The 57,671-nt window shown below is 53.5% G+C and carries 49 protein-coding genes and 1 pseudogene (1 of these 50 only partly in view); 25 read left to right on the forward strand and 25 right to left on the reverse strand.

Annotated features, from left to right (window positions below; all coding sequences use genetic code 11):
* From BLT77_RS11075 to cysK, 6 genes are all read right to left on the reverse strand, one after another.
* Positions 1 to 102, reverse strand: partial view of an iron-containing alcohol dehydrogenase gene (locus tag BLT77_RS11075; protein WP_090365333.1) — the beginning only. The gene continues 1,137 nt to the left of window position 1, outside the view; only the first 102 of its 1,239 coding nucleotides appear in the window; its start codon is at positions 100 to 102; its stop codon lies off the left edge, out of view.
* 378 nt (positions 103 to 480) lie between these two features.
* Positions 481 to 987 (reverse strand): PTS glucose transporter subunit IIA, encoded by a 507-nt coding sequence (gene crr / locus BLT77_RS11080; protein ID WP_090365384.1) that lies wholly within the window; start codon positions 985 to 987, stop codon positions 481 to 483.
* Between the two features lie 58 nt (positions 988 to 1,045).
* A complete protein-coding gene (gene ptsP / locus BLT77_RS11085) occupies positions 1,046 to 2,734 on the reverse strand; it encodes a phosphoenolpyruvate--protein phosphotransferase (protein WP_176819289.1) in 1,689 nt (562 codons plus the stop codon).
* Between the two features lie 86 nt (positions 2,735 to 2,820).
* Positions 2,821 to 3,078 carry an HPr family phosphocarrier protein gene (locus BLT77_RS11090; protein WP_090365335.1) on the reverse strand — a complete coding sequence of 86 codons (258 nt, stop codon included), beginning with the start codon at positions 3,076 to 3,078 and terminating at the stop codon, positions 2,821 to 2,823.
* A gap of 157 nt (positions 3,079 to 3,235) precedes the next feature.
* On the reverse strand, positions 3,236 to 4,780 hold the full coding sequence (locus BLT77_RS11095; RefSeq protein ID WP_090365336.1) for a methyl-accepting chemotaxis protein: 1,545 nt from the start codon (positions 4,778 to 4,780) through the stop codon (positions 3,236 to 3,238).
* A gap of 174 nt (positions 4,781 to 4,954) precedes the next feature.
* Positions 4,955 to 5,926 carry a cysteine synthase A gene (cysK, locus tag BLT77_RS11100; protein ID WP_090365337.1) on the reverse strand — a complete coding sequence of 324 codons (972 nt, stop codon included), beginning with the start codon at positions 5,924 to 5,926 and terminating at the stop codon, positions 4,955 to 4,957.
* 219 nt (positions 5,927 to 6,145) lie between these two features.
* Between cysK and BLT77_RS11105 the strand changes: the two genes are divergently transcribed.
* The 11 genes from BLT77_RS11105 (at position 6,146) to BLT77_RS11155 (ending at position 17,132) form a co-directional block, all read left to right on the forward strand.
* Positions 6,146 to 7,210 (forward strand): RDD family protein, encoded by a 1,065-nt coding sequence (locus BLT77_RS11105; protein ID WP_245709926.1) that lies wholly within the window; start codon positions 6,146 to 6,148, stop codon positions 7,208 to 7,210.
* Entirely contained in the window at positions 7,207 to 8,454 is a 1,248-nt protein-coding gene (locus BLT77_RS11110; RefSeq protein ID WP_090365338.1) for a response regulator, read from the forward strand. Before BLT77_RS11105 ends, BLT77_RS11110 begins: the two co-directional genes overlap by 4 nt.
* Positions 8,455 to 8,519: 65 nt before the next feature.
* Positions 8,520 to 9,086, forward strand: coding sequence for a Crp/Fnr family transcriptional regulator (locus tag BLT77_RS11115; RefSeq protein ID WP_143026617.1), 567 nt, complete (start codon positions 8,520 to 8,522; stop codon positions 9,084 to 9,086).
* Positions 9,087 to 9,150: 64 nt separating this feature from the next.
* On the forward strand, positions 9,151 to 9,615 hold the full coding sequence (locus tag BLT77_RS11120) for a GNAT family N-acetyltransferase (RefSeq protein WP_342707541.1): 465 nt from the start codon (positions 9,151 to 9,153) through the stop codon (positions 9,613 to 9,615).
* Complete coding sequence (locus BLT77_RS11125) at positions 9,616 to 10,488, forward strand: DMT family transporter (protein WP_090365340.1); 873 nt, start codon at positions 9,616 to 9,618, stop codon at positions 10,486 to 10,488.
* A 274-nt stretch (positions 10,489 to 10,762) separates the two neighbouring features.
* Positions 10,763 to 11,782 carry a DUF2846 domain-containing protein gene (locus BLT77_RS11130; protein ID WP_245709927.1) on the forward strand — a complete coding sequence of 340 codons (1,020 nt, stop codon included), beginning with the start codon at positions 10,763 to 10,765 and terminating at the stop codon, positions 11,780 to 11,782.
* Positions 11,783 to 11,987: 205 nt separating this feature from the next.
* Positions 11,988 to 12,428 carry an NUDIX hydrolase gene (locus tag BLT77_RS11135; RefSeq protein ID WP_090365341.1) on the forward strand — a complete coding sequence of 147 codons (441 nt, stop codon included), beginning with the start codon at positions 11,988 to 11,990 and terminating at the stop codon, positions 12,426 to 12,428.
* A 93-nt stretch (positions 12,429 to 12,521) separates the two neighbouring features.
* Positions 12,522 to 13,052, forward strand: coding sequence for a protein tyrosine phosphatase family protein (locus BLT77_RS11140; RefSeq protein WP_090365342.1), 531 nt, complete (start codon positions 12,522 to 12,524; stop codon positions 13,050 to 13,052).
* Between the two features lie 348 nt (positions 13,053 to 13,400).
* On the forward strand, positions 13,401 to 14,978 hold the full coding sequence (locus BLT77_RS11145; protein ID WP_090365343.1) for a BCCT family transporter: 1,578 nt from the start codon (positions 13,401 to 13,403) through the stop codon (positions 14,976 to 14,978).
* A 288-nt stretch (positions 14,979 to 15,266) separates the two neighbouring features.
* Positions 15,267 to 16,730 (forward strand): hypothetical protein, encoded by a 1,464-nt coding sequence (locus BLT77_RS11150; protein WP_245709928.1) that lies wholly within the window; start codon positions 15,267 to 15,269, stop codon positions 16,728 to 16,730.
* Positions 16,731 to 16,829: 99 nt separating this feature from the next.
* Positions 16,830 to 17,132, forward strand: a complete 303-nt coding sequence (locus BLT77_RS11155; RefSeq protein WP_143026618.1) for a hypothetical protein — start codon at positions 16,830 to 16,832, stop codon at positions 17,130 to 17,132.
* 229 nt (positions 17,133 to 17,361) lie between these two features.
* Here the strand turns inward: BLT77_RS11155 and BLT77_RS11160 are convergent, their stop codons facing one another.
* Positions 17,362 to 19,308: a methyl-accepting chemotaxis protein gene (locus tag BLT77_RS11160; RefSeq protein WP_342707542.1), complete on the reverse strand. Its 1,947-nt coding sequence runs from the start codon at positions 19,306 to 19,308 to the stop codon at positions 17,362 to 17,364.
* 1,117 nt (positions 19,309 to 20,425) lie between these two features.
* On the opposite strand from BLT77_RS11160, the gene BLT77_RS11165 reads away from it, so the two are divergent.
* The 5 genes from BLT77_RS11165 (at position 20,426) to BLT77_RS11185 (ending at position 25,970) form a co-directional block, all read left to right on the forward strand.
* Positions 20,426 to 21,742 (forward strand): FRG domain-containing protein, encoded by a 1,317-nt coding sequence (locus tag BLT77_RS11165; protein WP_090365346.1) that lies wholly within the window; start codon positions 20,426 to 20,428, stop codon positions 21,740 to 21,742.
* Between the two features lie 54 nt (positions 21,743 to 21,796).
* Positions 21,797 to 22,618 carry a TIR domain-containing protein gene (locus tag BLT77_RS11170; protein ID WP_090365347.1) on the forward strand — a complete coding sequence of 274 codons (822 nt, stop codon included), beginning with the start codon at positions 21,797 to 21,799 and terminating at the stop codon, positions 22,616 to 22,618.
* Between the two features lie 66 nt (positions 22,619 to 22,684).
* A complete protein-coding gene (locus BLT77_RS11175; protein ID WP_090365348.1) occupies positions 22,685 to 23,146 on the forward strand; it encodes a hypothetical protein in 462 nt (153 codons plus the stop codon).
* A 720-nt stretch (positions 23,147 to 23,866) separates the two neighbouring features.
* Positions 23,867 to 25,426 (forward strand): Ig-like domain-containing protein, encoded by a 1,560-nt coding sequence (locus BLT77_RS11180; RefSeq protein ID WP_090365349.1) that lies wholly within the window; start codon positions 23,867 to 23,869, stop codon positions 25,424 to 25,426.
* A gap of 307 nt (positions 25,427 to 25,733) precedes the next feature.
* Positions 25,734 to 25,970, forward strand: coding sequence for an SHOCT domain-containing protein (locus tag BLT77_RS11185; protein ID WP_090365350.1), 237 nt, complete (start codon positions 25,734 to 25,736; stop codon positions 25,968 to 25,970).
* A 370-nt stretch (positions 25,971 to 26,340) separates the two neighbouring features.
* Here the strand turns inward: BLT77_RS11185 and BLT77_RS11190 are convergent, their stop codons facing one another.
* The 4 genes from BLT77_RS11190 to BLT77_RS11205 form a co-directional block, all read right to left on the reverse strand.
* Positions 26,341 to 26,955 (reverse strand): disulfide bond formation protein B, encoded by a 615-nt coding sequence (locus tag BLT77_RS11190; protein ID WP_090365351.1) that lies wholly within the window; start codon positions 26,953 to 26,955, stop codon positions 26,341 to 26,343.
* 9 nt (positions 26,956 to 26,964) lie between these two features.
* On the reverse strand, positions 26,965 to 27,567 hold the full coding sequence (locus BLT77_RS11195; protein ID WP_090365352.1) for a DsbA family protein: 603 nt from the start codon (positions 27,565 to 27,567) through the stop codon (positions 26,965 to 26,967).
* A 90-nt stretch (positions 27,568 to 27,657) separates the two neighbouring features.
* The gene (locus BLT77_RS11200; RefSeq protein WP_090365353.1) at positions 27,658 to 28,437 is read right to left on the reverse strand and encodes a hypothetical protein; all 780 of its coding nucleotides are present in this window, start codon (positions 28,435 to 28,437) and stop codon (positions 27,658 to 27,660) included.
* 45 nt (positions 28,438 to 28,482) lie between these two features.
* Positions 28,483 to 30,273: an aryl-sulfate sulfotransferase gene (locus BLT77_RS11205; protein ID WP_245709929.1), complete on the reverse strand. Its 1,791-nt coding sequence runs from the start codon at positions 30,271 to 30,273 to the stop codon at positions 28,483 to 28,485.
* A gap of 349 nt (positions 30,274 to 30,622) precedes the next feature.
* Here BLT77_RS11205 and BLT77_RS11210 point away from each other — a divergent pair, with 349 nt between their 5' ends.
* Positions 30,623 to 31,282 carry a TetR/AcrR family transcriptional regulator gene (locus BLT77_RS11210; protein WP_090365355.1) on the forward strand — a complete coding sequence of 220 codons (660 nt, stop codon included), beginning with the start codon at positions 30,623 to 30,625 and terminating at the stop codon, positions 31,280 to 31,282.
* 28 nt (positions 31,283 to 31,310) lie between these two features.
* On the opposite strand, the gene BLT77_RS11215 is transcribed toward BLT77_RS11210, so the two are convergent.
* The 4 genes from BLT77_RS11215 to BLT77_RS11230 all read right to left on the reverse strand — a co-directional run bounded on the left by BLT77_RS11215 (position 31,311) and on the right by BLT77_RS11230 (position 35,137).
* Positions 31,311 to 32,210 (reverse strand): LysR family transcriptional regulator, encoded by a 900-nt coding sequence (locus tag BLT77_RS11215; protein ID WP_176819290.1) that lies wholly within the window; start codon positions 32,208 to 32,210, stop codon positions 31,311 to 31,313.
* Positions 32,211 to 32,298: 88 nt separating this feature from the next.
* The gene (locus BLT77_RS11220) at positions 32,299 to 33,399 is read right to left on the reverse strand and encodes a hypothetical protein (protein WP_090365357.1); all 1,101 of its coding nucleotides are present in this window, start codon (positions 33,397 to 33,399) and stop codon (positions 32,299 to 32,301) included.
* A 74-nt stretch (positions 33,400 to 33,473) separates the two neighbouring features.
* Positions 33,474 to 34,682, reverse strand: coding sequence for an NADH:flavin oxidoreductase (locus BLT77_RS11225; protein WP_176819291.1), 1,209 nt, complete (start codon positions 34,680 to 34,682; stop codon positions 33,474 to 33,476).
* Positions 34,683 to 34,720: 38 nt separating this feature from the next.
* Positions 34,721 to 35,137 carry a cytochrome c3 family protein gene (locus BLT77_RS11230; RefSeq protein ID WP_090365359.1) on the reverse strand — a complete coding sequence of 139 codons (417 nt, stop codon included), beginning with the start codon at positions 35,135 to 35,137 and terminating at the stop codon, positions 34,721 to 34,723.
* A gap of 1,527 nt (positions 35,138 to 36,664) precedes the next feature.
* Between BLT77_RS11230 and BLT77_RS11235 the strand changes: the two genes are divergently transcribed.
* Together BLT77_RS11235 and gloA are read left to right on the forward strand one after the other, a co-directional pair.
* On the forward strand, positions 36,665 to 37,150 hold the full coding sequence (locus BLT77_RS11235) for a VOC family protein (protein ID WP_028111076.1): 486 nt from the start codon (positions 36,665 to 36,667) through the stop codon (positions 37,148 to 37,150).
* A gap of 92 nt (positions 37,151 to 37,242) precedes the next feature.
* Positions 37,243 to 37,638 carry a lactoylglutathione lyase gene (gloA, locus tag BLT77_RS11240; protein ID WP_090365360.1) on the forward strand — a complete coding sequence of 132 codons (396 nt, stop codon included), beginning with the start codon at positions 37,243 to 37,245 and terminating at the stop codon, positions 37,636 to 37,638.
* 101 nt (positions 37,639 to 37,739) lie between these two features.
* On the opposite strand, the gene BLT77_RS11245 is transcribed toward gloA, so the two are convergent.
* The 5 genes from BLT77_RS11245 to nfsB form a co-directional block, all read right to left on the reverse strand.
* Positions 37,740 to 38,927, reverse strand: a complete 1,188-nt coding sequence (locus tag BLT77_RS11245; protein ID WP_090365361.1) for a multidrug effflux MFS transporter — start codon at positions 38,925 to 38,927, stop codon at positions 37,740 to 37,742.
* Positions 38,924 to 39,568: a recombinase family protein gene (locus BLT77_RS11250; RefSeq protein ID WP_090365362.1), complete on the reverse strand. Its 645-nt coding sequence runs from the start codon at positions 39,566 to 39,568 to the stop codon at positions 38,924 to 38,926. Before BLT77_RS11250 ends, BLT77_RS11245 begins: the two co-directional genes overlap by 4 nt.
* Before the next feature lie 276 nt (positions 39,569 to 39,844).
* Positions 39,845 to 41,050, reverse strand: coding sequence for a hypothetical protein (locus BLT77_RS11255; protein ID WP_090365363.1), 1,206 nt, complete (start codon positions 41,048 to 41,050; stop codon positions 39,845 to 39,847).
* Between the two features lie 175 nt (positions 41,051 to 41,225).
* Entirely contained in the window at positions 41,226 to 41,711 is a 486-nt protein-coding gene (locus tag BLT77_RS11260; RefSeq protein ID WP_090365364.1) for a MarR family winged helix-turn-helix transcriptional regulator, read from the reverse strand.
* A gap of 228 nt (positions 41,712 to 41,939) precedes the next feature.
* Positions 41,940 to 42,596: an oxygen-insensitive NAD(P)H nitroreductase gene (gene nfsB, locus BLT77_RS11265; protein WP_090365365.1), complete on the reverse strand. Its 657-nt coding sequence runs from the start codon at positions 42,594 to 42,596 to the stop codon at positions 41,940 to 41,942.
* 102 nt (positions 42,597 to 42,698) lie between these two features.
* On the opposite strand from nfsB, the gene BLT77_RS11270 reads away from it, so the two are divergent.
* Positions 42,699 to 43,076 (forward strand): winged helix-turn-helix transcriptional regulator, encoded by a 378-nt coding sequence (locus BLT77_RS11270; RefSeq protein WP_090365366.1) that lies wholly within the window; start codon positions 42,699 to 42,701, stop codon positions 43,074 to 43,076.
* Positions 43,077 to 43,102: 26 nt separating this feature from the next.
* Here the strand turns inward: BLT77_RS11270 and BLT77_RS11275 are convergent, their stop codons facing one another.
* Positions 43,103 to 43,609, reverse strand: a complete 507-nt coding sequence (locus tag BLT77_RS11275; RefSeq protein WP_090365367.1) for a hypothetical protein — start codon at positions 43,607 to 43,609, stop codon at positions 43,103 to 43,105.
* A 224-nt stretch (positions 43,610 to 43,833) separates the two neighbouring features.
* On the reverse strand, positions 43,834 to 46,065 hold the full coding sequence (locus BLT77_RS11280; RefSeq protein ID WP_176819292.1) for a carbohydrate binding family 9 domain-containing protein: 2,232 nt from the start codon (positions 46,063 to 46,065) through the stop codon (positions 43,834 to 43,836).
* A gap of 336 nt (positions 46,066 to 46,401) precedes the next feature.
* On the opposite strand from BLT77_RS11280, the gene BLT77_RS11285 reads away from it, so the two are divergent.
* Complete coding sequence (locus tag BLT77_RS11285) at positions 46,402 to 46,950, forward strand: isochorismatase family protein (RefSeq protein WP_090365369.1); 549 nt, start codon at positions 46,402 to 46,404, stop codon at positions 46,948 to 46,950.
* A 32-nt stretch (positions 46,951 to 46,982) separates the two neighbouring features.
* Here BLT77_RS11285 and cysZ read toward each other — a convergent pair whose 3' ends face one another.
* Positions 46,983 to 47,738, reverse strand: a complete 756-nt coding sequence (gene cysZ / locus BLT77_RS11290; RefSeq protein WP_090365370.1) for a sulfate transporter CysZ — start codon at positions 47,736 to 47,738, stop codon at positions 46,983 to 46,985.
* A gap of 159 nt (positions 47,739 to 47,897) precedes the next feature.
* Here cysZ and smc point away from each other — a divergent pair, with 159 nt between their 5' ends.
* From smc to BLT77_RS11310, 4 genes and pseudogenes are all read left to right on the forward strand, one after another.
* Positions 47,898 to 51,347, forward strand: a complete 3,450-nt coding sequence (smc, locus tag BLT77_RS11295) for a chromosome segregation protein SMC (protein WP_090365371.1) — start codon at positions 47,898 to 47,900, stop codon at positions 51,345 to 51,347.
* Positions 51,348 to 51,370: 23 nt separating this feature from the next.
* Positions 51,371 to 52,324, forward strand: a complete 954-nt coding sequence (gene zipA, locus BLT77_RS11300; RefSeq protein WP_090365372.1) for a cell division protein ZipA — start codon at positions 51,371 to 51,373, stop codon at positions 52,322 to 52,324.
* Positions 52,325 to 52,407: 83 nt separating this feature from the next.
* A pseudogene (gene ligA / locus BLT77_RS11305) lies at positions 52,408 to 53,469 on the forward strand (NAD-dependent DNA ligase LigA); the annotation flags it as partial.
* 40 nt (positions 53,470 to 53,509) lie between these two features.
* Complete coding sequence (locus BLT77_RS11310) at positions 53,510 to 55,459, forward strand: BRCT domain-containing protein (RefSeq protein WP_090365374.1); 1,950 nt, start codon at positions 53,510 to 53,512, stop codon at positions 55,457 to 55,459.
* A 190-nt stretch (positions 55,460 to 55,649) separates the two neighbouring features.
* Here BLT77_RS11310 and BLT77_RS11315 read toward each other — a convergent pair whose 3' ends face one another.
* A complete protein-coding gene (locus BLT77_RS11315; RefSeq protein WP_090365375.1) occupies positions 55,650 to 57,026 on the reverse strand; it encodes a DEAD/DEAH box helicase in 1,377 nt (458 codons plus the stop codon).
* Positions 57,027 to 57,029: 3 nt separating this feature from the next.
* Positions 57,030 to 57,557, reverse strand: a complete 528-nt coding sequence (locus tag BLT77_RS11320; RefSeq protein WP_143026619.1) for a hypothetical protein — start codon at positions 57,555 to 57,557, stop codon at positions 57,030 to 57,032.
* Positions 57,558 to 57,671 lie beyond the last annotated feature (114 nt).

A 57,671-nucleotide genomic window follows, 5' to 3' on the forward strand; every position in this document is an offset into this window, starting at 1 on the left:
GGGCAGGCTGCGAAAAATCGGCCTGGCGATGGCTGCCCAGAGGCGGTAGAGGCGTTGTCGCAGGGCAAACAACAGGCTGGACGAAGCGTGAGTCTGAGTCATAGTCGGGTTTCCTTACGGGGCGGCCGCTCCTTGGCTGACGACGGTTGCCGGCAGCGTGGCTCGGAATCATCCAGCCCAGCGGCCCGCCACCGACCAGTCAGTCGGCTTTAGGTTTAGGCTAGGGCAAACGCCAATAGGGTGTCAACTGCGCTAGGGATTTCGGCCGATTACAGGGACGATGGCCGCCAGGCCGGCAGATTTCACCAGACTAAGGGGGGCGGGCCACCGCAGAATGCGGCGGCGACGGTGCCGGGTAGCATTCGATGCCCGGCGGGGACTCGGCGAGGGCGTGAGTGAAGGTGTCGAGCGGGTTAAGGTCGCGTGTCAGAGCCATCAATAAAAAAAGGCCGCGTTAGCGGCCTTTTCTAAATAAGTAGCTTACAAGAAGACTTGCAGTGCCAGGGTTTCCCCTCCGACCGCTACGCCTTCGGCCTTGTGCAACTGCTTGACGTCTTCCATATTGGCGATCACCAGCGGGGTTAACACGCTTTTGGCGTGCTGGCGCAGGTACTCGAGATCGAACTTGAGCACCGGATCCCCGGCTTTCACCCGTTGCCCCTCTTGAGCAATCCGCTCAAAGCCGTTGCCCCGCAATTCGACCGTATCGATACCAAAGTGGACGAACAGTTCCAATCCCAGTGGCGACTCGATGGAAAAGGCATGATTAGACTCGAATATTTTGCCTATGGTGCCATCAATGGGGGCGTAGATGGTGTCGCCGTCGGGGTCGATGGCAATGCCATCGCCGATGATCTTGCGTGAGAACACCACGTCAGGGACTTTTTCGATATCCACCACTTCGCCGGACACCGGTGCAATCACCTCGATGCCGCCGGTGGGGGACGTGCTTTTCATCATTCTTTGCATGCGGCTGAAAAATCCCATGGCCACCTCTTTTCCTTTATCCCTGTTATCGTTGATATTATCGGATTTTTATTTTAAATCACAGCGAGTTAAGTATAGAGCCTAATTCCCGGGTAGTTTGGGTCTTCAGGGCCCGATTGAGCAGTTGCTGACATTGGTTGATGTTGAGCCGTGCCAGTACCGATTTGATCAGTGGCCGCTGGGTCGGCGCCAGTGACAGGCCATCGATGCCCATGGCCAGCAACAACGGCAGTGCCTTGGGGTCGGACGCCATCTCGCCGCACAGGGTGATGTTCAGGCCGTGGGCCTTGGCACGGCTGCAGCAGTAGGCCAGGGCCCGAATCATCGCCGGCGACACCGGCCGGTACCACTTCGACAGTGTCGGGTCGTTGCGGTCGGCGGCATACAGGTACTGGGTCAGATCGTTGGTGCCGATGCTGATGAAATCCAACAGCGGCGCCATGGCATCGATGTTCATCACCGCCGCCGGCGTCTCAACCATCACCCCCAACTTCGGTTGCCGAGTGTGCTCGCCTGGTGGCAGATCCGCCGCCGCCTGCTGGTACAGTTCGCTAAGCTGGTGCAACTCCTCCACCTGGTTGACCATGGGCACCAGCATCTTGATGTCGAACTCCTGGCTCAGACGGGCGATGGCCTTGAGTTGGGGTAGCAGCAGCTGCGGCTGCTCCAGTCCCAGGCGGATGCCACGGTGACCCAGGGCCGGGTTGGCTTCATCCGGCATCTCTTCCAGCATCTTGTCGGCGCCAAAATCAAACAGGCGGATGGTCATCGGGTGCGGTGCAATCGCTTCGGCAATGGTGCGGTAGGTTTGGTACTGCTCTTGGGCATTGGGCAGGGTCAGCCGGTCCATAAACAGCAGTTCGGTCCGCAGCAGGCCAATTTCGCGGCAGCCGTAGCGAGCCACCTGAGGCAGCTCGGCCAGGGTGGAAACGTTGGCGCCGATGCTGAACTCGTTGCCGTCGGCATCGGTGGCGGGCGACAGGGCATCGGCTTCGATGGCCTGCTGGCGCTCCTGCCACTGTTCGAAGCGAACCTCGAACGCTTCGGACTGGACTCGCGAAGGGTTGATGGTGACCGTTCCCTGTTCACCGTCGAGCAGAATCTCCTGATGGTGCGGCAGGGGGCCCAGCTCCTCCGGTGTGACTACCATCAGCGGAATTTGCATGCCCCGGGCCAGAATGGCCAGGTGGTCCTGATAGGTCGCCTGGCTGACCACCAGGCCGGCAATCTCCGGGTAGCGCAGGAACTCTGCCGGAGACAGGTAGTCCACCACCAGTACCTGTTTATCATCGAGGCGGGTGGGTAGGGGACAGCGGTGCCCCAGGGCGTGCTGAATCAGTCGTTGCTTTAGCTGGGCCAGTTCGACGCCGCGCTTGCACAGGTTGGCGTCTTCGATGGCGCTGATCTCGTCCACCATCGGCGACAGTACCCGCTCGATGGCGCTGGCGGCATTGCAGTGATGCAGCTCGACATGGTGGCACATATCCTGAACCAGCTCGTCGTCCTTCAGCATCAGACGATCCGCTTCCACCAATTGACGTTCGGTGTCGGACAGGGTTTGGCCCAGCAGGGCGTCCAGCGCCGCCACTTCGGCGTGCAGGGCCTGGTGGATGTGGGCGATTTCGCCGGTGACTTCGGTTTCGTCGACCCGAGAGTGATCCACCGGCGTGATGCGGCGGTGACAACGGTAGCTGATGCCCCGGATCAATCCGGTGGAGAGTACCTGAGCAACGATGGTCTGTGACACTCCGTGTCCTCCTGCGGCGATGCCGCGCTGCAATTTCGGGTGGTGTGAACCGCGCGGCCGGGGCGAGGATCGGTGTTAAGCCGGTGTCATTCCAGGGTGGCGATGAAGCGGCACAGGTTGTCGACGGCTTGTTCCGCCTGTTCACCACTGGCGGTCACTTCGATCTCGGTGCCGGTGACCAGGCTCAGTGTCTGCAGTCGGTACAGGCTCTTGGCACTGGCTTGCTTGCCGTTGCAAAACACGATGATGTCGCAGGGGAACTGTTTGGCCCGCTGAACCAGCAGCGCCGCAGGACGGGTGTGGATGCCTTGTTTGGCGGCAATGGTGACGGACTGACGATACATGCTTGGCCTTGGTGCTGGGACGACGGGCTCAGGATACTGTTACGCAGGGTGCCGGTCAATACGATCGCCGCGACAACGGCGGGCCGGGGCACAGAGAATCAGGAAGGGAACGGCTTGGGCGTGAACAGGGCTGCCCGCCGGGCAGCCCTGTCAGGGGTCAGACTCTGAACTGGCTCAGCTGCCCCGATAACTCATCGGTGACGCTTTGCACCGCCTGGCTGGCGTTGGCATTGCTTTGGTTTGCTTTGACACTGGCTTCCGCCAGATCGGCAATGTTGTTGATGTTTTGGTTAATTTCGCTGGTTACCTGAGTTTGCTGGCGGGTGGCGGCGGCGATTTGGGTGCTCATGTCACCGATGGTGGCGATGCGGGCAAACACCTGATCCAGGGTCTCACCGGCGTCATCGGACTGCTTGGCCAGCAGTTGAAACTGCTCCAGTGCCGAACTGGCGGAGTCGGTCACGTGGGCCACTCCGGACTGAATGTTGTCGATGATGGTGGCTATCTCATCGGTGGAGCTCTGGGTTCGTGATGCCAGGGCGCGGACTTCGTCGGCCACCACAGCGAAGCCACGGCCGTGCTCACCGGCGCGGGCGGCTTCGATGGCGGCATTAAGCGCCAGCAGGTTGGTCTGGTCAGCGATGCTGCGAATCACATCGAGAATGCCGCCGATTTGGGCCGAGTCCTGGGCCAGGGTATCGGCGGTGGAGCCGGTCTGGGTGATGCCTTCAGCCACTTCATTAAGGTAGGCGCGGTTGTTCTGCATCGCGTCGCGGCACAGCCCTACCTGCTCCTGCGTCGCGGTGGCGGCGTCGGATGCCTGTCCGGTATTGTTGGCGACCTCTTCGGTGGCGGCCAGCATTTCGGTGACTGCCGAGGCCACCGATTGTGCTTCCTGATTCATCAGGCTGGCGGTCTGGTTGGACTCTGCCACGGTGGTGTCCAGCTGAGTGGCGCTGGCGCCGAGGTCCTGCACGTCTTTATTGACCACTCGAATCAGGTCGGCGATCTTGGCGGTGAACTCGTTGAAGCTCTTGGAGAAGCGGGTTACTTCGTCGTTGCCTTCGGTGTCCAGTCTGTGGGTCAGGTCACCGTCGCCGTGGGCGATGGCTTTCATGGTGGTGATGGCGTGTTGCAGTGGCTGGGTAATGGACAGGTTCAGCAACAGGAAGATTCCCATTACCGGGCCGGCCAGCAGGGCCAAGAAGATGCCGTAGTCCCACAGCACGTCGGTCATCTGTTGTGCCACCAGGTGCGAGTCGCTCATGATCACCAGGGTGTTGGTGGCGGTCGGGATGCCGTACAACCAGTAGGTCATGCCGTCGATCTTCAGGGTGTTGGCACCGCCCTGTGCGGCGAGCCGGCCCAGTGGCGCCCGGGCGGCCGGATCCGCCATCAGTCGATCGAGGTTGTCGTCTCGTTGACGCTGGGTCAGCAGCGCTCCCTGGGAGTCCAGCACCAGCAGATTGGTGTTGTCGCCCAGCTTGAGGCTCTGCAGCAACTGTTCGGCACTGGTGTTGCTCTGGCCGAGGGAGGCGATGGCCTGGCCCAGATGACGGTTTTCGGTTTCGGCCGCGCTGAGCAGTTGTGAATACTGGCCGCTCAGGCTGAAGTAGGTGTAGAGCAAGGTGGCACCGCCGGCCATGGCTAACAAGATAAGCAAGCGCAACGAGATCGACAGCCTGCGCAATAATTTCAACATGACATTTCCCTGATCTGTCTGTTTTTTTTAAAAGGTTTTTGATCTCCCTATATTAGGTGACTGGCGCCATCAGAAAATGACAATATGGTGAATTCATGCGGTGCCTCACACTCGGCGGGGGCCTCCATAACAAAAAAGGCGACCCTGAGGCCGCCTTAATTGAATAGTAATCAGTTACTGCTGGGTTTCCGCTTCGGTAAATACGCCCTGGAACAATGCCGAGGAGAGGTAACGCTCGGCGGAGGAGGGCAGAACCACCACGATGGTTTTCTCTTTCAGTTCGGGTTGCTCCGCCAGCAGCTTGTTGACTGCGGCCACCGCGGCACCGGAGCTGATCCCCGCCAGAATCCCTTCCTCCTCCATCAGGCGGCGCGCCATCTCAATGGACTCGTCGTTGCTGACGCTGATCACCTTGTCGACCATCTCCAGATCCAGGTTACCGGGAATAAAGCCGGCGCCGATCCCCTGAATCTTGTGCGGGCCGGGCTTCAGGTCTTCACCGGCCTTGGCCTGGGAGATCACTGGCGAGTCTTCAGGCTCTACCGCCACCGACAGCACATCTTTGCCCTTGGCCAGCTTCAGATAGCGGCTGGTGCCGGTGATGGTACCACCGGTGCCGACGCCGGCCACAAAGACATCCACCTCGCCGTCGGTGTCTTCCCAGATCTCGGGACCGGTGGTCTGTTCGTGAATGGCCGGGTTGGCCGGGTTGTCGAACTGCTGCAGCAGTACGTATTTGTCCGGATCGCTGGCCTGAATCTCTTCGGCCTTGGCCACGGCGCCTTTCATCCCTTTGGCGCCTTCGGTCAGTACCACCTTGGCACCCAGTGCCTTAAGCAACTTGCGGCGCTCCAGGCTCATGGTTTCCGGCATGGTCAGGGTCAGCCCGTAGCCTCGGGAGGCGGCGACAAAGGCCAGGGCGATGCCGGTGTTGCCTGAGGTCGGCTCGATGATCTCTTTGCCCTTGGTCAGGGTGCCGCGCTTTTCGGCGTCCCAGATCATGCTGGCACCGATGCGGCACTTTACGCTGAAGCTGGGGTTGCGGGCTTCAATCTTGGCCAGCACATTACCTTCGGTGACGCGGTTGAGTTTCACCAAAGGGGTATTGCCAATGGTCAGGGAGTTATCTTGATAAATTTTCGCCATTTGTCGCTGCTCCGTTGCTGATTCTGTCGATAGGTATCAAAGCAATAATAGCAGCCAGCATATCTTTTTCGGGCCACACTGGAAGTGTCGGTTCGTTATCCTATATTCCTGAATGGAATAACCGCTGTACTTTTTATTTATATGTACGGGAAATGGATGCAAACCAGCTGTTTGTGTTAACGTTCGGTTACATTCATCTTCTTCGGCACAAGGACTGCTGTGGCTCGCTTACCTGATCCCCGTACCATCATTACTCCCACCGCTTTTGAGGTCGCTCCAAAACTACTGAATCGTCCGCTGGCCAGCCCCTGGCGCCGGGGCCTGGCACTGATGCTGGATCTGCTGATGGTGGTGATGCTGGCGGAGTTACCCCTGGAACTGTTGTGGGCCATTTTGCTGGCGGTGGGCTGGGTTCGTTGGCGCGGCATCAAAGTGAAGGCCAAGATGCAGACCGGCATCTATCTGGCGTTGGGGCTGTGGTTGCTGTTTACCATGGTGTTTAATGCCAGTACCGATTATCCGCAGCAGAGTCCGCCCCCCAGAATCGAAATTCAGACTGATAACGAGGCTCTGGCGCAGATCTGTGATGCCGAAGACCAGGCGCTGTGCACGCTGAAACTGGCCTCGGATCTGATGGCCAAGGTAGTGACCGGCGAGCTGAGCACCGAACAGGAGATGACCGCCTATCTGATCATGGCCTACGGCCTGCCGGATGAGGCTGCCGCTGAGGTGGCGGCAGACCTGCTTGATGGCTATCAAGGTTCGCTGAATGAAGTCGGGGTGACGGTCAGTGCGCCAGATCCAGGCGCCGAATCGGCGGACGAACAGGGCGAGAGCAAGGCTCCGGCTTCCAGGCCACAGATCGCACCGCTGGATGAGGCCACTGCGCTCAGCGACGAGGAGGAGGGCTGGCGTGAGGGGCTGAAAGCCATCGAGGATCTGGTTGACGGTTTTGTGACCGAGCTGGGCTGGGCCTCGGTCTACTTCACCGTGCTGACGGCCTGGTTCCATGGCCAGACCCTGGGTAAGAAGGTGTTTGGAATTCGAGTGATTCAACTGGATAACACCCCCATCTCCCTGTGGGAGGCGTTTGGCCGTTACGGCGGCTATGGCGCTGGTATCGCCACCGGAATGATGGGGTTTGTGCAGATGTTCTGGGATCCCAATCGACAGGCAATCCAGGATAAAATCTCCTCCACCGTGGTGGTGGATTTACGGGCCAAGGCCCGACGGCGTGCCCGAGCGGTGCGTAAGCAGATGGCGACCAATCATAAGGAACAATGATGATAAAAGTTCTGGTTGTAGAAGACAGTGTCACCGTTTGTAAGGTGTTGTTTCACCTGTTTCAACAGGAAGCGGGGATAGAGGTAGAGTTCGCCAAGGACTTTAAAACTGCCAAGGCGCTGATGGGAAAAAACGACTATTTTGCGGCCTTATGCGATCGCTGCCTGCCGGACGCGCCCAATGGCGAGGTGATTGAGTGGGCACTGGCGAAGGGGATTCCCGCGATTGTCCTGACCGCCCGCATGGATGAAGATGAGCGCACCCGGCTGCAGGGACTGGGAGTGGTGGATTATGTGCTGAAGGAGAACCGGTTCTCCTATCAGTACGCGGTGGGGTTGGTGAAGCGGCTGCAGCGCAACGGCGACTACCGGGTATTGGTGGTGGACGACTCTCAGGTGGCTCGAAAGCAGGTCAAGGATCTGCTGGAGCGGCACCAGTTTCAGGTGGCCGAGGCCGACAGCGCCGAGGCGGCGATGATTCAGCTGGCGACCGGTGAGTTTAAACTGATGATCACCGACTACGAGATGCCGGTCATCAATGGTGTCGAGCTTATTTGTAAGGTGCGGGAGCAGGTCGACCGCGACGAGTTGATCATCGTCGGGTTGTCGGGCCGGGAGGAGGTGTCGGCCCGCTTCATTAAATACGGTGCCAACGATTTTCTGCGTAAGCCGTTTTTTGCCGAGGAGTTTTACTGCCGCATCAATAACCTGATTCAGGCCCAGGAGCTGAATCAGAAGCTGTGGCAGCGGGCGCATCTGGATTACCTGACCGGCGTCGCCAATCGCCGCTACCTGATGACCCAGCTGCAGGATCACTGGAGTCAGTCGGTGGCCAGCGGTCAGCCCTTGTGTCTGGCGATGCTGGATGTGGACATGTTTAAGCAGGTCAACGATCAACATGGTCACCAGGCGGGCGACCGGGTACTGCAATTTCTGGCCCGGGAGCTGAGTCAGAGTCTGGAGCGGTTTGTGGTGGGCCGGGTCGGCGGCGAGGAGTTTGCGGTGGTCATGCCCGGGCTCAATGGCGAGCAGGCGTGGCGGCTGATTGAGGCGGTTCGGCGCAAGGTGACCGGTCAGCCACTGCAGCTGGAGGCGTTGTCGCTGGGGGTCAGCTTTTCGGCGGGGATCTGCCAAGGTCGTGGCGACGACACCATCGACACCATGCTGCGCCGCGCCGACGAGGTGATGTACCAGGCCAAGGAAGCCGGCCGTAACCTGGTGCTGTTGGAGGAGGAGTCCGTCTGACGCCGCGGCGCCTTGAAGCCGGGTCAGGCTTCGGGGTATAACCTGGTGTTTTTTGGGGGAGGCCGATGGAGCATGGTTTTATCGCCGCGTTGACGCAGCTGGGGGTGGCCGCTGCACAAGCCGAGGCGTTGTTTTCGCAATCGAGTCCACGCCGCTGCGCGCCAGGCGAGGTGCTGGTGGCCCAGCACAGTCACCAGAACGAGCTGTTCTTTGTCGAACGGGGGCTGTGTCATGCCGCCTATCTGACGCCACAGGGCAAGCAGTTCAGTAAAGAGTTTTACTGGGAGTTGGACTGGGTCATCGGTTTTGAAGCCTGGCTGGCAGGTACGCCGTCGCCGTTTCAGTTGCAGGCCCTGACCGAGGTGCAGCTTCGTATTCTGCCGATGTCGGTGCTTACGCAGTGGCGCGCCGAGCGCCATCCGGCCCATGTCACTTTGCTGGAACAGCAACTGATCTACAAAGAGCGTAAAGAGCGGTTGATGTTGCTGCACTCACCATCGCAGCGTTACGCCCTGTTCTGTCAGGATTACCCCCATCTGCTTCGGCGGTTAAATGATTACCAGATTGCCGCCTACCTGGGCATTACCCATGTGAGCCTTAGCCGAATCAAAGCCCGGTTACGTCAGAATTAACAAAGGATAACGACTGAGATTCAGCCGGATAGTACAGTGCCTGAAAATCCCGATAAAGAGAACAATGCCCCCTATGTTGACCTGGCAGTTATGTAAATTTGAAGCGCTTTCCGCCCGCCAATGGCACGACATCGTCCGACTCAGAATGGAGGTGTTTGTCGTTGAGCAAAATTGCGTCTACCAGGATGTGGACGGCCACGACGTGGCCCACGGCGTTCAGCATCTGATGGGCATCGAAAACGGCGAACTGGTGGCCTATGCCAGGTTGCTGCCGCCGGGGCTGACCTATGACAACGTCAGCATTGGCCGCATCGTGACCAGCAGCAGCACTCGGGGTCGCGGCCTGGGGCATCAACTGGTGGGGCAGGCCCTGAGCCGGTGCGATGACCTCTGGCCTGGTGTCAGCATCGAGATCGGTGCCCAGGAACATCTGCAGGGCTTCTACGCCAGCCATGGCTTTGTGGCGTTCTCCGAGGCCTATCTGGAGGACGGCATTCCTCACGTCGACATGTGCCTGGACAAATCCTGAGTGGCCCGTGCCTCTGTGGTACCGCTGGCGCTGGGCTTGCTGGTACTCGGTAACCTGTTGGCGTCGGTGTCGGATGTGGCGGTAAAGTTGCTTGAAGGTGGCATCTCCCCCTATCAATACATCTTTATCCGCCAGGTGTTGGCCACCCTGTTGGTGACTCCCTGGCTGTTAAGGCTGCCCAAAGGCCGTCGACATCTCCATTCACCCGGGATCACCCTGATTCGGGCGCAACTGGTGCTGGTGGGCAGTGGCTGCATGATGGTGGCGGTGACCTATCTGCCCCTGGCCACCGCCAATGCGTTGTTTTATGCCGCGCCGCTGCTGATGTTGCCGTTGTCGCTGTGGCTACTCAAGGAGCGGCCTCCCTGGACCCGGGTGCTGGCCACCGGCATTGGCTTTGTCGGCGTATTGGTGGTGCTGCGTCCACAACAGTTTCACTGGGCGGCACTGTTTGCCCTGGGAACCGCGACCACCTTGGCCTTGTTCCATGTGCTGGTGCGCCGATTGCCACAGCGCCAGCCGGTGGCCAATACCGTGTTCTGGACCAATCTGTTGTGTCTGCCACTGGCGGCGCCGCTGGCCCTGCTGAACTGGCAGCCCGTCAGTGTGGCGGAGCTGGGCTGGGTCGCGCTCAGCGCGGTGTGCATCAGCGGCTACAACGGTCTGGCGGTGCTGGCTTACCGAAGGGCCCCTTCGGCGCAGATTGCGCTGGCGGAGTACAGCGGTTTGCTGTTTGTCACCCTGTTCGGTGTCTGGTGGTTCGCCGAGGTGCCGGATGGATTGACGCTGCTGGGAATTGGCCTGATTTTGCTGCCGATGTTGCCACTGCGCCGCTTGCCCCTATGGCAGCGGCTGGCGCCCATGCGTAAGTAACCAGGGGTTCTGGCCGCCGCCAGTGCGATAACAAGCCCCTTACTCCCCTTGTAACCACTTCGTGACACAGCGCGGAAAAAACCGCGCTGCTTGCCTTGCCAATAGAATCAGTTGGGCGCTAAACTCGCCATCAACTTCATTGCAACCTAATGAAATATAACACTAAAATATTCGTTTTTGGCCATATGCCGCAACAGGCATAAGAGCTGGAATGAGAATTGCGCCCTGTACTCTCGCAAGTGATTGTGACGTTATTTTTAATAAGGGATTCATTTTGAAACTAGGTAAATTGTTGTCTAAGTCGGCGGGCCTGTGCCTGGCCTCCATGGTGTTGATGTTGTCCGGTTGTGCCACCAGCTACAAGGTGGATCCGGAACTGGTCAGTCAATTTAAGCCGGAGGCCACCCCCACCGAAGAGCAGACTTTTGTCTATGTGATTCGCGGGTCTAACTTCACCGGCGCGGCCCGGGGCCTTTGGGTCGCGGCCAATGAGAATGTGGTGGCGGATCTGTCCAACGGTTCTCACGCGTTGCTGAAGCTGGATTCCGGCATCAATTCGGTGCATCTGGTGCAGGGGCTGGCGGGAATCGGCTTTGCCAAAGTCGATAACCGTCCCGGTGAAACCGTTTACTTGGCCATCGACTACGTTAAGGGCGAGACCAAAGAGGTGGAGCATGATCTGGGTGCCACCATGGTGATGAAGACCTCTAAAGCCAAAGGGATTGGCGCCCCTCGTAAGAACGATGCCTATGACAACCTGCTGGTGAATCCGTCGCTGCTGGGCTTCCCGATCATGAAAGAAGCGGATCAGCCCATCAACGCCGATGACGACAGCGCGGTGATCAACTTCTATCGTATGGAGACACTGATCGGCAAGGTACCGTTCGACATCTGGTCAGAGCAGGGGTACGTCGGCAGCACCACCTCCGGCACCTACTTCCAGGTGCGGGTTAAGCCGGGTAAACACACTTTCGTGGCCCTGTCTGAGCGTTACTCGGTACTGGAAGCCAACGTAGAAGCCGGCAAAGAGTACGTGGTGGAGTTTGACGTGGACATGGGCTGGAACCAGGCCCACGTGCAGCTGTTGCCCATGGATGCGGCTAAATCGGCGAAAACCATCAGCAAGTGGCAGGCCAAAGCCAAGCTGATGGCGGTGGATCCGCAGGTGCTCGAGCAAGACACCTTTAAGCAGCGGCTGGAGATGGGTGAAGCCTATCTGAAGCAGCAATACCAGAAAATTGAGAAAGGCGAGCTGGCCAGTCGCGAGCTGGTTGGCAGCAACGGAGTGCTGTAGCCGCGGTGGCTAACTGAGACGACAAAGGCGCCCATCGGGCGCCTTTTGTGGTTTTAGCTCCGGGACTGATTAAGCCCTTTAGGGCAGGGTTCCGGTGCCAACGCCGTGCGCTACCAACCGGATCGTTGGCCGTGGTTGCCATTGTCCGGCCCGAAAGCCAGGGCTACACTCTGAAGCCATTGAATTTGCGATTGGGAGACCATCGATGCCTGAGTTGTCCCTGCCTCGGGTGGCCGTTCTGGCCATTGCCCATCATCACCAGCGCCTGATTCTGGTGAAGCGGGCCAATGAGCCTCATGCACTGCAATGGGGCTTTCCCGGCGGCTCGGTTGAGCCAGGTGAGGCGTTGATGGACGCGGCGGTGCGCGAGCTGCAGGAGGAAACCGGTGCCCGCGCCGAGGCGCAGGCGCTGCTGACGGTGGTGGAGGTCAACGAGTTCGATGCCAGCGGTCGCCACCATCACTTTATTCTGGTCCCGGTTTTGTGCCGCTACCTTGGTGGTGAACTGCAGGCCGCTGACGATGCCCTGGCCTGTGACTGGCTCAGTTTCGATGAGATCCACAGCCAGCGCCGCGCCCTGATTGACGGCGTGGCCGAGACTGCCGCTGAGGCCCGCCGTTACCTGCTTGAAGCAGCCCGAATGTAGTGGCGCTCAGGGAGACACAGCGCTGCTTCCGGCTTGAAACCCTTGGCGACTGGCGTCAGGATAGAGGGCGTCATGACTAAGGAATCCTCCTCTATGAAAGCCCCATTTTTTATGGCCGTGTTGCTGAGTGCCGGCGTCCAGGCGGCCATCTCTCCGCAGCCTCTGGCAGAGATCAAGGACGTACAGTTTAACAGCGAGCGGGTCATTACCGCCGGTTTGCCGACCGAAGCCCAGTTTTCCCAGCTGAAAATCGCCGGCGTTGATCTGGTGATAAACCTGATTCCAGATGGCAATCGCAGCGGCCACCTGGATGAGGCGTCGCTGGCTGCCAGCGCCGGCCTTGACTACGTCAACATCGAAGTGGACTGGAAGCTGCCGACCCAGGCCAACCTGCAGCACTTTTTTACGGTGATGGACGCCAATACCGATAAAGACGTATTGGTGCACTGCGCCGCCAACTGGCGGGCGTCGGCGTTTTACTATCTGTACTTGCTCCACAGCGGCACCCCCGACAGCACCGAGTTACAGCAGCAGGTGATGACTCCCTGGGGCGATCTCAACGACAGCCTGAGTAAATACCCCCAATGGCAGCGGCTGATCACAGAGGCCAAGACCGGCCTTTGAGCCCCTGAAACCAGCAGTGCGGTCATGAACAGACCGCGCTGGAATGTTGCATTTAATTTATCCTCCTCGTTTCCGGGTCCCTCTGAACAAATTGGTTTGTTAGACCTCTAAGAATCCCCCTCGGCGCCCATGTTTGTTTGCTTTGCTTTAACTCAATCGAAATGCACGGCTAACCACCTGTATTTTATGGTGTTTTTTAGGGTCTGTGGCCCAGTTTTGTGTGGGCTGTGATCCCGTTAACGGGCTGGTTCGTTTGAGTTCAAGCCATTGAAGCTGTTAACATGCGCCCAACCCCGGGTGTTAGCACGGGGAACGACAGCTTGATGTGTAAGCTTTTTGAGAGGAAAGATGTCTAAGACAGTAGATAAATACAGTATTGAAAATACCGACTATACCGTCGGTCAGGACAACATTCAGAAATGGGGATTTGATGTTCATAACCCGGTCTTCGGGATCAGCGCCGGTCTGGTGTTGCTGTTTCTGGCGGCCATTCTAATCAGTGATGCGGCTACCGCTAAAGCGGCGCTGGACGGCATTAAGTGGAAAATCATAAACAACTTCGATGCCCTGTTTATGTGGTCGGCGAATTTGTTCCTGATTTTCTGTTTATGGCTAGTGGTGAGCCCATACGGCCGCATCCGCCTCGGCGGTGCCGACGCCCGTCCTGAGCACTCCAACCTGTCCTGGATGGCGATGCTGTTCGCCGCCGGCATGGGCATCGGCCTGATGTTCTGGGGTGTTGCCGAACCCGTTGCCTACTTTACCGGCTGGTACGAGACGCCACTGGGCGTCGAAGCCAACTCTCCGGAAGCGGTCAAGGTCGCCATGGGCGCCACCATTTTCCACTGGGGATTGCACCCCTGGGCCATGTACGCCGTGGTGGCACTCTCCCTGGCGTTCTTTACCTACAACAAGGGGCTGCCTCTGTCGATCCGCTCCATCTTTTACCCCATTCTGGGGGACAAGACCTGGGGCTGGTTTGGCCATGCCATCGACATCATGGCGGTTCTGGCGACCCTGTTTGGTCTGGCGACCTCTCTGGGCCTGGGCGCCCAACAGGCCACCAGCGGCATCAACCATGTGTTCGGCACCGAAGGCGGCATCGGCATGCAGGTAGGTGTCATCGCCTTTGTTACCGGCCTGGCGGTCGTCTCCGTGGTCCGAGGCATTGAGGGCGGCGTCAAGGTACTGAGTAACGTCAATATGCTGGTGGCCCTGGCACTGCTGGTATTCGTCACCCTGGTGGGCGCCGCCGTAGCCTTCGGAAACCTGGGACAAACCCTGCTGGGCTACGCCGAAAACCTGATCCCTCTGAGCAACCCCCATGGTCGAGAAGATGAAGCCTGGATGCACGGCTGGACCGTGTTTTACTGGGCCTGGTGGATCTCCTGGTCACCTTTTGTGGGTATGTTCATTGCCCGGGTTTCCAAGGGTCGTACCGTTCGTGAGTTCCTGATTGCGGTAATGTTTATCCCCACGTCAGTGTGCATCATCTGGATGTCGGTATTTGGTGGCATCGCCATCGACCAGATCATCAACAAGGTAGGCGAACTGGGTACCAATGGCCTGTCGGACATTACCCTGGCCCTGTTCTACACCTACGATGCCCTGCCTTGGAGCACCTTCCTGTCGGTGATCTCTATCGTGCTGATCATGGTGTTCTTTATCACCTCTTCCGATTCCGGCTCTCTGGTGATCGACAGCATCACCGCCGGCGGAAAGGTGGATGCGCCGGTACCTCAGCGCATCTTCTGGGCCAGCATCGAGGGCGCCATTGCCGCCGTGCTGCTGTGGGTCGGTGGAACCGAAGCGATTCAGGCGCTGCAGGCGGGCACCATCTCCACCGCCCTGCCTTTCACCTTCATCCTGCTGATGATGTGCGTCAGTCTGGTGAAAGGCATGAAGACCGAGCCCCTGGGCCGTTAAAGGGCCGCTTATGGGCTGCGGCTCGGTGCCGTAGCCTGTGCCCCTGATGGATGCCCGTCGGTCCTGCTGACGGGCATTTTTTATTCCTGGCCGTGGAGATTGTCCTGTGACTGTCGCAAACCGGCAGGGGACGGGCGCGCCAGTGTCATCCATTTTAACTCCTTGAAGCGGTTGATTTAGAGGCGGCATAGAACGGTCGCTCTCTTAAGAAGCGATAAAAGTTAACGAACACAAAGTGCTACAATAAACTGATAGCTGTTGGTTGTTGTTCAGAAACCTTGAGGTACCGTGTCAAAAATTGTGGTTAAGCAGGAGGAGTCGCAATCTTTTAAAGTCCTCCACCAGATGAAGAATGGCGACCATCGTCGCATCGATCTCTATTTCATGTTGCCCAAAGACATGGGCGTCAACCCGCAAAATCTGGATGCCGGGACTTACTGCCACAGTGCAGTTGTCGGACGGCGCTCCTACTATTCAACTGGACTGCACCTGCCGTTGGTGCAGGGGCGTTTTGTCAGCCTGAATAAACGTACGGTCGAAGAGTTTCGGCTCTACCTGAACCTGTTTGCGTATCAGTTCTCCATCGCCATCGAGACCGACAGCAAAGAGCTGGCGCAGATCAAAGACGTTGACCAGTTTTACCAGTCGCTGAATGAGTTGTGTGACATCGTCGCCCAGTTGCTTAAGAAGTTTCGCCGCAACGAGCCGAGTGAGCCGAAATGGAAGCACTATTTCGAAATTGCCGACAACTACCTGTCCTGGTTCTGCGAACAGCGGCTGCTCAAGTTGTTGTCCCATGCGCCGCGAAGCAGCGAATACAACGCCGTTGTTGAGCAGGCGATAGGCCTTTGCCGCGCCGAGAGTGCTTATCGGGATGGCAGGAAATACAACTCGGAACAAACCAAGAGCGATCCGAACCGGGTTTCCAACAAAATGCTGCTGTTGCGGCGGCTGATTCAGCAAGGGGTCGTGCTCAAAGAGGAGCTGAAAACCCTGGGTGTGGGGCTAAAGAAACTCACGTCGGGCATCGCGACCGGGGTGATTATGGTGATTGTCTCCAGCTTGATCATCAAGGCGCAGGGCGCGCTGAGTGGTCTGACCCTGGCCTTGGTGCTGACCCTGGCGGTGATCTACGCCTTTCGTGAGATCTTCAAAGACGACCTACGCAACGCGCTGTGGCGCAAGATTCAAAAAGGGCGCCCCCGATGGAGTCGAACCCTGAGGGATACCACCAGCCAGAGTGCGATAGGGCGTCAGTTGATCTGGGCCGATTTCATCAACAAAAAGGATCTGCCGGAAGAGGTAAGAAGCATACTGAGCCGGCGCCACAGCCAAAATAAGGTCGACGCCGAGATCCTGCATTACGGCATCAGCTCCAGGATTGCCCAGAAAGAGTTCCTGTCCGGTTACTCGACCATTCAGGAGCAGATCAACTTCAGCCTGGCCCCGTTTGCCCGCTACCTTGAGCGGGGCAAAGCCAAGATCTATCGAGAGTCCGACGGCAAGGTCAGCAGCGAGTCGGTGGAGCGCCGTTACCAGATCAATCTGGTGTTGATGTTGAAGGAGAATCGTAAGGCGCCCAGTTTTGCCCGCTATAAGATCACCATGAATCGCTCCCAGGTTATCGATATTTCGGAGAGCAAGCTGCCCGACGACATCGCCTCGATTAACGCCGAGCCTGAGGCTCTGCCCGATTCCAGGCTCCAGTCTGAGCAAACGGTCGAGGAAAAGGCGCCGATTTCGTCGCCCTGATGTGCGCCGCAATGAGGGGCATTTTAGCGTCGCTGTGGGGTGAGCATAGCTGGATATCCGTTTTTCGTCGTACCGACCCGAAAGATCAAGCGCACCATCATGCCCGTCAATAAGGGCAGTCATTATCAGCCATGGGCCACCGGTGCAACGGGCAGTAGCTTTACCGCCGGTTACAGTTCAGAGCCGGAGATATTTGAAGCTGCCGGTATTGAAGCCGACGAGTGGTCCCATCGAATTTATGTGGAAGGCGGCAGTTACGCAGTGGCCGCGTCACCGAAAAGTGTGCTGGATAAAGCAGAGCCGACAATCGACGAGATCAGAGCCACCAATTGTTATTTCAGTTATCACTGGAAAGTTTCCGGAGAGCCACTAATAACCACGGTCGACACAGGCTGTGAGTGATGGTGCAAAAGAGCGGCGGGGCGCCATTCCAACCAGAGGGCGCCCATAACCGATCTGCTACGTGACTCTGATCCGGGAGGCGTGGCGGTGCGGGTATTTGGATACAAACGCGTCACCTCTCTGAGCATCGTCATCACACCCGTTGAGCTTAGGGCTAATGAGTTGTTTGTAACGACACACCGCCGTCCCGGCAAAAACGGTAGGCTTCATCAAGCAAGATGCTGCAGACCTATTGCAACTTAAATTTGCCCACCACGGACTTCAACTGACTGTTGGCGGCTGCCAGATTGGTTGCCTCGTTAGCGGTCACCTGGCTATTCGAGGACAACTCAACCACGATTCCGCTAATGGTGTTAACGTTGCGACTGATTTCGCTGGAAACCGAGCTTTGCTCTTCTGCCGCCGTGGCGATGTGGGTATTTAAGTCGTTGATATGACCCACGGAGTCCACGAAAGTATCTAACTTCTGAGCCACCAATGAGGTACGTTCTACGGTTTTTTCACAGGTCGACTTGGCGGTCTCCATGGCGGAAACGGTAGAACTGGTACCACGGTAAAGCTTGGTCAATGTCGCTTCGATCTCAGCGGTACTGGTTTGAGTCCGGGCCGCCAGAGCCCTCACCTCATCAGCAACCACGGCAAACCCTCGGCCATACTTACCGGCGCGGGCGGCCTCGATAGCGGCATTGAGCGCCAATAAGTTCGTCTGATCAGAGATTTCGCCGATCACTTTCAATACATTGGTAATCTCCAAGGTATCCTTCTCAATCCCGGTGATATTTTCGGCAGTAGTTTCAACATCATCAACCAACTGCGACACCGATGTGGTTGCCTCTATTACTAAATTTCTAGATTCTATGACTTGTGAATTGGTGCTATGAGTAGACTGGGACGCTTCCGCCGCATTGCGAGCCACATCATGAGCAGTGGCACTCATCTCCTCGACGGCAGCTACAATTTGTTCCGTTTCTTTGTTGTGGTCAATCAAGATCGCATTGTTGGCATCAGATTGCTTCTTCACTTGAACGACGCTGTTCGAGATGTGGTTTGATGACTGGGACACTTCAAGCATTAGAGACTGCAAATTTCCAATGAACCGGTTGATCTCTTGAGAGATCTGCCCAAGGTCGTCATCGCCGGTGACCGGCAAACGACGGGTCAAATCTCCGTTACCTTGGGACAAATCCATAACCACTTCTTTAAGCGCATGTATCGGGCGATACAGTACTTTTAGAACAGCAAGAACAACCACAATGCCAACAGCCAACATGATCAGCGAGGACACAATGGCGTTGGTGAGTGCCCGGTCAACCGGAGCATAAGCTACCGATTTATCAACGCCGATAAACAGGTACCATTTCTTACCATTGACCAGGGGAATCTCTTTGGTAAAGGCCAATTTTTCAACACCATCAAGCTCATAGTGAACCGAGCTTTCTTCATCGGCATGCATGCCATGAAGCACATTTTCCATACCAATGTCACTGAAACGGGTTCCAGGCATGAGCTTGCTTGAGTTGGTTGCAATCGCCTTGCCGCTTTCATCAATGATGGCGGTTACTGCACCCGGAAAATTCACATTTTTAACGGTGTCATCCAATATACCCAGCTCAATATCCCCAAGTACAACACCATTGGAAACGCGTTTCATTACCGATATCAACGGCTTGCCGCTGAACGCATCGGTATAAACGTCGGTAACATCGAGTACGCCACTGGCTATCCCTTGTTGGTACCAGGGGCGATCTCGTGGATCATAGTGTTGTGGGTCAGCCACGCCATTATTCCAAATCCCTCCAACAATGTTGGAGTAGGCACGGCCACTCTCGGTGGCATACAGAACTTGGTTGATTTCACTCACCTTGCTCGTAAGCTTCGCGATTTCTACATATTTTTGGCTGTTCGAGCCCGGTACATATTCATCCGCAAGTGTTGCTATCGTGTTGCTTTTCCCCTCGAACCAGGCCGCAATTTTGTTGGCCTCATAGCGAAAAATGGCTTTGGACTGGGCTTCAATGCTGTTGATCGTGTTCTCTTTAATAGTGAGATAAGATTGCCAATTGGCTATTAGCAAGCAAGCACTAACCAGCAGGACAACCGAAGCTATCATTGAACTCTTGAACCCTAAGGACTTCACCGATTTTCCCCTTAAACTGACTGCAAAACCTGTACTCACAGGACTTCTCCGTCCTGCGGTAAGGAGTAGGGGGTGATCCTAACGGTTAGAGCCAGCGTCCTCTAATACGAATCCATATGACTTTTTGAAAAGAAAAGAAGATTCATGACGCTTGTGGGGTTTATCGGCACCATTAAGTGAATAAACTCCACCTCAATGGTCTCTACTCAGCGTGAGCCTTAACAAGAGGGGGCCTTAATAAGACACCCATGTTATCCGTATCGATAAGGCATTGATCGATAACGGCCATAAGATGGGTGTCTTTGTAACTGGCATTCATTCCGGTGTGCCGGCTTCTGCTGAAGCAGACCACCAACACCGGTGAACCTAACCTCTAGCCAGGTAACCAATACAACACCAGAATACCCAGGCAACCGATAGCCAGAAGACCGGGGTAACGCAAACCTGGCGGCATCAGCAGACGATCTGTGAGGGTAGGGGGATGGCAGTGGATACAACGGCCATGGTGAGAGGGGAGCTCCCTCTGACATTTTGAGCATTGCCTCATAATCACTCCTTGAAACTCAAGCGCACTCCTGTGCGCAGGTCTACCAGCGTAGCACCGGCTCAGCCAGCGTAAGGCGACATAGATCAAAGGAGTTTTTAATCTTCCACTGTCTGGAAGACCGCTCTGGCGCCAATAGCGGTCATCGGCTAACGACGAAATCCTGCGTAACTGTGATTTGCCCCCCTACAAAACACCCGCAGGAACGTGTAACGTAATAAACTAAATAATTCAGTTAGATGCAGCTTATCGAATGTGTGATTGGTGAGCACTGTTGTTCGTCGATGGCGAAGCTTGGCTGAAATTTGACACAGAAAAATATAAAGTCATAAATATCAATATGATACAGGTTTGCATCTACTAACGAAGGCAATGTAGCAAACACACTGTATGGAGACGCAGTATTGCATCGTACCGCCTTTGTTCGAGCCAGACCCGCCTTTCGTGAATGTTGAACTAATGACTAAGATATAATTTCATTTTTAATATGAGGATGTTAGCGACAGTTAGCTCCCTATGTGCGTTCACGATAGGCGATGAGATCCCGCTGTAGGAAAGGCGGCACATTGCCGCATAACAATCTGTTAAATTTATTAAGGAAGTCTGGACCTCATGTACAACCTACTAGTAACAGCGAGAGATGGCGCTTGGGATGATGGTTTCTACGAGTTCGACAAGAGCCGATTTCTCGAATATACAAACGAGGATATAGCTTCTGCTCTGAAAGAATTAAGTAGCTCCCACATTGAAAACCTGAAAAGCTACCCAAGCTTGTTCGCGTATGAAGGTGAGGACTCTGATGTACGTATCGGTTATATCAAATCTATCAAGGAACGTGGTAGAAACCTCTTAATCGAATTTGAATTCCAACACGATATTGAACCAATCCCATTTGATCAAATAAAGCCGATTGCTCCACTGCTTGATATCCGCAGTTGGGAAATGAACAGAACCCACTGGGCAATAAAAGACGAAGACTTATTTCAAAGGCTACGAAATAAGGGGATTTTGGAGGCCGGGCGGGAATCAATAAAAACAAAGCAGAGAAGGCCGACGGCCGAAAAGTCTAAGAACCCAAAGATCACCACAGTACAGGGCTTTATCGGTAAGGTTCTATCAACTAAAGAAAGAAGTGGAAACGAGGTTTTTTATCGAGGCCACTCCAACAAGAGGAAGTACAAGCTGGAGCCATCTCTATTTCGTAAAGATGTAGATGGAAATTACCTATACAAGGACAACGAGCACATACTGTACCGTGAGTTGTTAGTTTCAAACTCTGCTGACTTTCAATCAGATGTTTACACCCTTGATAGTCTAGTCCGCATGCAGCATTACTCGCTGCCTACACGGCTACTTGATATTACTTCTAACCCACTAATTGCTCTCTACTTCGCCTGTAAGTCGGCTGCCGATGAAGAGGGGGAAGTAATTGTCTTCTCAACGAAGCGAAAAGGTGTGAAGTATTTCGACTCAGATGTGGCCAGCTGCATTGCGAATCTCGCTCGCTTGCCTCAATCAGAAAAAAACAAGATTATGTTTGATGGAGATGAGTTTAACGAGCAGCCACAAATTAAACGTCTTCTTCATTTCATAAGAGAAGAAAAGCCTTTTTTCGAAGCGGCTATCATTCCTGACGACTTGAGAAAAATCATTTGCGTCAAGGGAAAACAGAGTAACGATAGGATTTCATCACAATCAGGAGCATTCCTTCTATTTGGCTTGGATGCAGTCTTTGATGAAGAGGGAACGCCTGAGATCAAAGTGTCCAGAATCACTGTTTCGAATAAAGAATCCATATTGGAAGAGCTCGACCTACTAAACATCAACGAGAGCACTGTGTTTCCATATATCGAAAACTCTGCGAAGTATGTCGCTGAAAAATTTAAATTTGACAATTCAATCCAGCCGACCGCTGAAAATAGCGACTGATTGATGCGTTAGGTTCTAATTGGGCATTGTTAAAACATATAGGAAAGTTAAGATTTGAGTATCGAGTTTTTGAAAACTGATTTTGATAAAGTTAGCTATCTAGCAAATATTCTGACTGCTAGAGCTACTGGAATGGCTTCTGATTCTAGTGAATATGAAGCATTGAGAAAAGACTTGCTCAGCAATCCCGCTATCGCCCTATATTTACCACCATTGGTAAGGCAGCATAGAAATTTGGATTCGTTTTGGGGATTCATCCAGCCGAAATTTTCAACTTACGCTGAGCGCAGAACCTACATATCAGAGCATTTTACTAAGTTGCTTGATGCTCTTGAGTTAGGTTCACCCATTCAGTCATCGCCGGCAGCGCCGATGCTTACAGCCCCACCTCAAAGTAATCCTGTGCTACAACAAATGCCAGCAACTAGAAACAAGAGAAAAGTGTTTATAGTTCACGGTAGAGATAATGGAGCGAAGCAAGAAGTTGGCAGGTTTATCGAGAGTTTAGGCTTAGAAGCTATCATCTTACATGAAAAAGCCAGTTCAGGAATGACCATCATCGAAAAAATCGAGCATTACTCAAATGATGCTGACTTTGCCTTGGTATTATATACAGCCTGCGATAAAGGTCGTGGAGCGCATGAAACGAAGATCCCAGCAAGGGATAGAGCGCGACAAAATGTTGTCTTTGAACATGGCTATTTGATGGCCAAGCTTGGCAGGAAGAATGTGTGTTCTCTAGTCAAGGGGCAAATAGAAACTCCAAATGACATTAGTGGAGTAGTGTACGTACCGCTCGATGACTTTGGTGCTTGGAAGAAAGAAGTTGCTAAAGAGTTGAAGGCGTGTGGTTATTCGATCGGTTCAGTTTTTTAATGAGAGCGACACGCCTTATATTATCATGCAATATTACCCCTTATCTATCGAGGATAAAGTAGATAAATGAATGAGTTCTTAATGGGTGTTTTCGCTAGCATCGTAGCTACCGTGGTTGTCGCCATTATAGTTAAATGGATTTGGCCAGATTTCAAAGATCGATCTTTGTATAACGGGATTCGAGTAGAGGGTATATGGGAGATAATCGAATTACGCAATGGAAAGAATGTTAAAGTAGGTCAAATTGAGTTAACACAGCAAGGCCGTATTGTAAAAGGCACAAGCACCCGAACAAAAACTAGAGACGGGAAAAAATCAGAAAGAAAATTTCATTATCACGGCTTTATCAACGGCCATCAGGCAACTCTGATTTTTGAGGATGCTAAGGGGGTGGGCTTTGATACCGGAACCTATGTTTTTACGGTTCAGAACGATGCCAAAACAATGGTCGGCATGGCCACTTTCCACGGTAAAGCCGAGAATAAAATAGTTTCTGAACCAAGAACTTTAATCAAGGCAGTATGTTAAAGTGTCTAACAAGCGCTTCCAGCATGAAGCCAAAGTCTGCGTGTTTTTGTGTTGCTCGCTGCGCTCGAACATTAACACATAAACACTCCGGCTTCGGCGCAGATGAAGCGGGCGATAGACCCCAAGTCCCTGAATGGCCGGAATGTGGCGACAGGAGTCCCTGACGTTGCCCTTGGTGGTCAAGGCGAACTTGATAGCAGTTTTGCTCCGCTATAAGCTTTCAATTTCATTGCTGGTGGCAAGTATCAAACACGGACGATGATGATGGGAAGAGTCAAAGAAAGGGGCAAAATGGTTATATATGCATTTATAACAGGGGCTCTGTTTGGAGCTGCCTTAGTTGGTGTAGCATATTTTATTGTTTAGCGAACAGACCCGGGACCTATGCTTTCCCGTTCCGGGAGGCTGCTGCCATGAATGGCTACAATGTGGTGTGTGCTGTTATTCAACATTCAGGTCAGATTGATTCATCGATTGTATTAAGGGCAGATCTCAGCAACGCCCAAAGGGGCTCACGTTTTTCTGTTTCTGCCAAACAAGTGTGCGTAGCCACCTCTCATTTATCGCTATTTTTACTAAATTTTCTTCATTGACGATCCAGTTCACACATTAATCCTGAGGTACGGGATCGACTATTCTGCGGCCATAATCGACCTCCTTTTCCCATTGCGTTCAGTTTACCTTTTCTAATGCTAAAACAATGAAATAGCAGAGGATTTGATGATGAACCAATATTGTAAACAACGAGGCGCTCTGACATTGTGCGCCAGTGCGTTGATCGCGCTCTTAACGGGGTGTGGCAGCGACAATGACAGCACCCCCACCCCCCCTGACCAGAATCTGCCACCGGTAGCGGGCGAGGTATCGGCGATTGTCGTTATCGGTGAGGATACCTCTATCGACGTTCTGGCCGAGGCCAGCGACCCGGAGGGCGACACTCTTACGCTGTCAGAAGCAAAGGTAGTAGTGGGTGCCGGTGAGGCGCGGGTGGAAGATGACCTGCTGTGGTTTGTATCCAGCGACTATGGAGCAGCCCAAATTGAATACGTCATCAGCGACGGTAACGGTGGTGAGACCCGTGCTGTTGCCGATGTGGACGTGAAAGCCAGCATGCAGGAGTACGCCGGTACCCAAACCTGTCTGGGCTGTCACAAAGACAAGGCCAGCTTCTTGGAAACCGGGCATAACTGGAAGTTCACCAAGATTGAAAACGGCCAGGCGCCCGATCTGCCCTTTACTTCCCTGGATGGTGCCTTCGAGCTGTATGAAGGTGTCGAAAACAGCGCAGGTACACCGGAGAGCTGGAGCGACATCAGTTACTTGTTGGGAGGCTTCCAACGCCAGGCGATTCTAGTCGATAAGAATGGCTACATGATCAACGGCACCAAGGCGATGTTCGATGTGCTGCCGAAAGGGGAAACCCTGGACGAGACTCGGGTAGTTCCTTTCGCCCCGGGTGCGGGCGGAGACGGCATGCCTTACAACTGTGGCCACTGTCACAACACCGGCTGGCGCGACTACACTTCGGAGCCTGGTGATGATCGTAACCACAACCGCCAGGATGGCCTGATCGGTATGGAGGGCACCTTTGCCCAGGCTGGCGTACAGTGTGAAGCCTGTCATGGTGCCGGCGGTGATCACGCCAAGAGCCCCAGCAAAGACAACATCACCCGCGTTGCCAAAGGTCGCCTTCGTGCCGATCTGACGGCAATGAACCAAGCCTATGGTGATGCGATTGCCTGTGGCGAGTGCCACACCAAAGCCGGCGAGCGTTGGTATAAAGACGGTTATATGACCAGCTATGACGAGAAGTTTGGCGGCGACACCATCGGTGGCTTCGTTAAAGACTACTTCGAAGAAGGTCGTAATGCAGGGGACGCGCTGCTGGGCTATGACCCGGATACCGGTGTCGCCACGGGTGCCAAGCGGATGTTCCAGTGTACCCACTGTCACAACCCTCACCTGTCCACCAACTTCCAGGATAAGCCGGGTCACAGCGAAGCGCTGACAACCGAATGTAAGGATTGCCACCCGAGCGTAGAGTTTACCGATGGTGTTGGTGCCATGCATGGCGTAATGGCAGAGTGTACCGATTGCCACATGCCGAAGAACTCCCACCTGTTCAAGATTGATCTGTCCCATGCGTCAGAGGACCCGTATCAATACGGCAAGGACGGTCAGTACCGCCAGCCCTGGCTGAGACCGGTACAGTCCTGTGGAGGGTGTCACGCAGAAGACTATGACGATCGTGCAACCAGAATCGGCAAGGTTCACCAGTAAGTTGTATCGTTAAATCGTACAAAGACACCGGGCTTGCCCGGTGTCTTTTTTTATCTGGAGGAGTTGGGAGTCAATCGACCCTTGGCTTTGCTTGGCAGCCGCGCTGCTTAAGGAGTTTTGTCAGTTGGCAGGCGCCATTCTGACTTCCGTTTGCCCGAACATCGGGGAAGCGTACGGTTGGAACGTGGGCGGGGTCACAGACAGCTAAATATTATGATGTTTGAATAACTTGGATTTTGGTATCCCAATGTAATTTAAGTCATTCTCTCAGTTAACAAAAATGGACATGATAGCAAGGAGTTTAGCTATGGCACACGAGCACTTTTGGTTTGGCGGTATGTGGTTTTTCCCTTTTTTTTGTCTGCTGCTGTTTGTGGGAGTGGCTTACCTTGTCATCAGCCATTTAGGCCGCAATCGTAGTGGTGGAACTGCCCCGGATTCAGCGGTTGCTCAATCTGCATTGGATATTCTCAAAGTGCGTTATGCCAAAGGCGAACTCACCCTGGATGAGTTCGAGCAGATGAAACGGGATATTCAGCGGTAGCAGGCCATTCTGATCACTTTCTTCTCTAGTTGAACGACAACTTGCGCTTGGCTTTAATCATACAACAGCGACAAGCTGCTCTCTCCGGTAACGGAAAAAGCGTCATCGCTTTTGGGGCGGGTTGTGGTTAGCAATCCGTGCCGCTCAGGGAAGGCTTGTCCCAGCAATCGGTATGTGTGCGGTGACGACGGCAAGGCCCGTCAGCCCTGGCCGAGACCGGTGCCATCCTGCCAAGGGGGCACCCACACAACGACGACGACAAAGCTTCGTGAGTCGAGCGGATTCACCGATAAATCGTACTCTAAAGCCAAACTGAAATAGAAGGCCCGCCGATGCGGACGGGCCCTTTTTAGCGTAACCCGAAGGCTGGTTAGGAGGTGGCTGCGGATTCGGTTTTTCCTTTAACGATGCTCTTGATAAACCCATAGGTTAGCGGAGCGAGGCACAAGCCGAAGGCCGCAAAGATCACGATGCAGTAATCGGCCATGCCAAAGCCGAGCAGGCTCCACTCAAATTCGCCGCAGATTCCGCCTGGCTTGAACTCTGTTGGCCACCACTGATCCAGCGGCAGGCCGGTCAGGAACTTGGGTTCCAGCGAGCAGGCATTGGCTCCGGCACCGCTGGCGAACAGATCCCCGCTTTCGTTAAGCTTATGCATCGCTTTTTCGATTCCGGCCAGCTTTACAGAGCACACCATTCCGTAGATTACCCCGACCCAGGCGCCGGTTAGCCCGGCCAGTTTCAGGCCAACCTGCTTTGGGTTTATTAGAATCAGGGCGCCGGCGATCAGGATGAAGAACTGGGCTTCCCGAATGTAGACGCATTGTTCGCAGGGCTCGCCTTCGAGCCACCACTGGAAGTAGAGGCTGGCGCACAGCAGGGCTGAAAAGGCGATACCGGTCATTACCCACCAGGGCAGTCGGGTGTCCTGAAGTTCCGCCGGGTTGGTAAACAGATCCCGGAAAAATTGAATAATCTGGTTCATCTTATCTCCTTACAGATTGGCGGCGATGGTGTCGTCAAGATCCTTTAATGAGCCCACCGTGGCGGTGTTCACCAGTTTGTTGCCATTGATGACAATGGCTGGAATACCTCTCTCCAGCGCAATCGTTTTGGCAATGGTACGGTCGTAGGCCAGCTTCTCTTGAGCCTGGGGAGTATTCAGAGCGGTTTCAAACGCTTCTCTGGAGATGCCAGCAGCCTTCAGGCCGATATCACGCAGAGTGCCCTCAACCGCGGTCTTTCCTTTTACCGAGGCCAGCTTTTTGTCATGCACGGCACTGTACATGGCGAGTTTTGCCTTTTTGTACTGTTTCTCGCCTATGGTTGCCGTGGCCGCCAAAACCTGACACGCCTCTATACCCAGTTCGCCTTTACTTTCCAGGCAGATGGCCTGAAAGGTCGTCCCGGTAGGAAGGTGCTTGATCATGTTAGGGGTAACCGCTTTTTCGTACTTGTAGCAGAAGGGGCAATAGACGCTGTATACCTTTTGGACGGTACTATCCAGCTCAGGGGCGTCGATGTGAATGACTTCGGCAGCATGAACTCCAAAGGATAACGCGATAGTTGCCAGTAATGTGGACAGAGTCTTTTTCATGATTATGACCTCTCAGTGAGAAAGAAATAGAGATAATTTATCTAACAAAGTTAATTGGATTATTAGTGCTTGCTTTTGGCTGTTCTATTTTTAGAAGGCGTATTGTGCCCCTATATATAAGATGTTGGCCGTATTCTTGTATCCATACCAGGCATGAAGTTGACGCAATGCCAGGCTGGTTTTAATTTTTTTGGAAAAGTTATAGGAGAGGCTAATATCAGCACAGTAGCCGTTTTTATCACCATCGGTTTCCGATACTCCACCATACATGATATCCGCATGTTGCTGAGTTCGGTCATGCATGCCAATATATTGAACGCCAACGGTTGTTTTGTCGGTAATCGGCTTATCAAGCCTGAATTCTACGTGGTAACCTCCCCAGTCACCTTGAAAATCGGTTCCCCAGGCGTTAGAACCCGTAGAATACATATAACCGCCGCTAAAGTACCAACTGGCGCCCAAGGCTTTAATATCATACGACAAGCCAAGGGCGAGATTATTCTCATAGCCATTAACATTGTAATAGGAGACATTTTTGAACATCGTGTTCAAGCCTTTGATACCGGTTTTAAAATCACCGGTAAATGCCAGTTTGTAGGTGGACCAATCTTCTCCGTTATTGGCTGGTCCGCTGTAGCTGGCGGATTTTTCGAGGTTATCGACGATACCTACCGTGACTACTCTTCCCCAGTCTCCGGCATTGATGTTGGCCAGAGAGACGGTAGTACGGTCAAACTGGTTGAGGTTATCGTCCAGCGACTGGCTTTCGTGGAGCAGGTATCCGATAGAGACAACCGTTTTCCCGGCTGCGGCAGGCCCGCAAAGGCCTAGCAGTGCGCAAGCCAGGGTGAGTCTGGATAGCGTTTTCATCACATATTCCCCATAGAGGGGTACCTTAGTACCCCGTTTTTGATGTTATTTACCGAACTGGCTGGCTGGATTGATCAAAACGGCCCGGTAGTGGGGAGTGTTGTTCTTTTCAGACAGCACATCGATCTCCACTTTGACCTCTTTGGTGTCGTAGTCGATCTCATTGATCTTGCCGATAGTGGGAACGCCGGGTTTGGTCAGGTGAACAGAGCCCCCGAAGCCAAACATGGTATTGCGGTCTGCCATATACTCGACGTTTGAGGTGATGGGGGAGTACCAATCGAAGCCGCGTTGTTTGCCATACTCCCAGGTCTGTTGAACGGTCATCTTCTCTTCGTCGATCTTGTACTCCACGAAGCGGCTGTACTTCATCTCCTGTAGGGCCGGCTGGTCGTAGCCGCGACCGTCACCGTTATCCAGCACGGTGAGGCGATCTTTGTCGTCATTTAGCCAGGCGGTATGCTGGGTATAGGTGAAATCGAACTCGCCGTCACAAACGCCTTTTTCATTGCAGCTAATCTTGCGCCCCTTGGCGTCTACAGGTTGTAACACCTTGGTGGCAAGCTCGCCTTTCCAGCCCGCTTTGGGGGCCAGGATCCATTTTACTTTCTTATCGCGGGTAACCTTGGCGACGCCCTGATGGCGGAAAGAGAGGATGATGGAGTCATCCTTGGGGTCGTAGTCGATTGAGTTGATGTGCGCCCAGTTTCGGCCGGCACCAATACCCGGTATGTCGCCGTATGGGGCGTCTATTGCCAACTCTCCGGCTTTTTCCCCCATGTGGTCCATATCGACGTTCAGACAAACGGCCCCCATATCCAGCGCTTCCAGCAGCGCATCACGATAGGGATCCATGATCTCTGCCAGATTCCATACATCGACGAGGTTGCCATCTTTGTCCAACTCCAGGATATGGTCGCGAACGGTATGAACGATGTCACCACGGTCGTTGATATAGTTGCTTTTTGCCGCTCGAACCAATGAGTGGCCGTTGGGCATGATGTTGTGCTCGTGGGAGGCGTCCTGGTAGCCTCGGGGAAGGCGTTTGGTGTCAATTTGGCCGAGCAGGTTGAACGTGCCGTAACGCTGGCCAGAGACGAAGGTCAGATCGCCATTACCGGTATCATGAATACCCATAAAGTAGCCGCGTTTATTGATATCAATGTCGGTGGCATCATAGGTGGCATCCTGATCGAGCCACCAGCGGATCTGGCCCTGAGTATCGACGATGTAGTTGATGGGCGGCATCTCGAATGGCAATGAGCCTAAAGCGGGTGACGACTCAAAGATGCCGGCATCTTTGGTTTTTTGGCCTGACCAGTGAAGGTCGGAACCCTGGTGATTGTAGGTACTGGAGTTAACCAGGTAGAGGCGATCCTCGAAGCCTTTGGCGACGGTCTTAACCTTGATCTGTTGCATTAACGAGATGTTGCGGTTGTCGACGTATTTATTGGTGATGGTTCCAGTCAGGACTTTATAATCTTCTGTGATTTTTTTGCCATCAAGCGTGTACTTCACGGTAACGTTGTTTGTGTGATTAGCGTAAAGACCGAACAACGGGATTCCGTCGTGGGTGTTGATGGTTTGTTGGCCGACTGGATAACTGATTTCTACTCCCTTTTTTCCTTTTCCATGGACGGTAACCACGACATCTTTGGGATGTTTACTGTTAAGGTCGATGAGCGCGGTTAGCGGCGAGGTTCCGTAGGGATCGACCAGAACAGCGCCTAAGTTGCCAGCGGGGGGAGCCGGTTTGAAGCCAGCGGCGACTGCACCAAAGGATCCCAGGCACAGGGCGGTAACTAATGCGACTTTAGATATTTTATTCATCATCATCTTTCCGTAATTATGAACCAGTTATGATTACTAATTATGCTGCTTTTAGGTCAACAATCCTCAACTTGTTATTACGGCATTGGTGACCTGTAAATACGATATCGCTTAATAGAAAACAAAACTGATAACGGTGATAATAAAGATGGGAAACGTGTCTTTGTTGTGTTGATCGGGGTATCAAAATCAATCGTTAATCGGGTGTTGATCGATGATTGTTGGAAAACTGTTTTCGGTGTTCTATCGTTTTTGCGATCGCTGTCACGAAACTTTTGATGTTTATAAAAATCTTGTCTGTAAGAGCGAAGTAGTGTAATAATCTCAGTGAGAATAAATTTAATGGAGAGGTGATATGAGAGCGAGCATTATAAGGGAGGCTAAGCTTGAAATATCAAAGTGTGGGCCTGGTAGTATCTCAGTGCTGGCGCTCTCTAAAAAGCTTGGTATTTCTAAAAACTTTCTTTATTCAGAATTTAAAAATAGAGAGGGTATCGTTGGCTCGGTTTTGATAGAACTATTTTCAGGACTATATAACACAGGCGTATCCGTGAACAACTGTGAGCATTTTAATGCCAAAGAGAAAATAGTTGCATACTATTCGCTGTGTGTTATTAAGCCTTTGATTAATAGGGGTGATATTGGGGTCCACTTTCTTTTACACAACATGCCGTTTTGGGTAGGCCTGGATGAAGATAAAAAGGAGGAGATGAAAGTCGCGTTTAAACTCCATTTTGACTTTATTGAACGAGTGATGGTAAGGCATGGAATAGAGCATTCACCAGATTTTCTTGAGCTGGCAAAGGTAAAGCTCAATGCTTTGGAGCGTGGATTGCTTCTGACTATGGCAAACATTCTCAATCCCTGCCGAAAGCACCAAGCTAAAGACATCATCAATATCATCTCTCACGAAGTGAAGGGACTGTTTGTAACTCATTCAGAACAGATTGATCAAGATAAAGTGTCCGTCTGGGTTGAGGCCTTCATTAATAGCCTTCCTGAATGGGCTGACTGACTACACGAACTTGTTATTCATATGCAAATTATAGCAAATGAGATGATTCCTTTTGTAAAAGGTTGATGAAGGCGGAAACTTTTGGCGGCATAATACCTGTCGAGTGATAAATTGCATTGAGTTCGCGCATTTCATAAATGATATCTTCTTTCATTACCTCAACCAACTTCCCTAAGTTTCTATCTGAATTAGTCATAAAGTCAGTAATACATGCAATCCCTGCACCTTCTAAAGCTAGTTTTCTTAATACTTCACCACTAGAGGCAATAATATTTGGTGAAATCTTTGTTGGATTGCCGCTGTTATCCAAAATAGGCCAGGTATTAAGAACGGAAGGTCCATCTAAACCAAGAAGTATATGATTTTTAAAGTCCTCAGGTTTTTGTGGGAATCCATACTCTTTTAGATAGGAGGGGCTAGCTAGCAGTCTACGCTTACTCACTCCAATTGGTGAAACTCCGTAATTTGTGTCGTTTATTTCGCCAACGCGAATAGCGATGTCAGATTTCTTTTCGATAATATCAACAACTTCTTCATTATTTTGAAGGTGTACTTTTACTTTTGGGTATTTCTGGGAGTAAATTTTCACGATCGGGCTTACTAGGTGAACGAGAACGGGCGAAGCACCATTGATTCTTAAGGTTCCGCTGGGTTCACTACTAACAGACCTGAATACACATTCAATATCATCTATTGTTGCGCTAATGCTTCTGGCGTATTCAATTAACTTTAAGCCTTCATGAGTAAATTCCAAGTTTCGAGTATTTCTTAAAATCAAGCTGGTGTTAAGCTTGGATTCTAGTCTGGTTAAACTGCGACTAATAGTGGAAGGCATTACACCCAGTTCATCCGAAGCTCGACTTATTGAGCCTGCCTCATAAACGGCCACGAAACTTTTAAGTTCATCTAAAGTAATGCGTTCTCTCACAATTAAACCTTTCAGCATCAGTTTTATAACATTATTTATAGCATTAATTGATAAAATAGGCCAACCATTATGGTTGGCCTGCTAATTATTAGAAATAATAGCCCAAATTAATGTTAACTCGCTTATCCCACTTATCAAATTGGTCCGAAAGCCCGACGTGGTTGCTGCGAGAGGACCACAGCATGTTCTTGCCGACGATGAAATCGAACCAGGCAAATACGGGACCTTTGCCGACGCTCATGCCTGTGACGTTTTGGTAGCTGTTATCGAACTCTTCTGATTCAGGGCACAGTGCGCTAAAGTCGTTATAGACCGTCATTACTCCCCAGCCCATATCGGCTTTACGTGCCAGGTTGAAAGTGAAAGCACTGGCTTCAGAAGCGATCTCGTAGCTTGCGCCGACCAAGCTAAGCGCTACTTTGTTTTGGTATTCAGTAGCTACATCGAAATCATACTTGAGGTACTGGGCTTGAACCTTCCAGTTATCGATGGCGCCTTCATAATGTACTGCGTAGGCATAACGATTCTCTTTACTGCCGTTGGAGGCATCGTACATCTGTCCATATTCAAGTGAGGCGCCGATAGTTGAGTCAATACCAAGCACATCCGTGAATATTGAGTGGCGCAAGTTGATTTGGTTGGTTTCCTCATAATTGTAATCGGTACCGTTTACCTGCCCTTGGTACTGATCGGCTGCAAAACGCTTGGTACTAGAAGCGGAGTTTTCGGCACCTTTGAAAAAGGCCAGGTCGGTTTGATAGCCGTCACCTTTGTACTCCAGCGCAAAGCCGGTATCATAATCGTCTTCAAAGCCGACGTAATATTGCAGGCTTAGCCAAAAGCTATTTGAAATAAAACCAATATTACCAAATGGCACCTTGGTTACACCCGCTTTCAATGTAGTGTCATCATTTAGCTTGTAATAGGCGTAGCCATGTTTTATCGCATCGAAGTCGTCTCGGAATCGATATTCCATCGATAGCCCAATATCGTCACGCTCTCCATTAAATGAGATGGCGGCCACTTCGAATTTAAAATCACCCAGTTTGTCTTTGGATGCTTCAATGTAGTCCACGTAGGAATAATTAACCCGAGTCATTCCTCCGAATTCGTAGTTATCAGCCGCTAGAGAATTTGTAGTGAAAAGCGTAGAAGCAACAATGAGTGCTATAGTCTTATATTTGTTCATTGGTTTTCCATTTATTTATTCAGCCGCACACTCTATTGAATTATGTGCGGCGACATTACAAGCGTTGTTTTGAATTAGTGTCCAGGAGCAATGTAAGCTCTGGATGCATTAAGGATGCATTGAGATTTTTGGGTGCCATAATTTGCAATGCACCAGTTGCATGCGAGGCAACGGGGCCGGTATGTAGGGTCGTTCACCCACTTATTAGCCAGGTCTGGTTCAGACAGCATGGTGCGACCAAAACCAAATGCTTGAATATTCTTGGCATTTGAAAGAACTTCCTCCAGGAGTTTGGGGGAACGGTTACCACCGGTGACGATAAGGGGCACATCGACATGGTCACTGATGAACTTGGCATCATCGGCGAAGTAGGATTGATCTTTTTCTTGTTGGATGTCGGGGTGAAATTCACCCATACCACGAACCTTGTTGCCACCGCTGATGTCCAGGGCGGTAATGCCTCTCTTGGCCAGGCCTTTAGCGACAAACAGGTTCTCTTCCTGGGTGTTGCCACCGGCAAGGCTGCCAAGGTAGTCGCGTCCATGCACCTTGGCGATGATGGGGAACTCGGGGCCTACTGCTTGTCGAACGGCTTCGAGAACCTCGAAAGCAAAGCGGGCGCGGTTCTCGATTGGACCGCCATATTCGTCCTTACGGTCGTTGTAGTAAGGGAACAGGAACTGGCTCACCAGATAGTTATGGGCAAAGTGCAGTTCGATGGCATCAAAGCCAGCTTGTTTTGCTCTAACTGCGGCTTTAGCAAAGGACTCAACCGCAAACGCGATGTCTTTTTTGGTCATCACCTGATTGGGAATGGTGCCGTAGATAGGGTGGGGAACCTTGGAGGCACCATATACCTTGCGGCGGTCGACTCTGTAGTTGCTTTGTGGACCAACCATGGCAAGCTGTACGGCGATTTTTGATCCATGTTCATGGGCGTTCTTGACCACCTTTTTGTACAGGTTGATCTGGCTATCGTCGTAGAGTCCCGTACCGCCATTACCATATTGATCTTCAGGCAGGATGTAGGTCAGACCGGTGATGATTAAGCCGACGCCGCCTTCAGCCAGTTCGCGATGAACCCGCATTAAATCCTCTGTAGGATCGCCATCTACAGTCGCTCTGTATTGTGAGGTTGCAGATCGAATAATGCGGTTTTTCAGTGTCAGGGTGCCCAGGTGAGCTTGTTCGAAAAGTCCGCGGTTGGCTTTGATTTTGGCGTTGGCATTTAGGGAGATGGCAGCTGGTGCAGTTGCTACTGCCGCACCCATAAATTTCATCATTGTTCGTCGATTAATAGACATATTTACCTCGGGCGAAGTTATTTGTGACAGCTGGAATTAGCGCAACCAGTCAGGTTTTTATCTGATTTGTTATATTTCTTTTGGCTATCGTTATGGCATGAAATACAACGTACGGCGGCATCATTTTTGAGCTTGTTTTTTCCGTGGACAATTGAGTAATAAGAGTTGCTTTCTGACTTGTCTTCTTTTTTAGTCGAGTGACAGCTGGAGCATTTATAGGGCGTAAAACTCTCAACATTGGATTTTACTTTGTGATGGCACTGGGCACACTCAACCTGCTTGTGCGCCAAGTGATCAAAGGCAACGTGCCGAGAGAGTTGGTGCATAGGCAAGATGACATCTGGGCTCTCCTTCTTAATGTCTTCCCCCATAGCGCCGGCCCCTATAGATGTAAAAGTAAGGACCAAACCAATTATTGATAGCTTGATTTTCATATTGTTTCCATATTGATGGTGGATGTCCGATAGATTTCATCACTGTTGTGTTGATGTAACAACGCAGCTGGGGCAAAGCAGTTTTGCGTACAGACACTCAATTGAAATTCACAAAATACTCACAATCAGCTATTGACAATTGAGGGGCGTGATTGATTGATGGCGGGGAGTGTGTTTCGATTCATGTAAAGCGGAGATGGCAGGAAAGGGCTTTTCACCCGGCGCCGCAAATGTGTGATCTTCGTGGGTTTAGTTGAGATTAAAAACAAATTTTATGGGACGATATTTATCGCAGATTCCGTAATTATTAATTGGAATATTTTTCTTGATTCATGTGCACTAGATCAAGCTTCAGATTTCTAAAGGCAGATGGAATGGGGATAGATAAGCTAGTGAAAAGTGAGCAGCATTGCTAATTTGGCTTTCATTTAGCCTAATTGCTCCGATTTCATTCATTTGTTCTGAACTAAGAGTAGATGTTTTCCGGGGGCTGATGCCTCAGGATTTGGGGTTTTTTGATCCCCCTTTACGGGTAACAGTGTGCACGGAGCCTGTTAAGCATTATGCGAACTGGATCATTAACAAGAGGCCCATGTTATCACTGCCGATAAGGCATTGATCTATAAAGACCATAAGATGGGTGTCTTTGTAACGACTGCAGCGGCTACGAGAGAGTGGTTAGGCCTCCATTTTTACAGGTGAAGATCCACATACGAACGGTTACGTCGGTTCGGGATTGACCTGCCGGAACCCCCATAAAGCCCGCACCACTGTGGTGACGATGGCAAGACCCGTCAGCCCTGGCCGAGACCGGCGCCATCCTGCCAAGGGGGCACCCAGACAACGACGACGACAAAGCTTCGTGAGTCGAGCGGATTCACCGATAAATCGTACTCTAAAGCCAAACCAAGACACCGGGCTTGGCCGGTGTCTGATTTGATAAAGTGCGGGGCGTGAATCACATCCTCGCTCTCCTTGGTGCCCCTCCACTTTAGCCAGCGTTTCAAGACAGAGCCGATTGGCCGCAGTGCCCGGATTCGGGGAAATTATGAGGCCCGGACTTTGTGGCTCATCGATACGGTAACACTGGGGCGGTATTACCGTGCTTCAGGCCTTTCAAATGCGCCCAAATAGGCATTAGCGTTGCCGTGGTAGTGGGTACAACGGCCATAGTGAGAGGGTAGCTCCCTCTGACATTTTGAGCATTGACTCATAATCACTCCTTGAAATCCAATCGCACTCCTGTACGCGGCCTTGCCGGTGCAGCACCGGCTCAGTCAGTGTAAGGCGACATAGATCAAAGCAGCTATTTATCCGCCACTGTCTGGTAGACCTCACTGGCGCCATAAACGGTCATTCGGTGTTTACTGAACCGGGGGCTATTCAAAACAATCCAAACCGAAAATCATAATAATAAATAATCATAAATATCACATTTGATAATTTAACTGCTTCTGCAACTCTCTCTATACTGCTCCACATCGAAACAAGATATGCATCACCACAACGAATCTGGAGCACCCAATTATGAAAATGAGTCACGTAGGCATCATGGTCACCGACATGGACAAGGCCATCGAGTTTTACACCAAAGCACTGGGCCTGAAGATGGTCATGGGCAAGAGCGAAGTGCTGGAAGAGCGCGAGACCGCCATCGGTCGCATGTGTATCCAGGTATTCGGCGAAGGCTTTAAAGGCTTCAACATCGCCCACCTGCTGACCACTGATGGCATCGGCGTCGAGTTGTTTGAGATGAAGGATCGCCAGGAGCGTCACGAAGTCGACTTCTCCCGCATCGGCATCTTCCACTTCTGCCTGGAAACTACTGATTTTGAAGGCGTAATCGAAAAAACTATCCAGTATGGCGGTAAGCAACGCATGGACATTATGCGCTACCACCCGGAAGACGACAGCAAGCCGGCGAAGATGGTGTACCTGGAAGACCCGTTCGGCAACCTGTTCGAGCTGTATTCCCACTCCTACGCCGAAACTTACTCCTCTGAGTACGAGTAAATCGACAACTTCATCGAGTGAATCCAAGCCAGCACAATGATGCTGGCTTTTTACTGGCAAACAACCACCTTGACCATCTTAGAGAGGCCCTTATGGCACAACTCCTTCACACCATGCTGCGTGTTGGCGATCTGGATAAAGCTATCGCCTTTTACACCAACGTACTGGGCATGACACTGCTACGCCAGGTTGAAAACAAAGACTATAACTACACCCTTGCCTTCGTTGGCTACGGTGAAGAGAGCGAAGGGCACGCCGTTATTGAGCTGACCTACAACTGGGGCCAATCCAATTACGACCATGGCACCGCGTTCGGCCACATCGCCTTAGGTGTTGAGGACATCTACGCGGCCTGCGATAAGATTCGTGCTGCAGGCGGTAACATCACCCGCGAACCGGGTCCGGTACTGGGCGGCTCGACCCACATCGCCTTTGTGACCGATCCCGATGGCTACAAGGTTGAATTGATCCAGCAAGATTTGTCGTGATCAACTAATTCCGGACGGTACGTTAGGCTGATTCCCGGCTTGAACAGCTGCTCAGTGTCATCGCCAAGCAGTCGAGTTCTTTACGTCGCAGGCGCAGTCCATCAATACGACAGCTGGGCTTCAGGCGTGTTGAAGCCGCGCAGAATGTTGGCCAGGGTGATGAAGGCGAAGATGACGATCACCAGCGACAGGTGCCATGCCTGGCTTAAGCCCAGCGACACTAAAGCCATGCTGATAATGGAGGAGGCGATCATCTGCCCGCCCCCCGACATGGCGGCTGCCGCGCCGGCTTGCTGGCGATAGGGTTGCATCACCATGGCCAGCGAGCAGGGCAGGGCGATGGCATTGCCGATCACCATTAATAGCTGGCCGATCATCAGATACAAGGGATCCAGCGGACAAAAGAACAGCCACAGTGCCGAACACAGGTGAATGACCGGTGTGGAGAGCAGCATCGCCTTACTCCCGAAGCGGGGCCGGAACCGGTTGCACAGGCTGGCGCCGGCGATCATTCCCAGTGCGGGGATCAGTGCCCACAATGAATATTCGTCCGAGGTCATGCCCACCTGGTTCTGCATGATAAACGGCATGGTCGACACCGTGGTGATCATCAGGCTGAAGTTGAGCCAGCCGATGCTGGCAAAGCTGATAAAGTGGCGTGAGGCCAGCAGCTCCCGGTATTGCCGCAGCATCTTGCCCGGGGAGGGGATCGGCGACCGCTCGGTCAGGGTTTCCTGAAACCGCAGCGCGATGACGATCCAGGCCAAGGAGAGGTAGCCCAGTAGCGAGATAAACACCATGCTCCAGCCGAAGTGGAAGTTGATGAAGCCACCAATCACCGGGGCGATCACCGGTGTAATGGCGGCCACCATGGCGATGTACGACATCGCGGTCGGCAACTCGGCGCCGCTGAAGCGGTCACTGACCGAGGCCCGGGCCAGTACCGCACAGCAGCCGGTGCCCAGCCCCTGCAGGAAGCGGCCGATGACCATGCCGGAGAAGGCGTCGCCGAAAAGGATGATCAGTCCGAGTCCCATCATGGCGATCAGCAGTCCGGTGAGCAAAACCTTTTTTCGACCCAGGGCATCGGAGACGGGGCCGTAGATAAACTGGGAGGGCCCAAACCCGAGCAGATAGACACTGATCAGCAGCTGGGCTTGATCCATCGAGATGCCAAAGTCCTTGGCAATCCATGGCAGCGAAGGGAACACCAGCCCCATGCTGAATTGGCCGATGCTGACAATCAGGCACACCAGCAAAATGGATCTGAACAGTAAAGGGCGGCTCATGAGGCATCACCATCTGCAGCGGCCATGTCGCCCCGGCGTCGCAAACTGCCCTCGTCATCGACTTCACTTAGTCTGGCTTTTACCCGCTTGACCGTCGATAGGCTGACATCACACTGCTCCGCCACGCTTTGAAGGGTATGGCCATCCAGCAGCAGGGAGGCGATGTGTTGGTGTTTGGCTTTGTCGGCGGGCCGGCCGCGGAATTTTTTCTTCCACAACTCTGGCTGATCTTTGAGGGCATTTCGGCCCTGCTCGGCGGCATACAGGCGGTGCTGGGTTTGAACCTTATCGTATCCGGACAGCAGCAACAGCAGGGTGTTGGTCTGTTCGTTGCGCGGCTCGAGCCGAAGTGGTTCGCAGATCAGTTGCAGCGCTACGCCCTTGTCTAACAACCGGTTGACGGTAGCCAGTACCTGGTTGAAATCACGGCCAAATGCTGTCAGCCACCAGATAACCAGGGTATCGCCGGACTCCAGGGTGTCAAACAAGCGGGTGAATTGCGGGCGTTCGAACGGTGGTACCTGACCATGAATCGAGTCTTCGACATGCGCGGCACCGGGGAATGCCGCCGTCATGGTTGCTAGCTGCTCTTGATAGGCTCTGTTTTTGGGCGAATACCGGGTGTAGAGGTAGTGGGTCATGGCCTTTTCGAATGGTTCATTAGCTGTAATGGCTCATAAATATACAGGGGTTCATTAATTCGATCAACACCAAATGAACCAGGTGAGGGCAGGGAGGGGGCTTGTCTATGAATGTTTGGGCGTTATTTTTCAGCAGCAACGATGGGGAAAACATCGCCGACCAGGCAGTTAGGAGCGAGAGCTTTTATCATTTGAATTAAAAAAGCCCGACCCCACTGGTTGTGGAATCGGGCTTTTTGCGTACTGGCCGATGCATCGGCCACGGCCGTTTCCGGCTTAGAAGTAGTAACCGAAGTTGATGTTCAGGCGCTGATTGGTGCCGCCGTCACCCACCAGGGTGCCACCGATGAAGGGCTGGTTTTCCGCGACCACAAAATCCACATAGGTGAACAGGCCACCGGCGGTGATGGAGACACCGGTGACGTTCATAAAGGTGTCATCCAGAGACTGAGGCTTGTCGGTCATCAGGGTGTAGTCGTTGTAGAACGTCAGGTTGCTGATGGGGCCCAGAGAGACTGGAAGGTTGTAGGAGACGTTGGCGGTGTAGCTCAGGGCTTCTGCCGGAATCGAGTCGTAGAAGGCGTAGGCACCGACCACCATCTGATCGACGTCCATGCCATCGACGTCATACTCATAGCCGGTGACCTGCAGCTGTACGTTCCAGGCTTTGTAATTGATGATGCCGTGCACGGCTGCGGCCTGGTGGTCGCCGTCCATGTTGTTGTCGATCTCCAGTTGGCCATATTGACCTGAGGCGCCCAGCTCCAGTTGCACATCACTCAGATCGAAGGTGTGGGCGTAACGGAGGTTAAAGGTGTTGGTTTCACCCGCTTCCAGGCCGGGGGCATCGTAGATGCCTTCGTCAGCCAGACGAACACCGACGATGTCGTAGGAGTAACGGGCACTGCGATCCGACACATAGCCATCGAGGCCGCCCTGTTCGTCATTTTTGTAGAAGGCGATGTCCAGCTGGTTGTTCTGGTTCTTAAACTGGTAGTTCAGGCCCATGTCATAGTCGTCTTCCAGTCCGGTGTAGAAGTTGGAGCTGAAGAAGAAGCTGTGCGAGGCGTAGGGCAGGATACCGAACGGTACCTGGGTCACACCCACTTTACCGTTGTGCTGGTCGCTAAAGTCATAGCCCACCCAGGCGTGGTGCAGCACGTCCATGTATTGGTACCAGCGGTACTGGGCCGACAGGGTCAGATCGCCGATGCTGCCGTTGGCATCGAGCCGGAAGGTGTCAAAGTCGAAATCCCCGCCGCGATCGCCATTATCGTCATCGTACTCTTCGTAGCTGTACTGGAAGCGAACCGCGCCGCCTAGGGTAATGCCGTTGTCGTCCGCCGCTTCGGCCTGCTGCTGTTGCTGCTGCTCTTTTTCCAGGGCGTCAATGCGCGCTTTCAGCGCTTCAATTTCGGCATCGTTGGCCAGGGTCGGTGCCGATATCAGCAGTCCCAGGGCAATGGCGATAGGGGATTTCATCGTTGTACTTCCTTAACGAATTGAGTCGGAGGGGTGTGTGGTAGGTGTAATGCAACCGTAGTCAAAATGTTGCGCGTGCGGGTATGTTACTGAATTAATGATTAGAACTCAAATCAGTTTCTGGCGGCGGGGCAATAAAAAAGGCGGCCTGGGCCGCCTTGGAATGGTTAGAGTTCTATTTTTCGAGATTAGGAGACTGGATGTCCAACAGAGGGGCAGCATCCAGGTTTTCGGCGTCCATCATAAATGCAACACGTTGTAATGATGAGAGAATCTGTGTTTTCTCCCACTCCTTGAGGTTTTCAAACCGGTCGATGAACTTTTCGTGCAGCAGCGGTGGCGCCGAGGCCAGAACTTCGGTACCAGACGGAGTCAGCCTGGCGTTGACGATGCGTTTATCGGTTTGACTTCTAACCCTTTCAATAAAGCCGCGATCCTGCAATCGATTCAGGATGGTGGTCACCGTGGCGGCACTCAGGGACACCTCGTTGGAGAGGCGTCGTACGGTAACGTCTCCGAGGGTGTCGATGGAGCGCAGCACCATCACCTGAGGGATGGTCAGGCCGCAGGCTTTGATCATTCGTTTGGATTGCAGGTCGGTGGCGCGAATGATGCGCCGAAGCTCAACCAGGACTTCAGGCCAGTATTGCGAGTCAGACATAGCGATAGTTAATAAAAAACGTTGTTATCGGCCGAGTATATCTGCCACTCACCAGAACACAATTGATAACTTATCGTAGAGGAGCAAAGTGGCTAAAAAACGGCTGGGGCAGGGGAAGCCGGGGCAGTGCCCCTTGTCATTCTGGGGGGCAACAGGCATCACAGTGAAGCGGCACCGGTAACGGCCTGGGCGGTTATCTGGTGCCGCTTCACTCAATACAGCGGATGACTATGGCAGCTGGGTAAAGATCTCACCTTCCGGCAGGCGTGACTTTGGCAGCCCGGCGTTAAAGTCTGAGTCGTTACGATAGCCCAGGGCCACCATGGCCACGGCGGAATAGCCTTGCTCCAGCAATCCCAGCTCCTGGTTCAGTACCTTGGTGTCTACGCCTTCGATGGGCAGTGCGTCCACGCCCAGGGCCGCCGCCCCCAGCAGTACGGTGCCCATGTTCAGGTATACCTGCTTCTCCATCCAGTGTTGGGCGTCTTTAAGGTCGAAGCGATGCATATTGATGAACATGGTACGACCCATGTTAACCGTCTCTTTGAATGCCGGTTCTGCGAAGCGGCCATCCCGCTCTTCGGTTTCCAGCAGGTGCTGAATGTAGTCGTCGTTGATCTCGGTTTTGGCACAGAACAGAATCACATGGGAAGCGTTGAGAACCTTGGCTTCGTTGAAGCTGTACAGTCCCTGGGTGCCTTTGCTTAGTGTGGCGCGGGCCTCATCGGAGTGGGCAATCACAAAGTGCCATGGCTGAGAGTTCACGCTCGACGGGCTGTAACGCAGCAGTGCCTTGATTTGCTGGAACAGTTCATCTGGAATTTTCTTATTGGCATCAAACTCTTTGGTGGAATAGCGAGTTTGTACAACGTCGATAAGGTTCATGGGGGCGATCTCCTGATGATCGGATTAACTGAGGCTTGTGAGGTATAATAGGTGTACGCGTATTTAAAGCAAGTACGCACATTTTTGATACATAGGTACAAAATGGATACTGTTAAAAAGTGGCGCAGCAAAACCTATACGGGGGAGGGCTGCCCGGTAGAAGCGAGTCTGGAACTGTTCAGTGGCAAAGGCAAGGGGATGATTCTGTATCATCTGCTTGAAGGAACGCTGCGTTTTAATGAGTTGAAGCGGCGACTGGGCTCGGTTACCCAACGGATGTTGACCAAGCAGTTGCGGGAGTTGGAGGCGTCTGGCCTGGTACATAGGCAGGTGTATGCGGTGGTGCCGCCGAAGGTGGAGTACCGCCTCACCGACACCGGTGCATCGCTGGAGCCGATTCTGTTGGCACTGAAAGAGTGGGGTGAGGAGCATGCCTTACCGATTTTGCGCCAGCAGGCGAAGATACCGGCTGAGTCTTGAGTCTTCGCAAGAGGTCGGGGCTGGAGTTAGAACCCCAGGCCTATGGAATTGCTACTGAAGTGGGTTATCCCTTCACCTATCACTCCACTTAGATGGTCTTGAATACGAACCCGCAGAAGGTGCTTTCCTGGCGCCAGAATCGGTTTGCGAAACTGGGCGATGACCATCGGCATAGAGCAGAGTTCTTCCGCGGGAAACGGCGACTCTTTGCCGGCACTGCACTGCCCGGTTTGTTCGTAACTCCAATGGAAGTCGATCAAGGATATGGGCTCACCGTCAATGCTGGCCTGAATGTCGCTGTTCGTCAGGGTCGGAGTGATATCCGTTATCGCTTTGGAGATGCCGTCAACGTTCTTGTAATAGAGGCGGGGGAGTTGGGCGGCGGCCAGGTGCATGGGCCTGAACGCGGCAAACAATGAACGGGAGCCGCCATTGCTGGCCCATACCGACAGGGAATACACCTCGATGGTGTCGAAGGCGATGTTGATGGTCTGGTTTTCTGTTAATTGCAGGTTCCAGCCCCAGAATTCCAACTGAGTTTTTGCATATTGTGGCAGATCCAGGCTGTAAAGTGAGTTGTAGTGACCTGCGGGAATTTCGGCCCGGTAGCGACCGTTGGCATCGCATTTAAAGTACAGCGAGTCGTCATCGATAGTCCTTTATCAATAGATGGCTGATCGCCCTTGAGCGATCAGCCTACTTTATGCACTTTTTCTAAGCTATATCAAGCTTGTGTTGGCTCAGTACCGGATTCGAGCTACAACAGCCAGGCGTAGCTGAATTTGGCAAAGACGCTGCGGTCCAGCTGTTCCAGATTGTCGTCGAAGCCGTCGTTGAAGCGGCCATCGGCGTAGCCGGCGTAGAACACGGTCTGTGGATTGAGCTTGTAGCCGTAAAGCAGCTCGGTGGACAATATGCGGGTGTTTGGGTCCACTTCATCGAATTGATACAGGCCGGGGTCGCGCTCGATATCGCGGTAGATGGCGGTCAGGCGCAGGAAGTTGCGTACATTGAACTGCCAGCTCAGGCGCAGATCCGACAGATTGGCGGTAAACAGAGTACCGCCGTCCACCTCCAGCTCCCGCCACAGATGATCCAGCTCCACCACCAGTTGTGGCAGGGGTTGCCACTTGAAGTAGGGGTTAATCTGGGTGCGGGTGCCCAGTTGGTTGTTGGCAAAGTCGATGTCGTCGCCGTAGGTCAGGTGCAGCTCCAGCGCCAGATCGCCACGGGGAGTAAACTCGATATCGAGGCCGGCAAAGGTTTCGTCAAACATCGGCGCGTTGCCTTCGATGGCCAGATCCTCCTCCCGTTCGCGACGACCGCGACGCTCACGGGAGACCCCCCACAAGGCCAGGTAGCTCTGGTACTGCCCTTCGCCACTGAGGCGGAATTCGCTTTCCTGCTCCAGCCGTTCGCCAGCATTGTTGCGGGTTTCATCCACATCGCCGCCGAGACGAATCTTGTGGAAAAAGCCCTGCTGCGGGTACCAGGTGTAACCGCCGCCGGCGACCCCCTTGCCCCAGTCGGTATTTTCCACAAATCCAAGATCCGCCCGAAACTCGTCGTCGATGTAGCGATAGAGGGCAAAGCCGTCCCAGTTGCGGGAGTCGTGCTGAATCTCTGCCACCCAGTGGTAGCCATTCAGATCGGTCTGGCGGCTGCGGGTGGCCTGCTCGCCTTCGGTCTGATCCGCCAAATCGTCGGGATAGCGGGTGTCTGACCCCACCAACAGCAGCTCGGCGTAGGTCTGGCTGTTGAAGTCATAGCGGCCATCCACGCCGAAGGTGTAGTTGTGGTAGTCGTCGCTGTGGCGACCGGTGGAGATGGCACCGATGCTGAGCTGGTCGCTGTGGTTATAGCGGTAACGCAGGGCCAGGTTATCCGAGCGGCGATCCAGGCCGGCAATGTCGGAGCTGAGGTTACCGGGCAGCAGGAAATTGGTCTCCTCATCCCGGGTTTGCAGCAGGGCAAAACTGTGATCGCCGCGCCCGCCGGTCAGCTTGGTGCCGAACTCCGGTTCGGCCAGGTTGCGGGTGTGAATCAGGGTGCTGTAGGTCTCAAACAGATCGGCATTATCCAGATAAAACGGCCGTTTCTCCGGAAAGAACAGGGCAAAGGTGGTGTTGATGTCCAACTGGCCGGCATCTGCCTCGACCTGGGAGAAGTCCGGGTTGATGGTCAGGTTAAACAGGGTGTCCGGAGTCAGGTTCCAGCGCAGATCGCCCCCCAGATCCACTTTATCGGCCTGCTCCCATGGCTGGCTTGGGCCGGCGCGCTCTTCGTCCCGCCTCAGGGTCAGTGACGGGGTGATCTGCAATTGACGGCTGGCGGTGAGGTTGTCCAGGCCGGTCATCTCGCTCATCTGGCAAAGGGTGCAGGCGATGTTGCGATCCAGCTCGGTGTTGGATAGACGGTAGGTTTTGTCCCTGGGCCAGAAACGCACCAGCTCAATGCCCCAGGTCTGGTGCTGGTGGCTGTCGTCGAAATTGAACATGCGCAGCGGCAGGGCCACTTCGACCACATAGCCTGCGTCGTTCTGCAGGCCGGCGCTGTACCAGATGCCGTCCCAGGCGTCGCTCTCTTCACCGGTGAGCTCGTTCTCGATGGAGTCCTGCTGGACACCATACGGGTTAATAAAGAACTGGTAGGCCAGTCGCCCCTGATTCCAGGTATCCAGCTTGATTCCCACCATGTCATCGCCCCAGGCTTTGTCACGATCGCTGAGGTTGGCCCGAATGGCCGACGGGTTCGGATCCAGGGCTTCAAATGCCACATACAGGGTGTCTTTGTCGGCGGTCAGCCAGGCGTGGGTGGTGACCGGTGCCGGGGTGTTTTCTCCCGGCCGGGTTTCGATGCTGAGTTCGACCTGGCGGGCCGTTGCCCAGGCCGGTTCATCCAATTTACCGTCGATGCGGATCGGGCTTTGGTGGTTGGGAACCTCGATGGCAGCGAGGGCGGGCAGGGAGCAGCTTATTAGTATTGTCATTGCTGCCGAGCGGATTGGCATTGTGTTGATTCCATGTAACAAGAAGGCTGCGCTATGGTGCCATAGCGCAGCGGCTGCATCGAGTCGCCCTGGTAAGGATTTGTTACTTTTGGGTTATCGGTCCGTCAATGGCCGGGTCTGGTCCCGGCTTATCTCCTTGGTCTAAATCATCGGCAGAATAACTCAATCCTTTTTTTCGCTTAAGGTGAATATTGGGGCCGGCGCCAACGACGTTAGCGAGGCTTGCCAGTTTGGCCACTGAGTGCCAAGCTGATGATAAGTACAGCCATTACTGCAGTTGGCTTGGGAAAGTGCAAAGGCGCGCAGGAGGCGAACATGCTGGAGTTGAATCAAACCGGCCTGGTGCTGGTAGATGTGCAGGGGCGACTGGCAACCCTGGTCCACAACAGCGAGACGGTGCTGAACCGGTTGAGGGTGTTGCTGCAGGCGATGCGGCTTCTGAATCGGCCGGTGCTGTGGCTGGAGCAAAATCCGACAGGTCTGGGGCCAACCCATCCGATGCTGGCGGCGGAATTGCTGCACAGCCACCCGGTGATCAAGCACAGCTTTAATGGCTGCCGGGAAGCGGCGGTTACCAGCGCGCTGGCGGGGCACGATTGCCGCCAGTGGCTGGTGTGCGGCATCGAGGCGCATATCTGTGTCTACCAGACGGCTCGCGGCATGGTGGATGCGGGCTATGAGGTGGAGGTGATCAGCGATGCGGTATCGAGCCGGGATCCCGCCAATCTTGCTCTGGCACTCACGCGGTTGGCGGCATCCGGAGTGGCTTTGACGAGCGTGGAGATGGCACTGTACGAGTTGATGCAGGATGCGAACCATGAAGCGTTTGATGCCATCCTGCCGCTGGTCAAATCCCTGTCCTGAGAAAACGAAAGGGGGCCTGGTGGCCCCCTTTGTTAACGAATGATGTCGTTGCGGAACTTGTCCACCCACATGGCGGTGGCACCGCAGATGGCTACCGGCATCACCACCAGGTTAACGATGGGGATCATGGCAAACGCCGCCACGGCGGCACCAAAGGTAAAGGAGGGGCCTTTACGGGCGCCGATGGCGATGCGCATCTCACCAAAATGAACTTTATGGTTATCAAAAGGGTAATCCAGGTACTGGATGGCCATCATCCAGGCGGTAAACACAAACCACACCACCGGGGCCACCGTCTGGCCGATACCGGGTACCACAAACAGCAGTAGCAGCACCAGCGCCCGTGGCAGGTAGTATTTCAGTTTCTGCCACTCTCGTCCCAATACCCGCGGAACATCTTTAATGACATCCACAAAGCCATCGTCGTTGATGCGCTTACCGGTGAGGCGTCGCTCCACCTGCTCCGCCAGAATGCCGTTGAACGGCGCGGCCAGCCAGTTCATGGCGGAACTGAAGATAAAGGAGAACACCACCAGCACCGTCACTACGGCCAGGGGCCACAGCGCCCAGTCCAGCCAGTCTAGCCAGGTCGGCAGGCTGGCCATCAGCTCGGTCATCCAGCCGGACAGTTGTTGAAACAGCCAGTAAAAGGCGGCGGCAAACAGCACCAGGTTGATGCTGAGCGGAATCAGGACAAAGCGTCGCAGCCCCTTGGTGCGGATAAGCTCAAAGCCTTTGATGAAGTAGCTGGCGCCGCTGGCGCTTTCTGGCATAACAGGACGATTCATAATCTCTGCTGAAATAATCGATAGTTAACCCCATTTTGAGTGCTAAATGCGTAAAAGGTCAACAACCGGGTTGTTGCTGGCTGTTACAAAAGCGGGCCGCATTTGGTACAGTGCCTTATTGAGCTTTTTCCTTGAAATTGTTGAGTATTTAATCGTCGCATGCGACTCAAGCAGATAAAACTGGCGGGTTTTAAGTCATTTGCCGATCCCACCAGAGTCCCTTTCCCGTCTCAGATGACCGCCATTGTCGGTCCCAACGGCTGTGGCAAATCCAATGTTATTGACGCCGTTCGCTGGGTGTTGGGGGAGAGTAGCGCCAAAAATCTGCGTGGCGACGCCATGACCGACGTGATCTTCAATGGCTCCGGCTCCCGTCCGGCCAGCTCTTTGGCCAGCGTTGAGTTGGTGTTTGATAACGAGCAGGGGCGCTTAGGCGGCCAGTTTGCCACCTTTAAAGAGGTGGCGATTAAGCGCCAGGTCAATCGCGATGCTCAATCCAGCTATTTTCTTAACGGCAATAAATGCCGCCGGCGCGACATTACCGACATCTTTATGGGCACCGGCCTGGGTCCCCGCAGTTACGCCATCATCGAACAGGGGATGATCTCCAGATTGATCGAATCCCGGCCGCAGGAGCTGCGGGTGTTCATTGAAGAGGCGGCGGGGATCTCCAAATACAAAGAGCGGCGCCGGGAAACGGAAAACCGCATCAAGCACACTCGGGAAAACCTGGAGCGGCTGGCGGACGTACGCATTGAGCTGGGCCAGCAACTGGAACGCCTGCAGCGCCAGGCCGATGCTGCCCGTCGCTACCGCAATCACAAGGCCAATGAGCATACCCTGCAGAACCAGCTGTTGGCGCTGCGCTGGCGCGACGTCAGCGATCGCATGACGGCGCTGGAAGCTCAGTTGGCACAGAAACAGACCGAACACCGCCAGTGTCAGGAGGCGCAGCAGGGAGACCTCAGCGCGCTGATGACGCTGGAGCAGTCCCAGAGTGATCTCAAGGCCAGGCTGGATCAGCAGCAGCAGGGGTTGTTTCGCATCAGCAGTGACGTAACCCGGCTGGAACAACAGATCCTCCATGGCAAACAGCGTCATCAGCAGTTGCAGCAGGAGCGCGATCGCACCGTCGAGCAGTTGGCCGGGGACGCTCAGCAGCGGGCCCGCCTGAGTGCCGAGCGGGATGATCTGGATCAGCAGAGCGAACAGCTGGAGCCGGAGCTGGAGATGGCTACCGAAGCGCTGCAGGCGCTGCAGGAACAACTGGAGAGCCGTCAGGAGCAGGCGCTGGTGCAACAGCAGCAGCAACAGCAGCAGCAGCACAAGGTGTCGGAGCTGACCCGTCAGCACGACGTCATCGCCGAACGTCGCCTGGCGCTGGGGCGTGAGCAGACCCAGTTGCAGCAGCAACAGGCCCGCATTCAGGACCGCATGCCAGCCGGAGACGGTGAGCTGGAGCGCCAGCTGCAGCAGGCCAGCGAACAGCTTGAGCAATTGACTCTGGAACAGGCCCAGGCAGAAGAGGACAAACGCCAGCGTCAGCAATGGCTGGCCGAGTGCGAGCAAAGCGTCTTGCAGGGCCGGGAGCAACTGTTGGCTCTGCAGCAGCAACTGGGCGAGCGCCGGGCACGCCGTCAGGGCATCGAAACGCTGCTTGGTGGCCTCAAACAGTCATTGCCGGTGCCCTTCGATGGCCTGCCACGGCTGTGGCAGCAGCTGGAGATCGACAGCCACTGGCAAGGGGCGCTGGAACTGGTGCTGTCGTCCCTGCTGCAGGCCGTCGTGATTGGGGATGACGGCGATCTGGCCGATATTCCCGCTGCGGTGACCGCCCTGCAGCCCAATGATGCCAAGGTTCCGGAGTCAAAGGACAGCTTGTTGGCCAAGGTGGCGTCGCCACTGAACCTGTCTCCCTGGCTGGCCAGGGTGCATTGTGCCGACTCTCTGGCCGAGGCCAGGCAGCGCCTGGCGCAGCTGGACAGTGACCATAGCGTGGTGACGCCGGACGGCACCTGGCTGGGCCATGGCTTTTGCCGCCGCGCCGGTGACAGCCAGCCGTCGGTACTGAACCTGGCGGAGGAGCTCCAGGCCCTGACCCAGTTGGAGACCGATGCGGATCAGCAACGTCAACAGCAGCAGCGGTTACTGACCGATACTGAACAACAGCACAGCCAGGCCAAGCAGCAACTGGCGGACACCGAGCAGCGGTGGCGACAGGGCCAGACCGAGTTGGTTCAGGCGCAGATGCGTCGGCAGCAACTGACCCACCAATGCGAGCATCAACAGCAACAGCGCCAGCAGGCCCAGGAGCAGCTGATGGAGCTGCAGGACACCGCCGAAACACTGGTGGAGCAGAGTCTGGATCTGGAGCAGCAACAAGCGCTGGTGGCGGAGCAGTTGCACGAACAGCGGACGCAATCGGAGCGAGATCAGGAGGGTTGGAGCCGCGCTGCCGCCGAGGTCAGCCAGTTGCGCCAGCAGCTACAACAGCGCCAGCAGCAACTGCAGCAGATGACGCTGGCCCAGCAGACGCTGATGACCCGCCGCCAGGGTGTCGAGGCGCAGTTGGCGCAGCAGCAGGACAATGCCGGTATCTGGCAGAGCCGCCTGGAGGAGGCCGAGGAGGCCAAGCAGGCGTTGCTGGAGCCGTTGGGCGAGTGGCAGATGGCCCTGGAGCAGGGGCTGGAGCAGCGCCACGAGCAGGAGCAGCAGATCGCCGCGGTCAATGAACAACTGGCAGAGGTCGAGCAGCGCCTTGCCAGCATCAATGACGCCAATCGAGGCCAGATTGAACGGTTGACGGCGCTGGCGGAAACCATCACCGAGCTGAAAATGGAGCACGAAGGCTTGCGGGTGCAGGCTCAGGGCCAACTGGATCTGCTGGCTGAGGCCGAGGTGTCACTGCAGCAGGTTCTGCATCAACTGCCGGCGGATGCGGCGGTGGATCAGTGCCAGGAGCAACTGGCCAGGGTTCGGGAGCGCATTAAACGCCTGGGTGCCATCAACCTGGCAGCCATTGAAGAGTTTGAGCAGCAGTCCCAACGAAAAACCTACCTGGATGAACAGGATAAGGATCTGACCGAGGCACTGGAGACGCTGGAAACGGCAATTCGCAAGATCGATCGCGAGACCCGACAGCGCTTCAAAGCCACTTTCGATGAGGTGAATGGCGGCCTGGGAGAGCTGTTCCCCAAGGTGTTTGGCGGCGGCAGTGCCTACCTGGCTCTGACCGACGACGATCTGCTGGAGACCGGGGTGACCATCATGGCCCGGCCACCGGGAAAGAAAAATGCCACGATTCACCTGTTGTCCGGTGGTGAAAAGGCGCTGACCGCTTTATCATTGGTGTTTGCGATCTTCCGCCTGAATCCGGCGCCATTCTGTATGCTGGATGAAGTCGATGCGCCACTGGACGACGCCAACGTCGGCCGATTCTGCCGTTTGGTAAAAGAGATGTCGGAGACGGTGCAATTTATTTATATTAGTCATAACAAAGTCAGTATGGAGATGGCTGACCAGCTGACCGGGGTAACCATGCATGAGCCTGGCGCGTCACGCATCGTTGCCGTAAACGTAGAAGAAGCCGCTGCAATGGCTCAATTGTAATAACAACAAGGTTTAGCATCAGTATGGATGATTTTCGGATTATTTTAATTGTCGTTGGATTGCTGTCGATTGTCGGCTTGCTGGCCCATGGCCTGTGGTCGATTCGAAGGCAACAGCCGCGCAAGATGAAGGCTCGTCCAATGTCCTCCATAGACGCCGATCGCAGTGTCGATGCCCAGGGCTTTGATTCCGACGGCGTTGGACGGGTGCGCACCATCAGCAGTCACGAGCCCACCACCGAGCCGCAGGAGCGCGAACCGACCCTGTCCATGGAGCCGGTGATCAGCAGCGCCTCTGAGCGCCAGGAGCCGGATCTGTTTGCTGATCAGGATCTGCAGCAACCTGAGCCTGAGCCAGAGGCCCCCAAGATAGTGCGCAAGCCGGCCATCAAATCTGAGCCTCAGGGTGAGCAGATTGAGCTGGGGCTGGCGGGTGAAACGCAGGCCCAGGAAGCACAGGAGGCCGTCGTCGAGGTTGGAGAGATGGCGCCTCTGCTCAGCGCCGAAGAGCTGAAACAGCCGGAGCCCGAGCCGGAGCCTGCGGCCGTGATCCAGCCGCCGGAAGACGTGCTGGTGATGCATGTGGTGGCCGCCGAAGGTCAGTTGCTTCAGGGGGCCGAACTGCTGCATAACTTCCTGACGCTGGGCATGAAGTTTGGCGAGATGAACATCTTCCACCGTCATCAGGACAGTGCCGGACGCGGCCCTGTGATGTATTCCCTGGCCAACATGGTCAACCCGGGCACCTTTGAGCCGGACACCATGGAACAGTTCGAGACCGAAGGGGTATCGCTGTTTATGACCCTGCCGAATCAATGCGATGAGACCGTAGGCTTCTCCATGATGCTGGGCGCCGCCCAGGCGCTGGCGGACATGCACAAAGGTCAGGTGCTGAACGACTCACACCAGCCCTGGGATGAACTGAGTAAAGATCGCTACATGGGTCGGATTCAGAAGTTCGACTGCCAGCCGGCCTGATCCCGCTTCTTACTGGTGTGGCCGCGGGCCGCACCAGCCACCTCCAATACAGACAAAGGCCGCGTAATGCGGCCTGATTAGTTATGACCGAATCGATAAAACAAACCATTGAACAATTAAGTAAAGAGATTGAGCGCCACAACCACGCCTACTACGTGATGGACGCGCCCACGGTACCCGACGCCGAGTACGATCGGCTGATGCGCCAGCTGCAGCAACTGGAGCAGCAGCATCCCGAACTGCGGCTGCCAAACTCTCCCTCCACCCGGGTGGGCGGCCAGGCGCTGGAGAAATTCAGCCAGATCACCCACAGGGTGCCGATGCTGTCGCTGGACAACGCCATGAGCGGCGATGAATTCATCAGTTTCTATGAGCGAGTCTCTGGCTTGCTGGGGGACGAGGCGATCACCTTCTGCTGCGAACCCAAGCTGGATGGTCTGGCCGTCAGTCTGATCTATGAAGCGGGCCAGCTGGTGTCTGCCGCGACCCGAGGTGATGGCACGACAGGTGAAAACATCACTGAAAATGTTCGCACTATCAAGGCGATCCCCCTGGTGTTGCACGGCGAAGATTACCCAGAGGTGTTGGAGGTTCGCGGCGAAGTCTTTATGCCCACCGCTGGCTTTGATGCCTTTAACGAGCGGGCGCAGTCCAAGGGGGAGAAGACCTTTGCCAATCCGCGTAATGCCGCGGCAGGCAGTCTGCGCCAGTTGGACTCAAAGATCACCGCCACCCGCCCACTGAGCTTTTACGCCTACAGCCTCGGGGTGGTGGAGAACGAGTGCGCGCCGTTGCCGGTCAGCCATTACCAGCAGTTGCAAACTCTAAAAGGTTGGGGCTTGCCGGTGTCACCGGAGATTAAGCTGGTGACCGGTCAGCAAAATGTGATCGCCTATTTCGACGACATATTGTCCCGACGTCCGCAACTGCCCTACGAGATCGACGGAGTGGTCAATAAGGTGGACAGCATCGCCAGCCAGAAGCAGCTGGGCTTTGTGGCCCGGGCACCACGCTGGGCCATCGCCAGCAAGTTCCCGGCTCAGGAGGAGATCACCGAACTGGAAGAGGTGGAGTTTCAGGTGGGTCGTACCGGCGCCATGGGTGTCACCTTACCCCAGACAGTTTCAAATAGAACTAGCCATAACACAATGTCAGAAGTCGTAGCAAGGTAATTGGAAGGTCGTCATGTCAAACTTTGAATTTAACGATAAGCAGATTTCAATCATTAATAAGCTCAATTTGAATGTCGATTTAAACGTCATTGAAACTGCTTTTGGAGAACGAGTATTTGATAACCTTTCTGATGATGAATTTGTCGCTAGCTTGAAGATTGCCAATGCATTGTATCGAGCCGGTGATCCAATTATTTCTGACCATCAATACGACGCTTTAATTTCGGCGTTGACGAATAAGGATCCAAATCACCCTTATCTAACGGCTGTCGAGCCCGAAGTGTTGGTTGAGAGTAAAACTGTTCCATTACCTAAAAAAATGTTGTCTACAGATAAAGCTTATTCATTTAGTGAGATCAAAAAATGGATTGATAGGGTTTTGAAGGCAGCAGAAGAAATTCAAGTTGACTCTGCTGATGTACTGATCCGCGTAACCCCAAAACTAGATGGCTATGCCGCTTACGACGATGGGAAGACTTTATATACTCGTGGCGATGGTGTTCGAGGTCAAGATATCACAAGAGCTTTCGCTAGAGGTCTGAAAGTCGCCAATAGTGCACAGCGCGGATTAGGTCCCGGCGAAATAGTTATTAAGAAAAGCTACTTTGATGACATTCTGAGTCAATTTTTTGAGAACTCTAGAAATATTCAAGCAGCGATTATTGCTGAAAAGAAAGTTGATGAAAATGTTCAAAAGGCCATCGATAAAGGGGCTTGTGTTTTCTATCCTTTCTCATTGATTGAGAATTGGACTGGTCACTACAAAGAGCTCCAGTCTGACTTTGACTCGATAGTAGAACAGATTTGGAATGCTGTTGATTACGATGTTGATGGGGTCATTCTTGAAGTTGAAAATGACAAAATTAAAGAGCATATGGGGGCAACTAGAAAGCATCATAGATGGCAAATTGCTTTTAAAGTTAATGCCGAATCCGCCGAAGTTGAAGTATTAAAAATTATCCCTCAGACTTCAAGAACAGGACGTGTAACACCTGTAGCAGATTTGAAACCGACAAAGTTAAGTGGTGCAACGATCAGCAGAGCTACCGTTCATCATTACAAAATGGTAGAAAACAACGGAGTAGGGCCCGGGGCTGTGGTTAGGTTGGTGCGCAGCGGCTTGGTGATCCCAAAAATCGAAGAAGTAGTGAAGAGAGCCGAGCCGGAGATTCCAGAGCTTTGTCCTAGCTGTAGATCTTCTCTTGAATGGAAGGGAGATCACCTTGTTTGCAATAATTCAAATTGTCCTGCTAGAAAAGAGAATACACTCATCCACTTTTTTAAGACATTAGGAAACAACGATGGATTTGGCCCTAAAGTCATAGAGAAACTGCATCTATTTGGTGTGGACCATATTCATCAGGTTTATGGTCTTTCAGTGAATCAACTGATTCGTTTCGGGTTTGGTGAAAAAACTTCTCAGAATCTGATTGATCAACTGAGAGCTAGTCGAGAGATTGAAGTAGAAGATTGGCGTTTTCTTGCAGCATTTGGTGTAAACCGTTTGGGAGCAGGGAATTGTGAAAAGCTCCTTCAACATCATTCCATTCTAGATTTACTTAGTTTATCGGTGGATCAAATGATATCCATTGATGGCTTTGCTAAACTTAGCGCTGAATCTATTGTTGAAGGCCTAGGGAAAATAAAAGATGAGTTTCTTAGAGTCTACGGGTTGGGTTTTAACTTAGCAGAAACTCCAAAGGCATCCGAAACCAACACAACGGATTCACCTATAGCAGGAAAAACTATTGTCTTTACCGGGAAAATGATACAAGGATCTCGTGGAGACATGGAGAAGAAAGCAAAATTACTAGGTGCAAAGCCAGCTAAGTCGGTCACTGGTAAAACGGATTATTTGGTTACTGGTGAAAAAGTTGGCGAAAGTAAAATAAAGGCCGCCGCAGAAAAAGGAGTTCAGGTACTTACAGAGCAACAGTACTTGGATTTGTTTTTATCCAGTTAAATTGGGTTAGTTCAGATTTTACCTGACACTTGGTTTGAAAAACTGAGGGTTACCGGCTTTGATTGATTGTAACGAAACATTCAACAAAGAAAAAGGTAACCCTCATAGCGGTAAGAACGGTTCACTCAATCGCGGCAATTCACAACTTGCATCAGCTTTAGGATGCGGATGGCCTCATGGCTTTTGGGGTTTAGGTTGGAAGGACAAGCCCACACAATTTTTGAGTGAAAGCACCAAGAAACTCCATCGAGCGTGGTTTATCGACAGCACTGGGCTCCGATACATGTACACTCCACTCCTCACTCATCAGAGAACTAGTCCCATCGTAAGTCGAGGGATTTTCTGCTGATGACTTTGGACTACACGGCCGCTCAGGTGTCGTTATGTCAGAAGTATGCTCTGTTTCTTGAAATACAATCTGATGCTCGGGGAGATCTTCTGCAATGCGATTGGCATATTCAACGATCTTGGGCTCAGCGAATGTGTATAGCCAAGTATCACCATCGCATTCTGGGGTGATCCGAATCCCCCTTCCCAAGATTTGGCGAAAGTAAAGTTCAGTGGTGATTGAGCTTAAATGACAACACACCTGAATTCTGGGTATGTCTGTGCCTTCGCTGATCATACCAACACTCACTATCCACGGCTGGTCCCCTAGCCTGAAATGACTGATGACCTGACGTGCGTTGTTTTCCCGATAGGTGACAAGTGAGGCTGATTGGCCCAGCTGCTCTTTAAGTATCTGAAGAACCTTTCTGGCATGGGAAACTGAGGAGGCTACAACCAGGCCCGCAGCAGCCGAGTTACTTCGTCTGAGGTGATTTAGCTTCTCGACGCCAATCTCCAAACAATGGCGTAGAGCCGTTTCATTGTGCAGTATCGATCTATAAGCCCTCTTTGAGCCCGTTAAGAGAGCAGAAATACCTGCAAATTCTTGATGCTTTCCTTCCTCCTCAATGGCCAATTTATCGTTGTCGATAAGCACTATATTGGGTTTACGGCATACCCCATCAAGAACGGCATCGCGCAAACCGTACACGTAGTCACACTCTATACCATTTATACCGTAGCGAGACAGCACGATCGGACGTTTATCTGAGCGCCAAGGGGTACCGGTCAGCGCCAAGGTGTAAGCTGCCCGATCTTGAATGTGCCTAAGAATCTCTTCACCCCAGCTGTTAGCACTATTGAGATTGGACCCTGCACAATGATGGATTTCATCGAATACAACAAACACCCGATATCGATCAAGCATCTCCCAAAATACTGAGTCCAGGTATGCCATCGATTGGTAGGTGTAGGCTCCACCTATTGCTCCGATCTGTCCATCAAACCGTTGCCCCACTTGACGCTCAAATGTTGAGGCGAGCCCAGCCGCAACCTCCCTTGAGGGCGCAAAACAAAGAATGAAATCGATCTTTCCCGCTCTGTAGAGGTTTGCAGCTAATTCCGCAGACATCATGCTTTTGCCCGCTCCAGGAGTAGCAAGGCACAAAAAGTGTGGGTGCGCGCGATAGCGCTCTAGAGCGAGCTTTACACACTCCCTCTGCCATTGTCTAAGTCTCATAGGTCAGTTCGATAAGGATTGTTGGAGGATCTTGTTGATGGCCCGAATTTGGCCTAATAGTTCGGAACTGTGGTCTTTGGCCGCTTGATGCATCTGTTCGATGTCTGATCGCAAGTGCGGAAATTCGGTAACCAGTTGCTGGTATTCCTTGCATTCACCCGCACAAGCCAGCATGTCGACATGGTATTGGCTTAAGCGGCGCCTTAGCTCTTTCAGTTTTGCGGATTCACCCGCTACATCAACCGCAACGCTTGGCTGGTCAACCATAATCATCTGCTGGAAAACTGACGTTACCAGGTACTCTGCCGGCTCGCCGTCTAGGTCGTGCTTGGTAAGAAACTGGCGCTTGACTAGGTACGTCAAACGACGATAAAGCCACTTGCGCAACTCGGTCATTGAGGTATTAGTACCAAGGCCGAACCTGTCGGCATAACTGTCCACCAAAGATTGTACGGTAAAGGTCTCGCCTTTCTGCTCTTGAAGCAGTGCGAGCAATCCAGGATCGAGCCTCACTGACTGACGTTGCGCCAAAATTGCCACCTATCAAATAATTATCGCCTAATCACTCCTGTCCTTTGGAAAGGCGTCACTTTCGACACCTATAGACACCAGCACTCTCCTTGCTTAGGATTCCTAAGTATACCG

It is taken from the genome of Ferrimonas sediminum, assembly GCF_900100175.1.
GTDB classification, from domain to species: Bacteria; Pseudomonadota; Gammaproteobacteria; order Enterobacterales; family Shewanellaceae; genus Ferrimonas; species Ferrimonas sediminum.

Bases quoted from the DNA above. Each gene is read 5' to 3' on its own strand.
- crr (WP_090365384.1), bottom strand. From the start codon at position 987: ATGGGATTTTTCAGCCGCATGCAAAGAATGATGAAAAGCACGTCCCCC.
- BLT77_RS11090 (WP_090365335.1), bottom strand. From the start codon at position 3,078: ATGTATCGTCAGTCCGTCACCATTGCCGCCAAACAAGGCATCCACACC.
- BLT77_RS11095 (WP_090365336.1), bottom strand. From the start codon at position 4,780: ATGTTGAAATTATTGCGCAGGCTGTCGATCTCGTTGCGCTTGCTTATC.
- cysK (WP_090365337.1), bottom strand. From the start codon at position 5,926: ATGGCGAAAATTTATCAAGATAACTCCCTGACCATTGGCAATACCCCT.
- BLT77_RS11110 (WP_090365338.1), top strand. From the start codon at position 7,207: ATGATGATAAAAGTTCTGGTTGTAGAAGACAGTGTCACCGTTTGTAAG.
- BLT77_RS11115 (WP_143026617.1), top strand. From the start codon at position 8,520: ATGGAGCATGGTTTTATCGCCGCGTTGACGCAGCTGGGGGTGGCCGCT.
- BLT77_RS11120 (WP_342707541.1), top strand. From the start codon at position 9,151: ATGCCCCCTATGTTGACCTGGCAGTTATGTAAATTTGAAGCGCTTTCC.
- BLT77_RS11135 (WP_090365341.1), top strand. From the start codon at position 11,988: ATGCCTGAGTTGTCCCTGCCTCGGGTGGCCGTTCTGGCCATTGCCCAT.
- BLT77_RS11140 (WP_090365342.1), top strand. From the start codon at position 12,522: ATGAAAGCCCCATTTTTTATGGCCGTGTTGCTGAGTGCCGGCGTCCAG.
- BLT77_RS11145 (WP_090365343.1), top strand. From the start codon at position 13,401: ATGTCTAAGACAGTAGATAAATACAGTATTGAAAATACCGACTATACC.
- BLT77_RS11155 (WP_143026618.1), top strand. From the start codon at position 16,830: ATGCCCGTCAATAAGGGCAGTCATTATCAGCCATGGGCCACCGGTGCA.
- BLT77_RS11165 (WP_090365346.1), top strand. From the start codon at position 20,426: ATGTACAACCTACTAGTAACAGCGAGAGATGGCGCTTGGGATGATGGT.
- BLT77_RS11175 (WP_090365348.1), top strand. From the start codon at position 22,685: ATGAATGAGTTCTTAATGGGTGTTTTCGCTAGCATCGTAGCTACCGTG.
- BLT77_RS11180 (WP_090365349.1), top strand. From the start codon at position 23,867: ATGATGAACCAATATTGTAAACAACGAGGCGCTCTGACATTGTGCGCC.
- BLT77_RS11185 (WP_090365350.1), top strand. From the start codon at position 25,734: ATGGCACACGAGCACTTTTGGTTTGGCGGTATGTGGTTTTTCCCTTTT.
- BLT77_RS11190 (WP_090365351.1), bottom strand. From the start codon at position 26,955: ATGAACCAGATTATTCAATTTTTCCGGGATCTGTTTACCAACCCGGCG.
- BLT77_RS11195 (WP_090365352.1), bottom strand. From the start codon at position 27,567: ATGAAAAAGACTCTGTCCACATTACTGGCAACTATCGCGTTATCCTTT.
- BLT77_RS11200 (WP_090365353.1), bottom strand. From the start codon at position 28,437: ATGAAAACGCTATCCAGACTCACCCTGGCTTGCGCACTGCTAGGCCTT.
- BLT77_RS11205 (WP_245709929.1), bottom strand. From the start codon at position 30,273: ATGATGATGAATAAAATATCTAAAGTCGCATTAGTTACCGCCCTGTGC.
- BLT77_RS11210 (WP_090365355.1), top strand. From the start codon at position 30,623: ATGAGAGCGAGCATTATAAGGGAGGCTAAGCTTGAAATATCAAAGTGT.
- BLT77_RS11220 (WP_090365357.1), bottom strand. From the start codon at position 33,399: ATGAACAAATATAAGACTATAGCACTCATTGTTGCTTCTACGCTTTTC.
- BLT77_RS11225 (WP_176819291.1), bottom strand. From the start codon at position 34,682: ATGATGAAATTTATGGGTGCGGCAGTAGCAACTGCACCAGCTGCCATC.
- BLT77_RS11230 (WP_090365359.1), bottom strand. From the start codon at position 35,137: ATGAAAATCAAGCTATCAATAATTGGTTTGGTCCTTACTTTTACATCT.
- BLT77_RS11235 (WP_028111076.1), top strand. From the start codon at position 36,665: ATGAAAATGAGTCACGTAGGCATCATGGTCACCGACATGGACAAGGCC.
- gloA (WP_090365360.1), top strand. From the start codon at position 37,243: ATGGCACAACTCCTTCACACCATGCTGCGTGTTGGCGATCTGGATAAA.
- BLT77_RS11245 (WP_090365361.1), bottom strand. From the start codon at position 38,927: ATGAGCCGCCCTTTACTGTTCAGATCCATTTTGCTGGTGTGCCTGATT.
- BLT77_RS11250 (WP_090365362.1), bottom strand. From the start codon at position 39,568: ATGACCCACTACCTCTACACCCGGTATTCGCCCAAAAACAGAGCCTAT.
- BLT77_RS11255 (WP_090365363.1), bottom strand. From the start codon at position 41,050: ATGAAATCCCCTATCGCCATTGCCCTGGGACTGCTGATATCGGCACCG.
- BLT77_RS11260 (WP_090365364.1), bottom strand. From the start codon at position 41,711: ATGTCTGACTCGCAATACTGGCCTGAAGTCCTGGTTGAGCTTCGGCGC.
- nfsB (WP_090365365.1), bottom strand. From the start codon at position 42,596: ATGAACCTTATCGACGTTGTACAAACTCGCTATTCCACCAAAGAGTTT.
- BLT77_RS11270 (WP_090365366.1), top strand. From the start codon at position 42,699: ATGGATACTGTTAAAAAGTGGCGCAGCAAAACCTATACGGGGGAGGGC.
- BLT77_RS11280 (WP_176819292.1), bottom strand. From the start codon at position 46,065: ATGACAATACTAATAAGCTGCTCCCTGCCCGCCCTCGCTGCCATCGAG.
- BLT77_RS11285 (WP_090365369.1), top strand. From the start codon at position 46,402: ATGCTGGAGTTGAATCAAACCGGCCTGGTGCTGGTAGATGTGCAGGGG.
- cysZ (WP_090365370.1), bottom strand. From the start codon at position 47,738: ATGAATCGTCCTGTTATGCCAGAAAGCGCCAGCGGCGCCAGCTACTTC.
- smc (WP_090365371.1), top strand. From the start codon at position 47,898: ATGCGACTCAAGCAGATAAAACTGGCGGGTTTTAAGTCATTTGCCGAT.
- zipA (WP_090365372.1), top strand. From the start codon at position 51,371: ATGGATGATTTTCGGATTATTTTAATTGTCGTTGGATTGCTGTCGATT.
- BLT77_RS11310 (WP_090365374.1), top strand. From the start codon at position 53,510: ATGTCAAACTTTGAATTTAACGATAAGCAGATTTCAATCATTAATAAG.
- BLT77_RS11315 (WP_090365375.1), bottom strand. From the start codon at position 57,026: ATGAGACTTAGACAATGGCAGAGGGAGTGTGTAAAGCTCGCTCTAGAG.